The sequence below is a fragment of the Rhizobium sp. CFBP 13644 genome, from assembly GCF_014842165.1.
Classification (GTDB): Bacteria; Pseudomonadota; Alphaproteobacteria; order Rhizobiales; family Rhizobiaceae; genus Agrobacterium; species Agrobacterium tumefaciens_C.
Window position 1 is genome coordinate 1 of the sequence record NZ_JACYVF010000008.1, and the last position, 55,905, is coordinate 55,905.

The following is a 55,905-nucleotide window of genomic DNA, read 5'->3' on the forward strand; positions in this document are numbered from 1 at the left end:
GGTCCGGTCGGGGGCTGATCGGTGGTGCCAGTGTCGCATTTCTAACGGGCCAGCGGCGTCGCAGCTCTAACCAGCTTTGACATTGTAGTAGCGGTATTGGCGGTATAATTGTGTGCTCTGTGCTGCCGCAGACCTGATGTCACTCTACTCCCCGGTCCATTGACGCCACAGCGATTGAAGATCGTATCGAGTGTATCTGACTCTTAATAGCGCACCCTCGCCTCGAGGCGTAGTATGGACGTTCGCGGAACGGGGCAAGAGAACTTGCCCCGACGCCACTTATCTCTCGTCATTGATGGAATTGACGAATTCAGACAGATCTTGATTGAATTGGGTCGCTTCTTCCAGAAACGGTGCATGGCCGGAGTCCGGATAGATCTTGGACTGGACGCCTCGATTAAGCGCCTTGGCGCGCGCAATGCTCGGCTCTGGCTTTACCAGATTGTCCTTGCCGCCATATAGCAACAGTACCGGCACTTTGGCCTTTGGCAGTCCCTCAGCGACGGAAACCGTCATTGATGGCACGGTTTTTGTCATGACCCAGGATGCCATTGCGGCATTGGACAGGAGACGCTCGAACGTTGCTGAATCTGGCTGGATTTCAAAGCACAGAGCGAGGAATGTTCGCACGGTATCAAGGTGCGTCTTCAAATCCTCGGAAGCCAAGCCCTCATAGACCTCGGAATGAGGAGTAATTAGAGCCGCGCTGAGTTCGATGACGCCGTCAACATAGATGATGCCGCCAATTTTCGCGTCGCCGTAGGCAGCGAGGTAGTTCGATATCACCACGCCTCCCAGAGACCACCCGACGACCACAGGCTCTGTGGCGTCGCTGGCCTTCAGTACCGCTGCAAGATCATCAGCCCAGCGGCGTCCGTCTTTATAGAATTCCGCACTATCCGGCTTTTCAGACAGCCCGTGGCCACGCAGGTCGTAGGTGATTAGCCGATATTGCTGCAATGCCGGACTGCGTGTTTGCTCCTCCCAGTTGAGGCGGCTACCGAGGAGACCATGAATGAAGACGATCGGCCTGCCGTCAGGATTTCCGGCCTCCTGAACGGCGATGGCCACCCCATCGGAGGACTCGACGGTGTAGTTTTTGCCGTCTGCCTTTGCAGCAGAAGCGAAACCAACGATGAGAATGGAGACAGTCAATGTTCGTACCATTCCGATTAAGTACTTCAATGTCATCAGACAAAAATCCTTGCTGGTGTTGCCGGAGCCTATGATTAGGAGGATGGGCCGAGGCTCCGAAATTCGATTTTCAGCAGCCCGGACGATATTTCCTCGCTTATCTGTATTGATCACTAAAGGTTATCCGCTTGATTATTTGTGTCAAGTCGTCTTTAGTGATCACTATGGATAAGATTATGCGAAAGCGACGTAGTGGCCCACGGACCTTTGATAGAGACAAGGCCATTGAAACGGCCATGCATCTCTTCTGGCGCCACGGCTATGAAGGGGTGTCGCTGAGCGATCTGACGTCGGCGATTGGCATCGCACCACCCAGCCTCTATGCCGCATTTGGAAGCAAGGCAGGGCTTTATAGGGAGGCGCTGGACCGATATTTCGGTATGCCAGGTGCTCTTACCGATCTTGGTGAAGCGTCGGAATTGCCACAGGCCGTGGAGACCATGCTGCGCAAGGCTATTCAGGCCGTGACATCCGCTGAGGGAGAAAAAGGCTGCATGGTGTCCAGCGGAATGGTCCAGGTTTCCCCAGACCATTCAGAGCTTGCTTTGGAACTGACCAAACGACGCAACGATATGCGCGAAACGATCAAGCGTGCCATTTTGCGATGGCTTGATGAGGATCGCGCTGATGCCCTCGCCCGTTATCTCGCAACCGTGCTGCAAGGGCTTTCCGTTCAAGCCAAAGACGGCGCGACACGCGAGGAGCTAGAACTGGTCGTCACACAGGTTGTCGAGGGAATACGAGCGACGACATCGCTTCAGGGGCGTTGAAATTTGCCGTTTTCCACTCACCTGAAATCCCGCCAAATCCCTGCATTGATTATCCGCCGCAAATAGCGCTTGGGAATTGCGACCCACCCTTCTAAAAGCGATTCAAACACTGAGCTTGAGAAGAGAACCATGCCGCAGATTTACGTTGATGCCGACGCCTGCCCTGTGAAAGCGGAGATTTTGAAGGTTGCGGAACGGCACGGGCTGGAAGTGACTTTCGTTGCCAATTCTGGTTTGCGCCCTTCCCGCGACCCCCTGGTCAAGAACGTCATTGTTTCAAGCTCATTCGATGCGGCCGATGACTGGATTGCCGAACGTGCCGGCGAAGACGATATCGTTGTGACGGCAGATGTGCCTTTGGCTGGGCGTTGCGTCGCCAGTGGTGCGCAGGTGACCGGACCGACCGGCCGGATTTTCGACAAGACAAACATCGGCATGGCAACAGCGATGCGTGATCTCGGCGCGCATTTGCGCGAAACGGGTGAAAGCAAGGGTTATAACGCGGCATTTTCACCGCGCGACCGGTCACAATTTCTGGAGACACTTGACCGCCTTTGCCGTCGTGCCAAAAAAGGCAATGCCTAGGAACACGATCATGAAAACCACTCAGCCGCCGGTCCATAATTTCCAGCGTCACCGCTCATTCATCATTGCGATTTTGCTGAGTGCGCTCGTGCTGATCGGCGCGCTGATTATCAGACCATCTCTGGCGGTCGAAGGTGCTGTGATCGTCTTCTTCCTGACCTATCTCGTTGGCTTGCTGTTCCGGCTTCCACGTCTCACCGCAGCCCATTTGAAGGCGCATGCCGATAGCGATGATTTGCCAACATTCGTGATTATTGCGATCGCGTGTCTTGCCGTCGGAGTTGCGGTCGTATCGCTTTTCAGTGCGCTCAATCAAACGAGTGGCGAAACGATCTGGTCGCTGTCACTCGCAATTCTCTCAGTCGTTTTCGGCTGGCTGACCATCCATACAATGACCGCGATGCATTACGCCCATGTGTTCTGGCGTCCGGCAAAGGTTGGTGGCAAGCAGCAAATGCGCGGCGGGATGGAGTTTCCTGAGACGAAAGAACCCGGAATTTACGAATTTCTCTATTTCTCAATCGTCATTGGCATGACAGCGCAAACATCGGATGTGACGATCACGACGACATCCATGCGAAAGCTTGTGCTTGTGCACTCCATCGTGTCGTTCTTCTTCAACACCGTGCTGGTGGCAGCGGCTGTCAATGCCGCAGTTTCGCTGGCCGGCTGATCGCTCCAGTCAACACAGGAATCCCAATGAAAATCATTTCTCAGAATACCGCATTCGGCGGCATGCAGGGCGTCTTTTCCCATGACTCAGACGTCAATCAATGCGAGATGACCTTTGCCGTCTATGTTCCGCCAAAAGCCATTCACGAGCCCTGCCCCGTTGTCTGGTATCTTTCCGGATTGACCTGCACCCATGCCAACGTGATGGACAAGGGTGAATATCGACGCATGGCGTCAGAGCTTGGCCTGATTATTGTATGCCCGGACACGAGCCCACGCGGCAACGACGTCGCAGATGAGCTGACCAACTGGCAGATGGGCAAGGGCGCGGGCTTTTATCTGGATGCGACCGAGGCGCCGTGGGCGGCACATTATCAGATGTACAGCTATGTAACGCAGGAGCTCCCTGCCCTTATTGCTGAACAATTCCGAGTCGACATGAACCGCCAAGGCATTTTCGGGCATTCGATGGGCGGACATGGCGCCATGACCATAGCGCTAAAAAACCCGGAGCGTTTCAAAAGCTGCTCGGCTTTCGCCCCCATTGTGGCACCTTCATCGGCTGACTGGTCAGCGCCCGCATTTGAAAAATATCTCGGAAAAGACCAGGCTGCGTGGCGCCAATACGATGCGTGCGCATTGGTGGAAGACGGCGCACGATTCCCGGGGTTCCTGATCGATCAAGGCAAAGCGGACAACTTCCTGGAGACAGGTCTTCGGCCATGGCTTTTTGAAGAGGTAATCGAAGGCACGGATATCGATCTGACGCTGCGCATGCATGAACGCTACGACCACTCCTACTATTTCATCTCAACATTCATGGATGATCATTTGAAGTGGCACGCCGAGCGGCTCGGCTGATCACGCTAGCGGCCTGGGAACAGGGCTGTGGTGACCGATGAGGGATTATCGAGGCGGAACTCGGTAATCACCCTCTCGGCAATTCCACTGGCAAGTTCACGCTGGATTGTTGATCTGTCGAGGCCGAGAATGGTCGCGGTGAATGTGGTCTCCGCGACCACTTCGCCCGTCTGCACGGCGGCGGCGCGTACCAGAACGCGTGCCGACGCCCTCTCCCCAAACATCAACGATGTGTTGGTGACCTTTAAAAGCCGGATCGTCAGCACCACGCGTGGCCGGGTTTTATCCCGCGTTGTTGCTTGTATGGCGCTTGAAATCTCGTAGTGGATTGTCTGCATCAAATCGGCGGAGACTTCGGGTCTCGCCGCAACAAAAGCGCCCCGTACATCATAAAGCAAGCGATCGGCGTCTCTCGTCTCGGTCTCAAGTCTGAAAGACATGAGTGCGAGCGATGCCAGAACAAGTATGCAAAGACGCTTTAGCGAGTGATGCATGATAGACGCCTCCCCCAACGTCAGGCTCGGCATCCATCATCATCATTTACGGTTAGAAAACCGTTAAAGCGTAACCGGTGCTCTGCCCCCACATTGCGCGCCGTCGCCTGATTTGTGATCAACGCTCCATGGATGAAGAACGGGAGTTTCTCACAACCTGCAAGATCCGATGTAAGGTTCACCGACATTGGCCTGATGTGGTCAAGGCACGGATAGTTTCGGAGAGCTTGAGGCCCGGCACGACAGTCAATGAAGTTGCGCAGCGCTATGGATTACGAGCCAACAGACTTTCCACCTGGCGGACGATGGCATGGCAGGGCAAGCCGATCCTGCCAGCACAGGAAGGATGCGGTAGAGGTCGCGGCAATGGTTGTCGAGCCGCCGTCGCCTGAGCCACTTAAGGTCAAGGCCGCTCCGGGCTCGCTTATCTGACCGCCACACTCACCGCCATCGTCAACGGCGACAAGCAGAGTTGCATCGATGATGCTTTTACCGTGGAATTGGAACAAAGCAGGCAGAGTTTAGCGGCCTTTTTGATTCGAAGGGCCGAACCTATCTGCTCTCCGCATCTCAATGACGGGGTCATGAGGCCGAACAGTTATGGTGCGCTCGCTCCGGTAAGTCCTGCCGAGATCAGAAACAATTTCAATTTCGCAGGCGACCTTGGCTGGAGCAACGATGGAAACCTTGATGGTTGCATTCGCGAGCCACACCTGCGGCATCGAATTTGCTTCCATCATTCGCAGAACAGCGCCTCGATAATGCTTTTCTGACGCAGCGATGACGCGACTTTCAGGACCCTCAGTCACGTCCATGAGCTTGAGCTGAAGTTGGCCTTCGCCCCGACGTTCGAGTAGCACAACGTACTGGCCCAAGGACCAGTAACCATCGTGATCGTTGTGCCGGCTAACAAACGTTCCGAGGATGTCGTGGCAAATCCCATTAAACTGGTTTCTTCTGGCCATCTGACATATGACTCTTTTGCCGAGAAAAGAGGGTATAGGAATATTTCCGATAGCAATGGCCCTGGCTCAAGACAATGTGGGGCTGAAACATCGGCTACGTTAAAGCGTCACTTGAGATCGGAACGTGCCGCCCGCAAGACGTCCACGGCGGCGCGCATGTCCACAAGGCGCTTGGCAGTGCGGATCTGGGCATCTTCGTCTTCGCCCCATTGCTCCGCCGTCCAGTTTTCATCCAGATGCGCCAGCGACCAGATATCATCCAGATCGCGCACTTCTTCGGCCAGGGCGACAGCAAGAATGGCCGAGCCGGTCAGCGACGTCATGGTGTGGAGCGCGGCCAGTTCGATTGGCGTATCGTATTTTCTCAGGGTCACGGCAAAGGCAGCGATTGCCTCGCGGGGCTGTTCCTGATGGATGACGCCTTCGACCAGAATGAAACGTGCGCCCAGCGTATTGGCCGCCCAGTCGAGAATGGGATCCCATTGATCGGATTGGCGCTCGACCAATTCCTGCGGCTCGCCTGCCCGATAGCAGAGAAGATCGCTAGAGGAAAAACGCAGGATATCCTCGAACACGGCCTGAGGATCGCTGGCGATACCGTCAATGGCGGTGTTGACGTGGCGCGAAACGGGCATGATCGTTGGATCGACAACCTCGGTCTGAGCATCCCATTCGTCTCGCAGCAACTGCGCCAGGGCACGGGTTGGCACCGAAAGCGGGCTTTTGGCAGGCGTACGCATGGTCTTGCCGTCCAGAAGAACGGTGAAAGCACCCTCCTCTGTTTCACCCACGTTCACATTCTTATAGAAGCGCTTTGGCAGCGGCTTCTGCATCTGGATTTGGGAACGGCGAATGGGGTCGGGATGGCTCAGGCCTTCCGTGAGATCATTCAACAGATCACGCATGATACGTCCTTCTCAGCCCGGAATGTGACCGGGAATTTCACTGGCATGCTCGACGATTGCATCGGCGCCCGCTTTCCATAAATCAGCCACCGAGGCATAACCCCAAGCGACACCTACAGCCTTCGCACCTGCCGCCTTGGCCATCTGCATATCGTAAATCGCATCGCCAATAACAATGGTATCCGCCGGAACGATGCCGGTCTGGCTGCAGCATTCCGTAACCATGGCCGGGTGCGGCTTGGATGGGCAATCATCGGCAGTTCGCGACACGATGAAATGTGGACGGAAACCGTGGGTATCCATAATGAGGTCAAGACCGCGCCGGGATTTGCCGGTTACCGCCCCCATCAACAGTTCGTCGCGCTTTGCCAGCGTTTCGATCATGGCGGTGATACCGTCAAACAGCGGCTCCTGAAAACCAGCTTCTGCGCGGGTTTCGCCGTAGATAGATTTATAGTGCGCCGTCATCGCTATCGCTTCATCATCCACATGCGGCTTTCCCTGCATGCGGGCAATGGCGATATCGAGCGTCAGGCCGATGATCGATTTGGTCAGCGACATCTCCGGCCGGTCATGGCCGAAATGAACGAAGGTGCGGGCCATGACCTCATGGATCAGGCCAGCGCTGTCCACCAGCGTTCCGTCGCAATCGAAAAGGACAAGTTTCATTCGTCGTCTCTGTCGCCATCGGCAACGTCAAGACCCAGCAGGTTCCAGGTCTGCACCATGTGCGGAGGTAGAGGTGCCGTTACGCGCAGGCGACCGCCTGATGGATGTGGAATGTCGATACGGCGCGCATGCAGATGCAACCGCTTCTGAACACCACCGGGGAAATCCCAGTTGGTATCTTCGATGAAGTATTTAGGGTCGCCGATAATCGGGTGGCCCATGTGCAGCGCGTGAACACGCAGCTGGTGGGTGCGGCCCGTGTAAGGCTCCATCTCCAGCCATGCAAGGTTTTGCGCAGCTGTATCGATAACGCGGTAATAGGAAACGGCGTGGTCGGCACCCTCTTCACCATGCTTGGCAATGCGCATGCGGTCGCCATCCGGCGTCTGCTCCTTGACCAGCCACGTCGATAGCTTGTCCTGATGCTTGCGCGGCACGCCCTTGACCAAAGACCAATAGGTCTTCTTGGTGTCGCGTTCACGGAAGGCGGCGGTAAGTTTCTGGGCGGCACCTCTGGTGCGAGCAACGACTAGAACGCCCGATGTATCGCGGTCGATGCGGTGGACGAGGCGCGGTTTTTCGCCCTTGGAGCTCGTCCATGCTTCCAGCAGTCCATCCATATGGCGATTGATGCCAGAGCCGCCCTGCACGGCAATGCCAGCGGGCTTGTTGAAGACAAAGACCTTGTCATCTTCATGCAGCAGCATGCGCTTCAAAAGATCGACATCGTCGGAGTTCTTCAGGTCGGTCGAGCTGATCGGCCCGCCCTTGACCTTTGCATCGACATCCAGCGGCGGCACGCGCACCATCTGGCCAGCTTCGACGCGCGCATCCGTCTTTACACGACCGCCATCCACGCGAACCTGTCCGGAGCGCATCAGCTTTTGAAGCGGCCCGAAGCCGAGGCCGGGATAATGGATCTTGAACCAGCGATCGAGCCGCATGCCGGACTCTTCGGCTTCAACCTTGATGTGCTCGATACCTGCCATGGTAATTCCAGTCTTTCTTTTCTCAACTCCGCATCGTCTCTGTGCGGTATTTTCCGTTGCCTTTAGAACAAAGCGCGGCCTAAGGCCAGCCCGGCGAAGACTGCTGCGAAAGAAACGACAAGACTACCGCCAAGATAAAGGGCCGAAAGCCCTAAATCGCCGCGCTCAAACAGCGCCACGGCATCCAGCGTGAAGGACGACCAGGTTGTGAAGCCGCCCAGAATGCCCGTTACCAGAAACAGGCGCATTTCTGCGGAGGCATCAAAACGGCGCGCAATCGTTTCGACCATCAGCCCGATGAGGAAAGCGCCGACGACGTTGACTGTCAACGTACCCCAGGGAAAGTTCGGTCCCGCCAGTCTCACGCTCCAGACGGAAACGAGATACCGCGCCACCGAGCCGAGCGCGCCACCCAGCGCCACAAGGAAGATATTCAGCATGGGGTCACTCCATTCGATATGCTTTTTGTCTACGACAAAGTGAGGACAAGTGAAATTCCTGAGTGCACGTATCCATTGGTAAAAATTGCATTTTTGAGACCGTTAAAAATTCGATAAAATTGAACGGTTGGATTTAATCGAGAAGAAATTCGCTTGAGATATCTTGGTTCAATTCTGGATCAAGAAGGTGATCGCATGGCGCAGGTTTTAACAGTTTCAGCGACCACCGCAGGCTATGTGGCGGACAGCTTGAAGTCCACGCAGCGTGCCTCCAGAAAAGCAGAGATCGAGCAGGCTGGCCGCGAGCTTGCGCGCAGAACCGGCCAAGTCGAAGACAGTCTTGTCAGCGCCATGTCTGCGGTCGTCAAGGAACCCGCGCTCTCACTTGAATTCCTGACCGCCGGACGACACCAGAACCCTCAGGCCACTCTGGAAGAGGTGATCGAGGCCTACGAAGAAAACAAGACGGCGTCGGACTGATCTGCGCAGATTGTCGCCCGGCGTTCAGTCTGGTGTCAGCATAGCGGTGAAAGTGCTTCTTATAACAAGGAGCCACCGGATGAAAATGCCTTCCAGATACACACTCGCCGCAGCCGTTCTGTTCATGGCAGCACCAGCTTTCGCGGCGAATACCATCAAAGTGACTGAAAGCGGTGAAGGCGGGCAGCCGATGACGCTCGTGCTCGATCAATCAACCGTCAAAGCGGGCAGCACCACATTCAACGTCCACAATGATGCCGTGTCTGAAGAACATGAGATGGTTCTTATCAAACTAAAGACGCCCGATGAGACGATCCCGGTTGATCCTGCAAAAGACCGTATCGACGAAAAGAAGCTGAAAAGCCTGGGCGAAGTGGCGGATTTGAAACCCGGCAAACACGGAACGCTGAAAGCGAACCTCACGCCCGGCAGCTACCTTCTGTTCTGCAATATCAAGGGCCACTACTCGGCTGGAATGCAGGCCAGATTGACGGTCACGAAATAGGCAACCGCCTTCCATTCGAAAACCGCCGGGACGATAACCGCCCCGGCGATCCTGTTTCCATTAGTTGTGATTGTGGGAATGGCCTTCACCGTTGGCCGCTCCGACCTGAATCATGATGTCGACTTTGCCAGCCTTTTCAAATGTCAGCGTCGCCGGCACCATGTCGCCCTCCGCAAATGGCTTCTTCACATTGAAAAACATGAAATGCAGGCCGCCTGGGCTCAGCTCCACGGTCTTGCCCGCGGGAACGGCGATGCCGTCACCCAGCTTGCGCATCTTCATCACGTTATCGACCATTGCCATCTCGTGAATTTCAGAGCGGCCAGCAAGTGGAGATTCCACCGCAACCAGCCGATCATCAGATGACCCGTCATTCTTGATGGTGACGAAGCCACCGCCGACAGGCTGGCCCGGCAGCATTGCCTTCGCCGCAGCACCGGAGAGCTCCAGATTGCCAACCTTCATGACATCAGAAGCATGGTGGCTGGCAGCGCCATGGTCATGACCACCGGCGTGCCCGCTGTCCTTCTTTGCCGAGACCTTAATTGTTGGTGCCGGGTGGTCCAGCGAATGTGGGTCCTGACCGGCTTTGGCAATCTCGTCCCATTTCGCAGTGGCAGTCGCTCCGCAAAGCTGCGTCACCTTGAAAGGCAGGTCCACATTGGCATCGATGCCGGAAACTTTTCCGCGCACGTTGAAGGTGTCATAAAAAGCGTCCGGCAGATTGCCACCCTTCCAGCGAATTTCAACAGGGCCGCTTTTCATCTCCGTGCCATGATTATCATAAGCCTTCTGATAGTCGCCTGAGATGATCTCCAATTCCCATCCAGCCTTGGGCTGCGGCTTGGCCGCGATAAATCCCTCTGGCAAAACCATGCGGACTTCAGTCGTAGCAAGCCCGCCTTCGCAGCCATGCGGAACCTGAAGCGCTGCGACAATTGTGCTTTCCTGCTCAGCCACGGGATTGACGAAGCTGGCATGCGCGAATGCGTGAACGCTGGAGGCCGACGCCATCAAGGTAGCCAAAGCTGCGATTTTAACAATATTCATTTCATATTCCTCTCGACTGCGGCCCTAGGCATCAGCAGTCGTCTCTGCCGCTCGATCGCGGCTGCCATAATGATTTCGTTCAAATAGGATTTAAAGAAATGCCGGGGGCGCACGGGCTTTGGGACGTTGCCTGTGCACATCATGCGCCACGGCCTGATACGGAACCGGCGCATTTTCGAGCGACGCAATGTCCGCCCTCGCCCAGGATGTCGTATCCGGCGTCGGCAGCAGGATGGAAGCGGCCAGAAGGCATGCTTCGCAAAGAGGCCAACTCATGCCGGGGTGGTCAGCCTTGCCCTTCGCGTGCGACTCAACATCGCTATGTGCAGCGCAGATTTCTGCAAAACTGCCATCCGGCAAGCGGTAGGCTTCGTCGAGTGCCATAACCGGAGCTGCAATCGCTACCACCGGCTTGTGCGCAAAACCGAGCGACAGCATGACGACGGCGCAAAGCATGCGCAAAAGTCTTTCAGCCGTGGTTGCTCGCTTGTTCATTGCACTCCCCATGCCACGAAGCGATATCCCGGTTTTTGCGGTAAATCAAAGTCCAATTTGAAGCAGGTGGAACTCCGGGCTTGATACAAGGGTTTTTCGTTTTGTCTGGAAACATCCGAGGAGACCGTGCCATGCCCGCAAAATCCAAAGCTCAGCAGAAGGCTGCTGGCGCCGCACTTGCTTCAAAACGCGGCGAAATACCAGATTCCCGTTTACAAGGCGCTTCAAAAAACATGGCTAAGTCCATGACTGAAAAAGAACTTGAAGAACTCGCAACCACCGAGCGCAAGTCCCTGCCTGAGAAGAAAGAGAAGTAGTTTCGGCTGAAGCAAGATGGCGAGCGCCATCAAAAGACGTTCCGGCGCAATGGCGCAGGCTGAACAAAAAACTGTTTGACTGCGTCATTTGGTCCTTGCCAATAAACCGGCTTAGCGGATAATGAGCTTCTATCCCGCTGGGAGACACCGCATTCGTGCGGGGCCGAAGGAGCAACCGCCCCGGAAACTCTCAGGCAAAAGGACCAGCGGAACAGGACGGAACTCTGGAGAGAAGCCACCTGCAAAGGACGGCTCGCCGAAGGGATAACAATCTCAGGCGACAAGGACAGAGGGGGCTCTTGAACCCGGCGCTTTAAAGAGTGCCATGACATGAGCCCGCGCGACATCGCGTAACCCTGGAGGCGTCCTTGGCCGAAACAGCCGAGTTACAAGTCACCCCGCTTCATTCCCTTCACCTGTCGCTTGGCGCACGCATGGTGCCATTTGCCGGTTACGAAATGCCGGTGCAGTACGCTGCCGGCGTCATGAAAGAGCATCTGCACACCCGCGCCGCTGCTGGCCTGTTTGATGTGTCCCACATGGGCCAGGTCCTTATAAAGGCCAAGTCCGGCAAGGTGGAAGATGCAGCGCTTGCTCTGGAAACGCTGGTTCCCGTTGACATTCTCGGTCTGAAGGAAGGCCGCCAGCGTTACGGCTTCTTTACCGATGAGAATGGCGGCATTCTGGATGATCTCATGATCACCAACCGTGGCGACCATCTTTTCGTGGTGGTCAATGCTGCTTGTAAAGATGCGGATCTGGCGCATATGCAGGCGTACTTGTCCGGCGCCTGCGATATCATCCTGCTTAACGACCGCGCTCTGATCGCCCTTCAGGGACCGCGCGCCGAAGCGGTTCTGGCCGAGCTCTGGGCTGGCGTGTCCGGCATGAAGTTCATGGATGTGCGCGAGGTCCCGCTGCTGGACGTGCAGTGCATCGTGTCACGGTCGGGCTATTCCGGCGAAGACGGGTTTGAAATCTCGATCCCGGCCGACAAAGCGGAGGCAATTGCCAAGGCGCTGCTGGAACATCCAGATTGCGAGCCTATTGGTCTTGGTGCGCGTGACAGCCTGCGCCTTGAAGCTGGCCTGTGCCTCTACGGCAATGACATAGACACCACGACCTCTCCAATCGAAGCATCGCTCGAATGGGCAATCCAGAAAGCGCGCCGCACAGGCGGAGATCGCCAAGGCGGTTTTCCCGGTGAGAAACGCATTCTGGGTGAATTGACCAATGGCACTGGGCGCCGCCGCGTTGGCCTCAAGCCAGAAGGCAAGGCGCCTGTGCGCGGCCATGCAAAGCTGTTTGCAGATGCAGATGGCAGCCAGGAAATAGGGGAAGTCACCTCTGGCGGGTTTGGCCCGACAGTCGAGAGCCCCGTTGCCATGGGTTATGTGCCCAAAGAGTTCGCAACGCCCGGCACGGCGATTTTTGCAGAAGTTCGCGGCAAGTACCTGCCCCTCACCGTTGCCGCCCTGCCCTTTATTACTCCCACTTACAAACGCTAATTTCCGGAGAAACCAATGCTGAAATTTACTCAAGAGCACGAGTGGCTGAAGATCGAAGGCGATGTCGCCACTGTTGGCATCACCACCCACGCTGCAGAACAGCTGGGCGATCTGGTGTTTGTTGAACTGCCGGAAGTGGGCGCAACCTTTGCAAAGGATGGCGATGCCGCAACCGTTGAAAGCGTGAAAGCAGCATCCGACGTCTATTGTCCGCTGGATGGTGAGATCACTGAGATCAATCAGGCCATCGTTGATGACCCGTCGCTCGTCAACTCCGACCCACAGGGCGCTGGCTGGTTCTTCAAACTCAAGCTTTCCAACACGTCTGACGTTGATGCGTTGCTGGATGAAGCTGCCTATAAGGAGCTTATTGCCTGATGACGACCCCAACAGAATTCCATTTTACCGACTACCAGCCCTATGACTTTGCCAATCGGCGTCATATCGGCCCGTCGCCGTCGGAAATGGCGGATATGCTCAAGGTCATCGGCTATAACAGCCTAGATGCCCTTATCGACGCAACAGTGCCTTCATCCATCCGCCAGGAGGCTCCACTCGCCTGGGGGCCTGCTCTGACGGAGCGTGAAGCACTGGACCGCCTTCGCGAAACCGCGAACAAGAACAAGGTTCTGACCTCGCTGATTGGTCAGGGCTACTACGGCACCATCACGCCGCCGGTCATCCAGCGCAATATTCTGGAAAATCCGGCCTGGTACACAGCCTATACGCCTTACCAGCCCGAAATTTCGCAAGGCCGCCTTGAAGCCTTGCTGAATTTCCAGACGATGATTTCCGATTTGACCGGGCTTGATGTCGCAAATGCCTCGCTTCTGGATGAAGCCACTGCTGCAGCCGAAGCCATGGCCATGTGCCAGCGCGTTGCGAAGTCAAAAGCAACGTCCTTCTTCGTGGATGCCAACTGCCACCCGCAGACCATTGCACTGATCGAAACCCGCGCCGCCCCGCTCGGCTGGAACGTCATCGTTGGCAATCCCTTCACGGATCTCGATCCGGTCGACGTCTTCGGCGCCATCTTCCAGTATCCCGGCACGCATGGTCATGTCAGCGATTTCTCCGGGCTGATTTCCCGCCTGCACCAGACGGGCGCCATTGCAACCGTTGCGGCCGACCTTCTGGCCCTGACATTGCTTAAATCTCCTGGAGAGATGGGTGCAGACATTGCAATCGGCACCTCGCAGCGCTTCGGCGTGCCTGTTGGTTACGGTGGTCCACACGCTGCCTATATGGCGGTGAAGGATACGCACAAGCGTTCCATGCCGGGTCGCCTCGTCGGCGTATCCGTCGACGCTCGTGGCAACCGCGCCTACCGCCTCTCGCTGCAGACCCGCGAACAACATATCCGCCGCGAGAAGGCGACGTCCAACATCTGCACCGCGCAGGTGCTGCTCGCCGTCATGGCGTCCATGTACGGCGTCTTCCATGGCCCACAGGGCCTGAAGGCGATTGCCCAGCAGACCCACCAGAAGGCCGTCCTTATGGCCAAGGGTCTGGAAAAGCTTGGCTACACCATTGAGCCTGAAACCTTCTTCGACACCATCACTGTCGATGTCGGCCACTTGCAGGCCCTTATCCTGCGGGCAGCGGTTGCCGAAGGCGTCAACCTGCGCAAGGTCGGCTCGACAAAGATCGGCATGAGCCTGGATGAGCGCACGCGCCCTGCCACGCTGGAAGCCGTCTGGCGTGCATTCGGTGGCAACTTCTCCATCTCGGATTTCGAGCCGGATTATCGCCTTCCGAAAGATCTGCTGCGTACCAGCCAGTACATGACGCATCCGATCTTCCACATGAACCGCGCCGAAAGCGAGATGACCCGCTATATCCGCCGCCTTTCGGACCGCGATCTGGCGCTCGACCGTTCGATGATACCGCTCGGCTCCTGCACCATGAAGCTGAACGCGACAGCCGAAATGCTGCCGATCACATGGCCGGAATTTTCGGATATCCACCCCTTCGTGCCAGCCGATCAGGCTCTTGGCTACAGAGAGATGATCGATGATCTCTCCACCAAGCTTTGCCAGGTGACGGGTTATGATGCGTTCTCCATGCAGCCCAATTCCGGCGCGCAGGGCGAATATGCGGGCCTTCTGACCATCCGCAACTACCACCTCGCAAACGGCGATGCCCACCGCGATGTGTGCCTCATTCCAACCTCTGCCCATGGCACCAACCCTGCCTCCGCGCAGATGGTCGGCATGCGTGTCGTACCGGTCAAGGTGCGTGAAAACGGCGACATCGATATTGATGATTTCCGTGCAAAAGCAGAGCAGTATGCGGATAACCTCTCGTGCTGCATGATCACGTACCCATCGACCCACGGCGTGTTTGAAGAGACCGTTCGCGAGATCTGCGATATCACCCACACGCATGGTGGCCAGGTCTATCTGGATGGCGCCAACATGAACGCCATGGTCGGCCTTTCCCGCCCGGGCGATATTGGCTCAGACGTATCGCACCTCAACCTGCACAAGACCTTCTGCATTCCACATGGTGGCGGCGGTCCTGGCATGGGTCCAATTGGCGTCAAAGCACATCTGGCACCTCACCTGCCCGGCCATCCCGCAAGCGATGGACGCTCAGGTGCCGTTTCGGCTGCTCCGTTCGGTTCACCTTCCATCCTACCGATTTCCTGGAGCTACTGCCTCATGATGGGTGGTGAAGGTTTGACGCAGGCAACGAAGGTCGCGATCCTCAATGCAAACTATATCGCGGCACGGCTGAAGGGCGCTTACGACGTGCTCTACAAGTCAGAAGCCGGTCGCGTTGCGCATGAGTGCATCATCGACACCCGTCCGCTCGCCGATAGCTGCGGTGTGACTGTTGACGATGTTGCCAAGCGTCTCATCGATTGCGGCTTCCACGCACCGACCATGAGCTGGCCGGTTGCTGGCACGCTGATGATCGAGCCGACCGAGTCCGAACCCAAGGCTGAACTCGACCGTTTCTGCGACGCGATGCTGGCCATCCGTCAGGAAGCCCGGGATATCGAGGAAGGTCGCTCGGACAAGACCAACAACCCGCTCAAGAACGCACCTCATACGGTGGAAGATCTCGTTGGAAACTGGGATCGCCCATATTCCCGCGAGCAGGCCTGCTACCCGCCGGGCGCGTTCCGTGTGGACAAATACTGGTCGCCGGTCAATCGCGTCGATAACGTCTATGGCGACCGAAACCTCGTCTGCACATGCCCGCCCATGAGCGAATACGCCGAGGCGGCTGAGTAAGGCTCAAACGATAAAAGGCTCGGATCGCTCCGGGCCTTTTCTTTGTTATATGCACATGTCGCTATCGCGTCAGCCTGATATCGGCAGTCACAACGGTTGGCCCATTGGCTCCATCCTTGTCAGTGGTGCGCAGGCGCAGGCCATTATTGCCAACCTTGGTGATGGTCATGCCCGCGACCTTGTCACCGTTGATCACACGCTTCCAGGTGATCGAGAGATTGATGGAATTGCCGCTGCGGCTACCGGAAAGTGCTGATGGGATGCCGGATGGGCCGACATAGTTGCCGCCATACCGGGTACCAGTGGCGCGAATATCCGCTGAAATCGCACGGCGCACCACGACCAGACCGCGACATGTGCCGTTCATCTGCAGGGATGGCCCCGATGTAGTCGAATCGAATGTGCAGTTGACGTTGATCGGTCTGGAGCCGATCTTGGTTGTGACAGTGCCTGTACCCTTCCAGCTTCCTTTCAGCGTAGACAGAAACTGAGCCTCTTGGGCCATGACGGGTGGTGCCAGGAGAGCGGTCGAGAGTGCTATGGTGGAAATCAGCCTGCGGATCATGCGCATCTTCCTTCTGTGTGTGGAGACCGAACGCTCTGCAAATCCTATTGTTCCGTCATCATATCGTAATGGAGCAGCAGCAACCTAAATTGATGTCGCGCGTTTCACGCCAGCTTTCCCTATCCATCTGGAGTTCCCCCAATGTCATTGCTTTCGACCGAACGCGGCGTCACCGCTGGCGGAACGCCCAATACCGGCCTGTCTGATCGCTCGATTTTCGCACTCGCAGCCCTCAATTTCTTTCTTGCAGATGCACGTGACGGGCTCGGGCCATTTCTGGACGCCTTTCTGGCAACAAATGGCTGGTCGGCAATGCAGCTTGGCGTGATCGCGACTGTTGGCGGCCTAATTGGTCTTGCGGCGACACCATTGTGCGGCGCGTTGGTTGACGGCTCCACCTGGAAAAGAACGCTGATCGCGATACCTGTCGTTCTCGTCACCATTGGTGCACTGATCACACTGCTCTTTACCAATGAAGCCGTGGTCTGGACGGGGCAGATCATGACAGCTGTCGTCGGCGCGGTTGTCGGTCCCGCGCTCGCTGGCCTGACATTGGGTTTGGTCGGAGAAAAGCTGTTCTCAAGGCAGATTTCCAGAAACGAGTTCTGGAACCACGGCGGAAACTTCATCTCGCTGTTCGCAACCTATTTTGCCGTTACAGCTTTCGGCATCTCCGGCGTCATTGGTCTAATGATCGTAACGGCCCTTGGAACCCTCATCGCCATCTCGGCCATCGACCCAAAAAAGATCGACCACAAGGTGGCCCGTGGGTTGGGAGAGGATAAGGGCAAGCCGGGGCCATCAGGTGTCAAAGTCCTGTTCAAGGAGCGCGGCCTGATTTTCCTGTCGATCATTCTCCTCATTTTCCATTTCGGCAATGCACCGATGGGACGTCTGATCGCGCAAAACTTCGCCATCGAGCTCAACACACCATTCCGCACCACCGCCATCATCACCGGCGTCGCCCAATTGGCGATGATATTCGTGGCCGCAATCACGCCTTGGCTCATCAGACGTTTCGGGCTTTCCGTCGTGTTCGTGATCGCCCTTGCTGCCCTGCCCGTGCGCGGATTGCTGGCTGCCTCGTTCAGTGACTTCTGGGTGATCTATCCGGTTCAGCTTCTGGATGGTATCGGCGCTGGCCTTTTGGGTATCGCAACGCCCATCGCGGTGGAGCGCATATTGAAGGGTACTGGACGGTTCAATGTGGGCCTCGCCAGCGTGATGACTGTGCAAGGCATCGGCGCATCACTAAGCAACGGAGTCGCTGGCTGGCTGACCACACAGGGCGGCTACGCGCTATCTCATCTTGTGGGTGCCGGAATAGCCGCCATCGCGATCGCCCTCTTCTTCGTCTACCGGCATGACATCGCGCCTGCTCAAAAAGGCGACGGTCAGAAATTGACGGCTTGAAACAAAAAAGGAGGCCGTGGCCTCCTTTTCAATTTCCAGTATCTGTGTTCCATCAGCCTACGAAGGCGCGCTCGATAACGAATTCTGCGGGCTTGTTGTTGGCACCTTCGGTCAGCCCAGCTTTTTCAAGCAGCACCTTGGTGTCTTTCAGCATGGCTGCAGAACCGCAGATCATCCCGCGGTCAATGGCGGGGTCCAGCGGCGGCACGCCAAGGTCAGTAAACATCTTGCCGTTTTCGATCAGGTCGGTAATGCGACCCGTGAACGCATAGTCTTCACGAGTGACTGTGGCGTAGTGCTTCAGCTTGTCGCCCACGATTTCGCTTAGGAATTCGTGGTTCTTGATTTCTTCAACAAGGTCGAAGCCATACTGCAATTCGGCAACATCGCGGCAGGTGTGCGTGAGAATGACTTCCTCGAACTTTTCGTAGGTTTCAGGGTCGCGGATGAGGCTTGCAAATGGCGCAATGCCCGTGCCCGTCGAGAACATGTAGAGACGCTTGCCCGGTGTCAGCGCATCCAGAACCAGCGTACCTGTCGGCTTCTTGCGCATCAGCACTGTGTCGCCCGGCTTGATCTGCTGAAGATGGGATGTCAGCGGACCATCGGGAACTTTGATCGAGAAGAACTCCAGTTCCTCGTCCCATGCGGGGCTGGCAATCGAATAGGCGCGGTAGATGGGCTTTTCACCAACCATCAGGCCAATCATGGCAAATTCGCCAGAGCGGAAACGAAAGCCTGCCGGGCGGGTCATGCGGAAACGGAACAGGTGGTCGGTATAATGTTCGACCGACAGAACCGTCTCGGCATACACACCGTCAGGGATTTTCGCAGCAAATTCTTCCGTCTTGGCTGGAGCGTTCATTCTCTATCGATCCATTTTCAAATTGTGAGCGACACTTTCGTGTGGGGCAATATACCATCTGAACCGACTATTGAAGGTACAGGTTTGTTCATTGCAGCCATGCGCGTAGAAATATTGATCAAAGCCCCGCGCTTGGCAATGGCTCAGACCGCCTTGCGGCTGCGCCAGCTATACGCCTCGCCACCTTCGGATTGCTTGGCCGTCGGCTGGTAATAAACGTCGATGGCTGGCAGGCAGTTTTCGGAGAGGCGACGAATGGCCGTCTCGTTCGTCACAGCAAAGCTGGTAAAGCCGGTGCGCAGCATGAGCGGAACCTGGTCAATCAAGACATCGCCCACGGCTCTAAGCTCACCGTCATAACCCAATCTCGAACGCAACAGCGAAGCGTGGCTGAAGCCTCGGCCATCGTTGAATGCAGGAAAGCTCACCGCTACAAGCCCGATGCGGTCAATGAAGGGACGCAGCTTTTCCACGTCATCGGCGGGGCCAATCAGCACGCCAAGACCGACATCATTGCTTTCCTCTGCGCGTGCAATGAAGGCATCGAAACCGAGCACCGCATGCTGGTCACCCTCAGCCTTCACTTCCTCCGTTTCGATGACCCAAGGGTCGTTATCCACGAAACCGCTCTCGTTCCAAATCTTTGTCATGATACGGTTCCTTATGCGGCTGCAGATGCGGTCGGATAGAGTGCTTCCTTGAAAGGCTGCGCTCCGACGCGGCGATAGGCCTGAAGGAAAGTCTCCTCCTTGGACAGGCGCAGACCAAGATAGGTATCGACAACGGTTTCCACCGCGTCAGTCACCTTCTCTGGCTCAAAACCACGCCCGATGATTTCACCAATGGACGAGTTCTCGTCGCCTGACCCACCAAGCGTGATCTGGTAAAGCTCTGCACCCTTCTTCTCCACCCCCAAAAGGCCGATATGGCCGACATGGTGGTGGCCGCAGGCATTGATGCAGCCGGAAATCTTGATTTTCAACTCACCAATTTCGGCCTGACGCTCTGGTGCGCCGAAACGGTTGGAGATTTCCTGAGACACTGGAATAGAGCGCGCATTGGCCAGCGCGCAATAATCCAAGCCGGGACAGGCAATGATATCGGTAATCAACCCGGCATTGGCGGTGCCCAGACCCGCACCCGCAAGCGCCCGATAGACCGGCTCAAGATCAGCCAGCGCCACATGCGGCAGAATAATATTCTGCTCGTGGCTGATACGGATTTCATCCAGCGCATATTCTTCCGCGATATCAGCGACAAGCTCCATCTGCTCGTCGGTCGCGTCGCCCGGAATGCCACCGATGGGCTTCAGCGAAACGGTGACCATGCCGTAATCAGGGTTCTTATGCGGCTGGACATTCTGGTCCACCCAACGGGCGAAATCCGGATCGGCCTTCTTCCACCGAGCAAGGGTCTCCCAACCTTCGGGGCGCGCCTTCAAATCCGGCAAAGCGAAATAGGATGTGATGGCGGCGATATCCGCATCCGGAAGCTTCAGTTCAGTGTTTTTCAGCTGTGCGAACTCGGCTTCCACCTGACGCGACAGCTCTTCGACTCCTGTCTCATGCACCAAAATCTTGATGCGCGCCTTGTACTTGTTGTCGCGACGGCCATGCAGATTGTAAACACGCATGATCGCGGTCGTGTAGGACAGCAGATCTTCCTCAGGCAGGAAATCGTTGATCTTCTTGGCGATCATCGGTGTTCTGCCCTGCCCGCCGCCAACATAGACTGCGAAGCCGATTTTGCCGTCATCATTCTTTTTCAGATGCAGGCCAATGTCGTGCACCTGAATGGCGGCACGGTCGCGCTCTGCTCCGGTCACCGCAATCTTGAACTTACGTGGTAGGAACGAAAACTCAGGATGTACGGACGACCATTGACGCAGGATTTCAGCGTAAGGACGTGGATCGGCCACCTCATCTGCGGCAGCACCGGCAAAATGGTCGGCCGTCACGTTACGAATACAGTTCCCCGATGTCTGAAGGGCGTGCATTTCAACGCTTGAGAGCTCAGCTAGAATATCCGGCGTATCGGCAAGGCGGGGCCAGTTATACTGGATGTTTTGACGCGTGGTGAAGTGGCCGTAACCGCGATCATATTTGCGCGCAATATGGGCAAGCATCCGCATCTGCTTCGCATTCAGCGTTCCATAGGGAATGGCGACGCGCAGCATGTAGGCATGAAGCTGGAGGTAGACGCCGTTCATCAGTCGCAACGGCTTGAAGGCATCCTCGGCCAGTTCGCCGGAAAGGCGTCGTTCTACCTGGTCGCGGAACTGCTCCACGCGGCCCTGGACAAAAGCATGGTCGAACTCGTCGTAACGGTACATGGTATTCCTCAGACTGCGATGAATGCTGCGTCGGCTGCCTTGAAGCCGGTGGCGTAATGAATGGTTGGCCCTGCTGCGCGGATCCGTTCGCGCAGGCGTGTCGGCCAAAGCTGGCCGTTCTCTTCTGTCACGTCGACAATGTTGACATCCACGACCTTGTTGGCCGAAAAATCGCGTTTGCCGATCTGCTCAAGCGAAGCTTCTGCTTCCGCGTGGCGGGCAACAAGTGCGGACTGGAGATCTTCGGTCCACTCACCGTTTGCGTTGAGCCATACCGCAATGCCGTCATCGAGACGGTTGGCCGTCAGAACCTTGTCAACCATTTGCATACTCCTGCTTCAGGTCTGAAGGCGCATCGGCAAAGGCCAGCGCTTCGGACCGTTCGAAATTCGCACCCGCAACGGCATCACCAATGATGACCATGACCGGACCAGTCAGTTCATCGCGGTGTTCCAGTTGCGGCAAATCCTTCAATGTACCGTGCATCAGCCGGCGGTAAGGCCTGCTGGCATTTTCAATGACCGCGACCGTTGTATCGGCATTGAGACCGGCGCTCATCAAACGGGTCGCCACGGATGCCGCCACAGTGCGGCCCATATAAACGGCAATCGTTGCGCCTGAGACGGCCAGTCGAGCCCAATCCGGCAGTATATCCCCGGCCAGATCGTGGCCCGTGGTGAAAATCAGCGATGATGCGATGCCGCGCAGCGTGAGCGGCAGCTCAAAGTCAGCGGCGGCGGCAAAGGCGGAGGTGATGCCCGGCACAATTTCGTAGCCGATACCGGCTTCCCGCAGTGCCGCCATCTCCTCGCCCGCACGACCGTAAACAAGCGGATCTCCAGACTTCAGGCGCACGACCCGCTTGCCCTCTTCGCCAAGCGAAACGAGCAGCTTGTTGATGTCGGACTGAGATTTGGAATGACAGCCCTTACGCTTGCCAACAGACAGGCGCTCGGCATCTCTGCGGCCCATATCCACGATTTCCTGCGGCACCAGCGCGTCGTAAACAATAACGTCGGCCTGCATCAGCACGCGCTGTGCGCGCAATGTCAGCAGGTCTTCAGCACCTGGACCGGCACCTACCAGCCAGACATAACCCTCCGGCCGTTCTGGATTGGCGAGAAGCTGGTGTGCGGCCTTATTGGCTGCGTCCACATCATTCAAAGCCACCGAGTCGGCGACGCTGCCAGTAAAGAAGCGGCGCCAGAAGTTGCGACGCAGTGCGCCCTTCTTGATGTTCTGTTCCGCCGCATCCCGGTACTCGACAGCCAGACGCAGCAAATGCCCGAGCGATGGTGCAAGCATCTGGTCGATCCGCGCGCGGACCATCTGGCCCAGCACAGGCCCTGCCCCCTCGGTACAGATTGCTACGGCAAGAGGCGCACGGGAAACGAGACCCGGCGTATAGAAATCACAATAGCCGGGCTGATCCACTGCATTGGCAGGGATCGCTTTGGCGCGCGCGGCATCCACAATCTCACGGTCGAGCGCTTCTTCGCCCGTTGCCGCGAAAACCAGCACCATGCCGTCCACAAGCTCTGGCGAGAATGGAAGCGGGTGGTGGGAAACCTTGCCTTGGCCGAGCAGTGCCGCGTAGTCATCCTGCGGCGCATCGGCAAAAGCGCGGATATCAGCGCTGGTATTCAGCAGCAGGCGCACCTTGGCATAGGCCTCATCGCCATTTCCAAAAACCGCGACAGGACGCTTGTCCACCTTGAAAAAAGCGGGAAAAGTCGTAAGCCGGTGGTCAGCCCTATCTGAAGCGGTCTTAAGCATGCTCATAATATGTCCGATCCGGCGTCAGGATTGAAGGTACAGAAATTCCCTTGCCATAGTGCAGTAGATTATTATTTCTGGGCAAGCGTTGATTTGGAGGAAAACAAACCGACGCATCGAATGTGTCACGCTGTTGTAATCCCACACATTTCGCGCACCCATCCGTATCTTTTTTCAGCAGATTCGGACCAAAGCGTCCAATCGTTAGGCATCAATCGAACAGGATCACGAACTTGACCAAACACACGATAGCGTCCCGCTTGCTCGATGTCATCGAGAACGACATTCTCCCCCTCACGTCAAAGGGTGTTGCGCTTGGCAACAAGGTGTTTGGTGCAGCGATTCTGCGAAAGTCTGATCTTTCGCTGGTTGTTGCGGAAACCAACAATGAGCTGGAGAACCCGCTGTGGCACGGCGAAGTCCACACGCTGAAACGCTTCCACGAATTGGGAGAAAAGCCTGACACGAAAGACCTCATCTTTCTGTCGACGCACGAACCGTGCACCATGTGTATGTCGGCGATTACCTGGGCGGGCTTTGATAACTTCTACTCCTTTTTCAGCCATGAGGATTCCCGCGATGCCTTCGCCATTCCGCATGACTTGAAAATCCTCAAGGAAGTTTTCGGGCTTGAGCCGGGCGGCTACAGGCGCAGCAACGCGTTCTGGAACTCGTACTTCATTGCCGACCTTGTCGAGTCCGAAGCCGAGCCTCTTCGTTCCCGCCTAAAGGATCAGACAGCCCGTATCAAAGCGGCATACGACGCTCTCTCATCAGACTATCAGTCGTCGAAAGATGACAACAACATTCCCCTGAATTGAAAACCGCAGAAAGCAGTCACATGGAAGCCTCGAAGGATATTTCCCGTCTCATCGAGATCATGGAAGCGTTACGCAATCCCCAGACCGGATGCCCTTGGGACATCGTCCAGACGTTCGAGACCATCAAGCCCTATACGGTCGAGGAAGCCTACGAGGTTGCTGACGCGATTGAGCGTAACGACATGGACGACCTCTGCGAAGAACTGGGCGACCTGTTGTTGCAGGTGGTTTTCCACTCACGTATAGCAGAAGAAATGGGCGCGTTTTCTTTCGGTGATGTCGTCCAAGCGGTCACCACAAAGATGATCCGACGCCATCCCCACGTTTTCGCGGTCTCTGGCGCAGACACGGCGGAATCCGTCAAGATTCAGTGGGATGCCATCAAGAAACAGGAAAAGCAGGAGCGCGCCGAGCGCCGCCTCGCACACGGCATTACCGGTGATTTCAAAGCAGGATTTCTGGGTAGCGTTGCACGCACGCAGCCAGCGCTAACGGAAGCTTTGAAACTTCAAGAGCAAGCCGCACGCGTTGGCTTTGATTGGTCGGAGCCGGAGCCGATCCTCGACAAGATCGAGGAAGAAGTGCGCGAGTTGCGCGAGGCACTCGCGCAAGGAAAGCCGGACAGGGTTGCCGATGAACTGGGCGATCTCATATTCGCCCTCGTCAACATCGGTCGACATGTGAAGGCAGACCCGGAAAACGCGCTGCGCGGCACCAACACAAAGTTCCGTCGCCGCTTTCACCACATAGAGACATCTTTGACGGAAAGCGGAGAAACGCTGGAGGCAGCGACGCTGGAACGTATGGAAGAACTGTGGCAATCGGCAAAAGCTATCGAGCGCACATTATCAAAGTGATGATTGAAGGGATCTCGCGTTTGCGAGGTCCCCCATTTTTCCAGCACCTCAGCGCTGCCAATCATCCTCGGCAGGTTTCTGGCCCTTGCCGGTGCGTCTTTCAAGCTCTTGCCACAGGGCGTCTGAAAGGCGCAGATCAAGCGTCACTGAACCGTCCTCGTTATCCTCACGAGAATCAACGATGGCATTGTCATAGACCCAGGAAAGCTGGTGCAACTGCTCGACGCTCAGCGTGGCGGTCATTGGCAGGAGAACGCCGGACAGGCGACGAGAAATCTCGTCCATCAGGCTATCAACGCCCTCACCCGTGATGGCCGACACGGCGCGAACATTGTTCCGTCCTTCGGCTTTGTGCATGATAGCGTCGTGCGCTTCCGGCTCCAGCCGATCAACCTTGTTCCATACCTCGATGATCCGCTCGTCAGCGACCTTATCATCAATGCCCAGATCATTCAGAATACGCAGCACGTCGCCCGATTGCGCAGCATTGTCAGGGTCTGACATATCACGGATGTGCAGGATAAGGTCTGCCTCCAGCACCTCTTCCAGGGTCGCACGGAAGGCGGCCACAAGATGGGTGGGCAGGTCGGAAATAAATCCAACCGTGTCTGACATGATGACTGTGCGGCCGTGCGGCAGCTTCATGCGGCGCAGTGTCGGGTCCAGCGTGGCAAACAGCATGTCCTCAGCCAGAACCCCTGCACCAGTAATGCGGTTGAACAGCGTGGACTTGCCAGCATTGGTATAACCGACGAGCGCGACGATGGGGTGAGGCACTTTGCGGCGCTTGGCGCGGTGGAGCTGGCGCGTACGCACCACCTGCTCCAACTCGCGCTCCAGCTTGACGATCTTGTCTTGCAGCAAACGGCGGTCGGCCTCGATCTGCGTTTCACCGGGACCGCCCATGAAGCCCGCACCACCGCGCTGACGTTCAAGGTGGGTCCAGCTTCTGACCAGACGACCCTTCTGATAATTCAGATGGGCGAGATCAACCTGCAGCGTTCCTTCTTTTGTGGATGCGCGACGACCAAAAATTTCAAGGATAAGACCGGTGCGATCAATGACCTTAGCGTTCCATTCTTTTTCAAGATTGCGCTGCTGCACCGGCGTCAAAGGATGGTCGATGATAACGAGACCTGCGTCCGTTTCATTTAGAAGCTGCTTGATTTCCTCTATCTTGCCGCTGCCGAACAAGGTTCCAGGCTTCGGCTGATTGACCGGAACGATAAGGCCTTGAGTAATATGGAGATCAATGGCCAGAGCGAGGCCCTTGGCTTCCTCAAGCTTGGCTTCCATGGTGCGAGGGGCAGTTGTTGCCGAGGCTTCTTTCGGCTGCCGTCCCTGTTTCAAAACCGGGATAATCACCACAGCACGCATATCGTCCCGGTGCTTTTCGAGTTCCGGGATGATGGATTCGTTGGATGTGTCGCGTGTTGAAATGAGCCCGCACCTTTTCATTATCTGCCGTAGCGCGACGGAAATGTCCGGCGCATGTCATAGAAAACAACGGTCCCCGGCTAAGGTTCCGTTGTCCATCAACTCATGAGGTGGATGACGATCAGATCGCCTTTGCCGTTACGCGGCACCCTCTTCCGATTCGAACATCTGCATGGGTTGCCCCGGCATGATCGTCGAGATTGCATGCTTGTAGACAAGTTGAGAATGCCCGTCACGACGAAGAAGAACGCAGAAATTGTCGAAGGATGTAACAACACCGGTCAGTTTGACGCCGTTGATCAAGAAAATGGTCAACGAGATCTTTTGCTTGCGAACGGTATTGAGAAACAGATCTTGCAGGTTTTGAGAACGTTCCGCCATGGCGCCGATTCTTTCTTTCTTGCCCGGATGGGAGACCGGGAAATAAACAATCAATAATAGGATCGGTTGAAACTTGTCCCCCGTCAGCCGATCAGCAACTCTGGTATCAAATCACGATCTGTTCCGCAATGTGGAAAAACTCACCCCAATTTCTCGGAAGGTCCTTTTTCCCTTCGAAACCAAAGATATTAGAAATATTGAATTGATACACGGAATAGCTGTTCAACCTCCCGCACTGCGTCTGATGACGCGAAAAGGACGACTCTGTCCTTCGCCTTGATTTTCGTAGATCCATCCGGACGAAGAACTTTCTTGTCGCGGTAGATCACGCCGATTCGCACGCCCTGCGGAAAGTCTATGTCCCGCAACGCCTGCCCCACCAATGGCGAGGTATCCAGTGCCTCGGCTTCAATGATTTCGCCATTGCCCCTTTGCACGGCATAGACAGAGCGGATTCGGCCTTTTCGAACATGCTGCAAGACACGTGAGATCGTCACGGCTCGTGGATTGATGTAGGCGTCCAGCGCGAGCGACTTGGCCACATCATGGAAGGATGGTCCGTTCAACAAGGCAAGGTTGGACTTGCAGCCAAGCTGTTTTGCCATCACGGCACCAAGAATGTTGGTCTGGTCGTTATTGGTCAGCGTGACGATCAGATCCGCATCAGCGATATCGGCCTGATGCAATATCTTCTGGTCCAGCACGGAGCCATTCAAGACAATTGTGGAATTCAGTCTTTCAGAGGCTGCAACAGCGCGCTCCCGATCAGACTCGATGATCTTGACCCGTGTTTTCGGCTGAAGCTGCTCAATGGAGCGCGCAACATACTGGCCGATATTGCCTCCGCCAGCGATCACGATGCGACTGGCTTCCTTTTCTTCGTGACCAAAAAGTCCAAGCGTTCGGCGTGCGTGTTGCTGCTGGCAGATGACATAGGCCAAATCGCCAAACCGGAGCTGCTCTGCCGAGTCGACGGCCTTGAGATGGCCATCCCTGTAAACCCCGACCACGGTTGCGACGAGATCGGGAAAGAGGTGGCTGAGTTGCTGCAGCGGCGTGTTGATAACGGGACAATCTTCCATGCATTCAATCGCCAGCATGAAAACATTATCGTCAGCGAAGCGAACGACATCCGTGGCGCCGGGAAATGCGATGCGCCGCAGGACCATCTTGCCGACCTCGATTTCAGGCGAAATCGTCACGTCGATTGACATGTTCTCACGGCTGAAAAGGTCGCCATATTCGGGCGCGAGGTAATTCTGGTCACGGATACGGGCGACTTTCGTCGGAACATTAAACAGAGCGTGAGCCACTTCGCAGGCCACGATGTTGATTTCATCATGGAGCGTAACGGCGATGATCATGTCGGCTTGGTCGGCGCCCGCCTTGGCCAGCATATCCGGATGAGCGCCATGCCCGACATAGCCGCGAACGTCGAGCGTTTCGGTGATCGCCGCAATCAGTGCCGATGAGGTATCGATAACGGAAACCTCGTTATCTTCCCGCGACAATTGTTCGGCAATGCCGTAGCCCACCTGGCCAGCACCACAAATGATGACTTTCATACGCTCTCTCTGACGGAAATTTGCCGCAACTGCGGATCGTTATACGCCGAGCGATTTCAATTTGCGATGCAGTGCTGAGCGTTCCATGCCAACAAATTCTGCCGTCCGCGAAATATTTCCGCCAAACCGGTTGATCTGCGCCACCAGATAGTCTCGCTCGAACATTTCGCGGGCTTCACGCAGGGGCAACGTCATGATGTGCTGGTCGCCTTGAGCGGCGATTCTCGGCAGCATGTCGCCAATATCGGCGGGCAACATATCGGCAGATATCGGCATGTCATTGCCCTCGGGCCGTGCGAGAATCATCAGGCGTTCGATGTTGTTGCGCAGCTGGCGTATATTGCCCGGCCAGTCATGCGTTTGAAGAACCGCCATAGCGTCATCGCCGATCTTGCGTGGACGGATGCCTGCCTGCTCTGAAATCTGGCGCATAAACATATCGACCAGATACGGAATATCTTCGCGACGCTCAGACAGCGCGGGCACCTTGACCGGAACAACGGCGAGCCGGTGGTACAGGTCCTCGCGGAACAGACCGTCGGCAATCAGCCCTTCCAGATTATGCGCCGTGGAGGAGATGATGCGAACATCGACCTTCACCCGCTTTCCACCGCCAACGCGCTCGAACTGCTGATCGACAAGCACGCGCAGAATCTTGTTCTGCGTTTCGCGCGGCATTTCACCCACTTCATCGAGGTAGAGAACGCCGCGATGGGCCTCTTCCAGTGCGCCGACCTTGCGCGGCTGGCCCGGCAGGCCTTCCGTGCCAAACAATGCGATTTCCATCCGGTCAGGTGTGATGGTCGCGGCGTTCAACGCCACAAATGGTCCGGTTGCCCGCGATGACTTCTTATGAATCATGCGCGCCACCAGCTCCTTCCCGGAACCGGAGGGGCCAAGGATCATGATCCGGCTGTTGGTGGGCGAAACGCGGTCAATGGTCTGGCGCAGCTGCGAAACCGCAAGCGATGCACCGATCAGCTCGACTGCATCGCCGGTGCGCTTTTTCAGTTCCGACACTTCGCGCTTGAGCTTGGAGTTTTCCAGAGCACGCTCAGCAATGAGAATCAGCCGATCTGCCTTGAAGGGCTTCTCGATAAAGTCGAACGCCCCACGTTTGATCGCGTTGACGGCGGTTTCAATATTGCCGTGGCCGGAGATCATCACGACGGGAAGGTCGGGATGGCGGCTCTTGATTTCGTCAAGAAGCGCCAGACCGTCCAGCTTGCTGCCCTGCATCCAGATATCAAGAAAGATCAGCCGAGGCACACGCTCGGAAATGGCTGCCAGCGCGCTGTCGCTGTCAAACGCCATGCGGGTTTCATGACCTTCGTCGGACAGGATGCCTGCAACGATCTCGCGGATGTCAGCCTCATCGTCAACGACCAGAATATCAGACGCCATATGCAATTTCCTTGTCTTTCTCGCTGGCTGCCACATCGACACGCGGCAGCAGCACTCTAATCATGGCGCCATGGCCATGATCGAAATCGGCGGGCGCATCATGCAACTCAAGATGACCACCGTGCTCTTCAATAATTTTCTTGACGATCGCGAGGCCCAGACCTGTGCCCTTGTCGCGCATCGTCATATAGGGCTCAAGAATGCGGTGCCTGTTTTCCACGGGCAAACCACGGCCATTGTCGATCACATCCGCAATGAACCGGTTGTTTTCTTCGTCGTAGGACGCACGCACAAGGATTCTCCCCTCACGCGGCGTATCACTCGTCTCGACCGATTCGATGGCCTCAGCCGCATTCTTGATGAGGTTTCCGAATGCCTGACCGAGCATGCGCGCATCGAACATGCCTTCGAGTTCACGCGCGCCAAGCTCCGTTGCGAACCTCACATGGGCCGCGCCCATTTCCCGCAGGAATGTCGCGTCCTTCAGAATCGTGCGCAAATCTGAAAGCTCTTTCGTAGGCTTTGGCATGCGGGCAAAAGCGGAGAATTCATCCACCATGCGACCGATATCGCCAACCTGTCGAACGATGGTATCCGTACACTGATCAAACACAGCGCGGTCACCCTCGTCAAGGATTTGCTTGCCAAACCGACGCTTGATGCGCTCGGCGGATAGCTGGATCGGCGTCAGCGGGTTCTTGATTTCATGGGCGATGCGGCGCGCGACCTCGGACCATGCGGTGGATCGCTGAGCGATGACCAGGTCGGTGATGTCATCGAGCGTGATGACGTAGGATTCGTGGCCATCGCGTGCGTCTTCGCGGGTCACCTGCACGTTCAATGTGCGTTCCTTGCCGCGCCTGATGATGTTGATCTGCTTGCGGAAATCCATTCGCGCAGAAGCGGTTGCTTCCGTTACGACCTGCTCTATCTCAGGCGCAACCTCAACGAGAGGTGAGCCGACGAGCCTGTCGGATGGCACGGCCAGGAATTCCTCGGCAGACGGATTGGCGATGGTGATGTTGCGATGTTCATCAACCCCGATAACAGCCGCCGTCACACCAGACAGAACAGCCTCGATAAAGCGGCGGCGGTTGTCGATGTCGTCTTTCGCCTCGATGATTTCATCCTGCTGGCTGCGGATTTCCGAAATCATCTTGTTAAACGTGCGCGCCAATCGGCCCACGTCGCCGTCCACAGCACGCACAGGCACCAGAACATGCATATTGCCCATTGCCACACTGTCGGCGGCGCTGATCAACAAGCGGATGGGCCGAACGATTCTGTCGGCAATGGCAATGGCCGTCCAGATGGCGGCAAGCAGAACAATCAGCGCAAAGCCGAGATAGAGGATAGCGAAGGCGATCTGCAATGGCGCCCGGCCGGCTTCCATCGCCTTGTACTCGGCCCGGTTTTCCTCCATCTGCCGCATCGCCGCCATGACCTTGGGGTCCACGGCGCGAACGGTGTAAAGAAAAGTGCCGCCAATGCCTTCCAGCTTGATGATGGCACCGACAAGATTGGTAACGCCGGGCGGAATGAGGGTTGGCTGGCCAGCAGCAGCCTTTTCCAGCGCATCCTGCGGAATGGCAGGTAGCGGCCTTTCCGTCTTGATGTCAGCCTGCACGACGGCATCGCCATCTTCCTGAACCAGAAAAGCACCCAGGAAGCCGCGGCCCTTGGCTTGACGCGTCATAAGCTCAACAAAGCCGGTACGATCGAGATAGAACAGCGCGCGGTTCCGGTCCAGATCGGTGGCCATGGACAGGGTTTGGCCCTGAAGATAGCCAGCATTTTCAAGCATATAGGCTTGAGCAATATTGCTGGACGAATCCACGATGGACTGCGTGCGCAGCGCAAACCAACGATCCAGACCGACATTGAGGGTGATACTGGCGAACACCGCAACGAGAATGGCAGGCGTAATCGCGACAATGGAAAACAACCCAACGATACGAACGTGGAGCCGTGCTGCTGCGCGGCCCCTGCGCCGCGCCTTCACCAACCGGCCAATTTCGCGACCGATCAGATACATCAAGCCCAGCACCAGCAGAGAGTTGATGACGACGGAGGCGATAACGACGTTTGTGGTGGGTGCGATAGGGGTGAGACCCAGCAGCACGAACAGCGTGAGTGTGGCGCAGACCAGCGCAACGCCTGCCAGCACCAGACCCGGCAAGGCAAAAGACATTCTTCGGTCAGCGATCACTATGTCTGCCGACGCACGGTCGGAAACCTTATCTGGGACAGGTTTGCGCATCGAACATTTTCCTATGCCGCGTAATGCAGCACCATAATCTTGAAAAAGACCGCTGGACGCTGCGAAGCGACACCTGCGGTCCCGTGATTTTCAAGCAACACAATGTGGCGAAAATGCAACGACTGATGACTCTTGTCAACCGTTCAAGCAGTTCGTGAACTACGGTAAACAGATACGCCCAGCTCACGAATCTTCTTACGCAGGGTATTTCGGTTCAACCCCAGCAAGTCAGCAGCCTTGATCTGGTTGCCACGTGTGGCGGTTAGCGCCGCGAGTATGAGCGGATACTCCATCTCGCGTAATACGCGATCATAAAGCCCTGCTGGCGGCAGGTTTTCGCCGAAACCGGAGAAGTAATCGCGCATGTTTTCTTCAACGGCCTGAGAGATCGTCAGCGATCCATTGCGGACAGCAGTGCGATCAATCGGGCTGTCAGGAACGTCAGACTGAAGCTCCTGATCGATGATTTCGCGTGTGATAACTTCCTGTGGATAGAGCGCCATCAGGCGGCGAATGAGGTTCTCCAATTCACGCACATTGCCCGGCCAGGCATAGGCTTTCATCAGTTCCAGTGCTTCCGTCTCGAAGCGCTTGCCTTCCAAGCCCTCCTTCTCACCCGTCTGGATGAAATGGCGAACGAGGTCTGGAATGTCCTCCGCACGGTCGCGCAGAGGCGGCAACCGCAGAGGAACGACGTTGAGGCGATAATAAAGGTCCTCTCGGAACAGGCCCTGATTGATCGAGGTTTTCAAATCCTTGTTGGTTGCGGCAACGATGCGCACATCCGTGCGGATCGGCGTACGTCCCCCAACCGTGGTATATTCGCCCTGCTGAAGTACGCGCAGCAGACGGGTCTGGGCATCCATCGGCATGTCGCCGATTTCATCCAGAAACAACGTGCCGCCTTCAGCCTGCTCAAACCGGCCGGTGGAGCGGTTCTGCGCGCCAGTAAACGCGCCCTTCTCATGCCCGAACAGCTCTGATTCGATCAGGTCTCGCGGAATAGCGGCCATGTTGATGGCGACGAACGGGCCGTTGCGGCGTTTGCCATAATCATGCAGCGCACGGGCAACGAGTTCCTTACCCGTGCCGGATTCGCCTGTGATCATCAGCGTCAGGTCGGTCTGCATCAGGCGCGCAAGCACGCGGTAGATTTCCTGCATTGCAGCGGATCTGCCAACCAGCGGCATGCCGTCCTGCATGTCATCATCCAGCTTCGCAGGCTTGCGCTTGGGCTCGGACAATGCCCGACCGATGATCGCGATCAGTTCGGTCAGATCGAAGGGCTTGGGCAGATAGTCGTAAGCACCTTTTTCAGAGGCCTTGATGGCCGTCATGAAGGTGTTCTGCGCGCTCATGACCAGCACCGGCAAATCTGGCCGAGCCTTTTTGATACGCGGCAAAAGGTCGAATGCGTTCTCATCCGGCATCACCACATCGGTCACGACCAAATCGCCCTCGCCCGCTGCCACCCAGCGCCACAGCGTCGCCGCGTTGGAGGTAATGCGGACATCATACCCGGCACGGCTGAGAGCCTGATTGAGAACGGTACGGATGGCCGCATCATCATCGGCCACGAGAATCGTTGCTGTCATCGATTTAGTCCTGTCGGGTTCGGCAAAATGTCGTCAGCCGCCACTTCGGGGGAAACGGGCATCAAAACGCGGAATGTGGTGCGGTGATTCTGGCTGTCGCATTCAACAATGCCGCCATGGGCACCGATGAGTTTTGCAACGAGCGCAAGGCCCAGACCGGAACCGTTGGTCTTGGTGGTAATAAACGGGTCAAAAAGATGCGGCACAAGGTCTGCCGGAACGCCGGGACCATTGTCGTGCACGCAGAACTCCAGCGGCAGTGAAATTCGCTCACGACTGCCTGCCACCGAGAGACGAATACCTGGGCGGTAGGCCGTCGTCAGGATGATCTCGCCATCCTGCTGATTGCCAACCGCCTCGGCAGCATTTTTGACCAGATTGAGAAAGACCTGCACCAATTGGTCGCGGTTGGCATAAACGGGCGGCAGGGATGGATCGTAGTTTTCGCTGATCTTGACGTTGCGGGCGAAGCCAGCCTTCGCCACAGCCTTCACGTGGTCCAGCACCGAGTGAATGTTGATCGGCATGCGATCGACCGGGCGCTCATCGGAGAATATCTCCATCCGATCAACCAGCGAGACGATGCGATCCGTCTCATCGCAGATCAACCGCGTCAGCGAGCGGTCTTCGTCAGGTACCGACGTTTCCAGCAACTGCGCGGCACCGCGAATGCCGGAGAGTGGGTTTTTGATTTCATGGGCTAACATGGATGCCAGGCCAGTAACGGAGCGAGCCGCAGCGCGATGCGTCAACTGGCGATCAATCTTGTCCGCCATGGAGCGTTCCTGAAACACCACGACGACCGAACCGGGCTCACTAACAACAGGTGCCACATAGAGGTCAACGACCTTGTCCTGCCCAAGACGCGGCGATGACAGGTCAACCCGATATTCATTGACCGGCGCACGCCGCTCCCGCACCTGATCAATCAGGGCCAAAAGCGGACTGCCAAAGGGAATGAAGGTGGAAATGCGGTAACGCGCCAGATGCGTGGCGCTTGCCCCAAAAAAGGCCTCCGCCTCCCAGTTTGCAAAGGCGATGAAGCCTTCGCCATCCACGAGAATGACGGGGTTCTGCACGGCGTTGAGAACAGCCATGGCAAGCGCGTTTGCTCCGCCGCCGGGAGGTGCGGTATCTACGCTCATGCGGCTTTCCTCGCGGCGGAAATTTCCGCACCCTGCTGCAGGGCGGAGCGCAGAAGCTCCGTCACCTGCGCGCTGTTTTTAGATGTCATGATAGAAACCTTGTCATCTGTCTTCATGTCTGGCGCAAACCGATCCAGATACCATCCGAGATGTTTGCGCGCGTGACGAAGTCCGGCCTCGATACCGTAAAATTCCAGCATCAATTCGTAATGTTCGACTGCGATGTCGGCGATCTCTTCAACCTTTGGCGGCACATGGCCCGCAAGAACCGCCGGCAGCCAGGGCTGACCCTGAGCCCCTCGCCCGACCATGACAGCATCCGCGCCCGAACGGCGCAGAATTTCGCTGGCGTCGGCAGAGGTTTCCACGTCACCATTGGCAATCAGCGGTACGGATATGACATCGCGAACTGCCTTGATCGCATCCCAATTGGCTTTTCCCTCATAGAACTGCATGCGTGTGCGGCCGTGAATGGTGATGAGCTTCACGCCAGCGGCTTCAGCACGTGCAGCAATCTCCGGCGCATTGATGGAATCATCGTCCCAGCCCAGCCGCATCTTCAAGGTTACCGGCACGTTGACAGCCTTCACCGTCGCTTCAATGAGGCTCAAGGCGTGGTCCGGCTCACGCATCAATGCGGAACCGGAATAGCCGCCCGTCACCTTCTTTGCCGGGCAACCCATATTGATATCGATGATGCCGGCACCGTTATCGGCAGATATTTTCGCCGCTTCAGCCATCCAGTGTGCCTCGCGCCCCGCAAGCTGCACCATATGCGGAACCATGCCCGCATTTTTCAGCCTCGCCCATGATTCGCCTCTGTTTGCGACGAGTTCACGGCTGGCTACCATCTCCGTCACCACCAGACCCGCGCCGAACCGCCAGGCAAGCTTGCGGAACGGCAGGTCGGTTACGCCAGACATGGGTGCAAGCACCGCGCGGTTGCGTACCGTCACGGCATCAATCTGAAATGGGTCTGCCAGCGTTGGAATGGGCAAATGGTCAACTTTCATGCATTTCTAAAATTTGCATTATTTTTAGACAGTGTTTGCGCGGTTGCCAAGCACTTTTGCACGGATTCTCATTTGTTTTTTTCGTGCGTTGTTTTGAGACAGAGCAAACAAGAATTTGCGAAATCACAGGTTTTCGATGCGTGCATCATGTCCGGCATTCTGACTGGCCATTCGTTTTCTAAAACGCTAGACAACCCCGTGTAAACCTTTGAAGAGATGCATAAATGACATGGGTTCAATGCAGGGAAGTGCAATGACAACAGCAATCGTCATCGTTGCGGCGGGACGCGGCGAACGCGCTGGCTCTCCGCAAGAAGGTCCGAAACAGTACCGCCTCATTGGCGGAAAGCCTGTCATCGAGCACACACTGGAGCGTTTTCTTGGCTGGGAACATGCAGCCAAGATCGTGGTCGTGACCCACGCAGACGACGCCTCGCTTTTCGAGCCCATTGCCAGAAGGCTCAATGCGGGAAGCCGACTCGCCACGGTAACGGGCGGCGCGACGCGTCAGCAATCGGTTCTTGCAGGCCTCGAAGCACTGGACGGGCTTGGCATTACCCACGTCATGATCCATGACGCCGTTCGCCCCTTCATTGATGCGCCCTTGCTGCAAAGGATCACCGAAGCACTTTCGGCAGGCGCCAGAGCGGTTTTGCCAGCGGTGCCGGTGGCTGATACGTTAAAGCGTGGCCATGACGGTTTTGTTGGCGAGACGGTGTCTCGCAGCAACCTATATGCCGCGCAAACGCCGCAGTCCTTTCACTACCCCTCCATATTGGTGGCACACCAGGCCGCTGCCGCATCTGGACGGCTTGACTTTACCGACGATGCGGCGATTGCCGAATGGGCTGGCATTGCCGTTCAATTGGTTGAAGGCCTCGTCGATAATGTTAAACTCACGCTGAAACGGGATATTACCATGGCAGATGAAAAGCTTGGCGCTGCGTTACCTGATGTGCGCACTGGCAATGGCTACGATGTGCATCAACTCGTGCCCGGCGACGGCGTCACCCTGTGCGGCGTCTTCATTTCGCATGATCAGAAACTGATGGGCCATTCGGATGCCGATGTGGCGCTTCATGCGTTGACGGATGCACTGCTCGCCACCTGTGGTGCGGGTGATATTGGCGACCATTTCCCCCCCTCCGATCCTCAGTGGAAGGGCGCGGCATCACGGATTTTTCTGGAGCATGCGGCGAAAATCGTCCGTGACCATGGCGGCACCATCATGAATGCGGATGTTTCATTGATTGCCGAAGCACCAAAAGTAGGCCCACATCGGCAAGCCATGCGGGAAAATCTTTCCGCTATTCTAGATATCTCGCTCGACCGCTGCTCGGTGAAGGCCACCACAAACGAGACCATTGGTTTCGTTGGCCGACGAGAAGGTATCGCAGCGATCGCAACGGCGACGGTCGTCTATCGGCAGAAGTCGCAATGAGCCTGTTTCCGGCAGACATCGAGACCTTGGCGCAACGCATCGTGCAGGAACTTGCCGCGTCCGGTCATATGGTCTCAACGGCGGAAAGCTGTACCGGCGGATTGATTGCCGGTTTATTGACGCAGATTCCCGGCTCGTCAGCCGTGGTGGACCGTGGTTTCGTGACCTACACTAACGACGCCAAGATGGACATGCTCGGGGTCAGCGCTCCGACGCTGGAGGCATTTGGGGCTGTTTCAAGGGAAACCGCACTACAGATGGCTCATGGTGCGCTTTACCGCTCAAGGGCTGAGTTTTCTGTCGCGGTAACAGGCATCGCGGGTCCGGGCGGTGGATCGGACACCAAGCCCGTCGGTCTTGTGCATCTCGCTGCAAAAGGGCGTTTCGGCCATATGCTTCATCGAGAAATGCGATATGGCGATATCGGGCGTGAGCAGGTTCGTCTCGCCACAGTCAAGACCGCGCTTGAAATGCTCTTAGACCTTCATCAGTCCTTGTAAATCTTGTCGGCGCGCGCTTCGAAAGCTTCCGCGAACATTCGAAATGCGCGGTCGAACATGGAGCCCATGACAGCGCCCAGCAACCGGCTCTTAAACTCGTAATCAATGAAGAAGTAGACCGAGCAGCCGCCATTCTCGCCGGGCTCGAAACGCCAGCGGTTGTCGAGATATTTGAACGGACCATCCAGATATTTCACGTCGATGGCCGATTCCTCGGGCTTCAGCAAAACCTGAGTCGTGAAGGTTTCACGGATGGCTTTATAACCAACCGTCATATCCGCAACCAGCAAGGTCTTGGTGTCTCGCTCCTTGCGCGAGCGAACAGTCAAGCTGTCACAAAGTGGCAGAAATTCCGGGTATTTCTCCACGTCGGCAACGAGATTATACATCCGTTCGGGGGAGTGCTTGACAGGGCGGCGGGTTTCGAATTGCGGCATGAGGGGCAGTTAATGCGCTGCGCTGACAAGATCAAGAAGCTTGCTTGCCTGCGCTCGAGATTTCACCTGAAATATTGGTGTTTTAGGCCCGTACAGCTCAAAATTCCGAGTGAATTTCGGTGCGTGATGTGTCTCGAAGTTCCAGATATAGGTCAGGAACTCACGATTTGGCAGCGGTTCCGGGCAGCCTTCAGCCATATCAGGCCTCACCGTTCCGTAATATTTCACCACACGCAGCGCCACACCCATCAGGCACGTCATGCGCGGCAGGCGCATCCAGATAACGACATCGGTGCGCGGCAACCTGATATCCAGGCTGGATGGATTGGCACCATCCAGCACCCAACGTTCGCGCCTGACAATCTCCTCTAAGATTCGGCGCTGCTCCGCGCTATCGCGTTGCGTCCAGTTGTTTTGCCACCTCACATCGCGGTCTATCGAGACGTATTCACAGTTGAGTCTCGCAGAAAGTGTTTTTGAAAGCGTGGTCTTTCCCGCGCCTGAATTGCCCAGCACCATGATCCGTGACGCGTTGGAAACGAGCCGGGCAGCCTGCTCGATATCATCCAGAAGGTTCATCTTACCCACTCCACGCATGGCTGTTTGCAGAAATTGACTATTGCAAGCTGGCCGTGCTGGGCGTTATTGAACACCACCGATTGCAGCCTTGGGTGCAACCAAACAGCCGAGTGATACGATGGACGACTTTGCAAATATCATCAACCTCCTGGAATCCGCGAAGCAACTTGCATCCATGAACAGCATGCCGATGCTGGCTTACCTCATTGATGTCGCCAAGTGCGAAGCACGAGAGAACAAGCCGGTTCTGCGCAAGCGTAAGCGTGGCGAATCGACGGTAAAGCAGGAAGTTGAAGTCTGAGACGAACGGAGTCCGACCGGTCAGCTTGCGGCCATGTTCGGATTGACATCCAGGAGGACGCTCAATGCCGACAGTATTAGTCGACCTGCGCTCCTATCGTGGTGAGACCCCGGATGAGCGCCATCCCTTCGTGCAGATCGTCCTTCCCCTGTCAGGACATCTGGACATCGACGTCTGCGGACGTCAGCAACGACTAACACCCTTGAAGGGCGCACTTGTTCACAAGGGCACGTCACACACGCAGGTCGCAACGGGCCTGAACCGATCGCTGATCGTTGATGTGCACGAACAGGCCGTTTCTGCGGAGATGCTCGACACGTTCTCATCAAACTCATTTTTCGATATCCAGCCACGAACGAGCAGGCTGACGCATTATATGCACGGCATGCTGCAAAGAGGCGAACAGAACGCAGCGGCCAGCATCGCCTGGGCACCCATTCTGATTGCCAGCCTGACCGATGAAAGCCCGGATGTTCTGTCCCGAGTTTCGCTGCTGAGATCGCTTGTCGAAATAGACCCGTTCATGCCGTGGAGCCTGGAGCGGATGGCCGAACAGACAGAAATCAGCGTCAGCCGCTTGCATGCCATTTTCCGAGAGACGTTCGATGAAACGCCGCATCTTTGGCTGGCCGATATCCGCATGCGCAAAATCTGCGATTACCTCGCAACCACGCTTCTGCCCATTGCAGAAATTGCCGATAAAGCAGGCTTTTCAGACCAGACAGCCCTCACCCGCGCCATGAAAAAAGCCATGGGAACGACGCCCGCCGCCTATCGTCGTGAATTTTCCGAGCCGCCACAGTAGTTTATGTCAAGACAGCCATTCCACACCATGGCAAACAGCGCCATGCAACGGATGGAAATGGCATGAACAAGACGGGACTGGGCGTATTTTACGGAATGATGGCGGGCGCACTCTGGGGCGGAATCTTTCTCGCTCCAAAACTGATCCCCGCCGGCTTCACGCCCTTGCAGCTTTCGACGGCGCGATATCTGACCTATGGACTGCTGGCACTGGTACTCATCGCCCCCAAAATCCGGCGTGTAGCTTCGCGTTTCGGCAAGGCCGAATGGCTCGCTCTGGGTTGGCTTAGCCTCATCGGCAATATCGCCTATTATTTCCTGATCTCAACCGCCGTGCAACTCAGCGGCGTCGCCTTCACATCCATCATCATAGGCTTCATGCCCGTGGCCATTTCCATCATCGGCAGCCGCGACCATGGCGCGGTTTCTCTGAAACGGTTGTGGCCCTCGCTTCTTTTTGGAGCCATCGGCATTTTTGGAATTTCGTGGCAGTCACTGTTTGAAGGTCAGGGCAGTCTCGATCCGACGAAGATCATCGGCCTTATCTGCGCCATCGGCGCGCTCGCATCATGGACCGCTTTTGCTGTTGGAAACGCCCGCTGGCTCACACGCCTTCATGATGTCAGCGCCGATGAGTGGAACCTCATGACGGGCGTGGTCACTGGTGGTCTGGCGCTGGTTGTTGCGGTGCCCGCATTCGCCTTCAGCCAAAACGTCCACAGCAATGCCGATTGGTTCCAATTCGCATCCATAGCGGTTGGTCTCGGCATCTCGGCCTCGATCTTAGGAAATGCGTTCTGGAACCGCATGAGCCGTCTGCTGCCGCTGACGATGGTTGGTCAGATGATCCTGTTTGAAACGCTGTTTGCGCTTCTGTACGGCTTCATGTGGGAACAGCGCGGACCGACCGTTATCGAAGCCGCAGCTATCGTCTCAGTCGTGCTCAGCGTGCTGCTGTGCATGCAGGCGCACCGGCCAGCGAAGGCGGGCTGAGGATTACTCAGCCGCTGCCAGAAGCTTTCGCTCACGGTTTGCGCGCAGGCGCTCAAAGTCATCACCCGCATGGTGCGATGAACGGGTAAGCGGGCTGGAGGCCACCATCAGAAAGCCCTTGGTGTAAGCAATCGTTTCGTAGGACTTGAACTCTTCCGGCGTCACGTAGGCTTCCACTTTGTGGTGCTTTCTGGTCGGCTGCAGGTACTGGCCGATGGTCAGAAAGTCGACATCGGCAGTGCGAAGGTCATCCATCAGTTGGAGCACTTCGTTGCGCTCTTCACCCAGGCCAACCATGATGCCGGATTTGGTGAACATTGTCGGATCCAGTTCCTTCACCCGCTGCAACAGGCGCACGGAGTGGAAGTAACGCGCACCGGGACGAACCGTCAGATAGTTGCCTGGAACTGTTTCCATATTGTGATTGAAAACGTCCGGCTTGGCGGCGACGACCCGCTCCAGCGCACCGGGCTTCTTCAAAAAGTCTGGCGTGAGGATCTCAATCGTCGTGCCGGGCGATGCGGCGCGAATGGCCCAGATCACCTTCTCGAAATGCTCCGCTCCACCATCGGCCAGATCATCTCTGTCTACAGAGGTGATGACCACGTGGTTGAGGCCCATCTGCTTGACGGCCTTGGCAACGTTTTCCGGTTCCAGCATATCAAGCGCATTTGGCTTGCCAGTGGAGACATTGCAAAAGGCGCAGGCGCGTGTGCAGATCTCGCCCATGATCATGAAGGTGGCGTGCTTCTTGTCCCAGCATTCGCCGATATTCGGACAGCCCGCTTCCTCGCACACGGTGACAAGCTTGTGCGAACGCACCAACTCGCGTGTCTCGTGATAACCCTTCGAGGTCGGCGCCTTGACGCGAATCCACTCGGGCTTGCGCATCACCTCGGTGTCGGGACGATGCGCCTTTTCCGGGTGGCGAACACGCTTGTCGTCCTGCGATGTCCTGTCGAGAATAGTGACCATAGAAACCTGCTTCCACCGTACCAATACGGTCTAACGCCTTACGAGCTTGGCGAGAAATAACAGAAGGCTCGCGCCCAGGAAAGATGTGACGAAATAGCCTAGACGGCTGTCCTGCACGAAAACATCGAATGTTCGTAGCACTGCGACCGCAACAACCGAGCCAACGATGCCGAGAACGATATTCATGAAAATGCCAAAGCGCATATCCATCAGCTTACCCGCGAGCCAACCCGCCAGTCCGCCGATGATGATTGCTGCTATCCAGCCCACACTTTCCATCTTCAAACTCCGTCAATCGCATTTCAACGACATATGGTGTACCCGGCTTTGCTAGGCAATGCCGGGTAACGGGCAGATGTTATGCGTTCAGCACACGTCCATAGGCGTCCAGCACGCTTTCTTTCATCATTTCGGAAAGCGTCGGATGCGGGAAGATGGTGTGCATCAGTTCTTCTTCGGTCGTCTCAAGGTTCATGGCGACCACGAAGCCCTGAATGAGCTCGGTCACTTCAGCGCCAACCATATGCGCACCGATCAGCTCGCCCGTCTTCTTGTCGAAGATTGTCTTGACCATGCCCTGATCTTCACCCAGCGCAATCGCCTTGCCATTCGCGGCGAAGGAATAGCGACCGACGCGGATTTCGCGGCCCTGTTCCTTTGCCTTGGCTTCCGTCAGGCCAACAGAGGCGACCTGAGGGTTGCAATAGGTGCAGCCAGGGATTTTCAGCCTGTCCATCGAATGTACGTTGGGCAGACCGGCGATCTTTTCAATGCAGATCACGCCTTCATGCTCTGCCTTGTGGGCAAGCATCGGCGGACCGGCGACATCGCCAATGGCATAGAGACCGGGAACGTTGGTCTTGCCGTAGCCATCGATGACCACGCAGCCGCGATCCGTCTTGACGCCAAGCGCCTCCAGACCCAGGTTTTCGATATTGCCCTGAACGCCGACAGCTGAAATCAGGCGATCTGCGGTGATCGTCTGAACCTTGCCATCCTTGGTTTCGATATGGGCCGTGATCGAGTCAGCGCCCTTCTCAACCTTGGAAACCTTGGCTTCGGTGATGATCTTGAGGCCGCGCTTTTCAAGCTGCTTGCGGGCGAAGGCGGAGATCTCCACATCTTCGACCGGCATGATGTTGGCCATCAATTCCACAACGGTCACATCGACGCCCATGGAACGATAGAACGACGCGAATTCGATGCCGATGGCGCCCGAACCCATGACGACGATGGACTTTGGCAGGAAATCCGGCTTCATCGCCTCAAAATAGGTCCAGATCAGCTTGCCATCCGGCTCGATGCCGGGCAGCGCACGCGGACGCGCACCCGTCGCAACGATGATGTGCTTTGCCGTATAGGTGCCCTCACCCAGCACGCCTTTGGGAACAGGGTTCTGTGGCTGAACGATTGGCTTGAAAATTTTGCCGACGACGATTTCGTTCGGCTTGGTCAGCTTTGCCTCACCCCAGATGACGTCGATCTTGTTTTTCTTCATCAGGTAAGCCACGCCGCCATTGAGGCGCGCAGAAACGCCACGCGAACGGGCGACGACTTCCTTCACGTCCGGCGTGATGGTGCCTTCCAGTTTCAGGCCATAATTCTTGGCATGGTGAGCATTATCAAGCACTTCGGCGGAACGTAGCAGTGCCTTGGTGGGAATGCAGCCCCAGTTCAGGCATATGCCGCCCAGGTGTTCGCGCTCGACAATCGCAGTCTTGAGGCCAAGCTGTGCCGCACGGATGGCCGTGACGTAACCGCCCGGACCCGAACCGATGATGATTACGTCATAAGACTGAGCCATGTCTGTTTCCTGTCTTCGCTTCTTGAGGGCGAAACATGGTCGCCGCCTCAAACAATTTCTTTTAAAGTCCAAGCATCATGCGAACCACGGGCTCGAGGCCTCGTCCGATTGCACGCGTATTTTCTGCATCCAGATGGACGCCATCGACCGGCGTCGTCACAGCAACGGATGCCGCATCAAAGAAGCCGCAGCCCTTTTCATCCGCCAGATCCCGGTACAGCGAACCCATCATCTGCGATTGCTCGATGGCGTTTGCGAACATCGCCGCAAACACTTCATTGCCTGTTTCGCAAATATGGGGCGCGGAAACGAGCAGTATTTCGGGCTGTTCATAACCAAATGGCCAGGCGTGCTGGCGAACCAGTGTCACAAGGCGCTCAACGCCCTTCACCGCGCCAACGGCAGACCCCGGGCCGATGCCCCGCTTCAGATCATTGGTGCCGAGCATGATGATGACGAGATCGACAGGGCAATGGCTGTGCAGAAGCGTCGGCAAAACCCGTGCGCCATTGCGGTCGCAGTCGGAAAGATGGTCGTCATAGGCCGTCGTTCTGCCGTTCAGCCCTTCGGCGATGACATTGACACCAGCGCCCAGCGCCTTTTGCAGGACACTTGGCCAACGATCTTCATAGTCATGACGACCGAGATTTTCGGCATCATATCCCCATGTCAGACTGTCGCCATAGCAGAGAACGTTCTTCGTCACGTCGGCCTCCCGAATGGAGCGAGCCGAAAACCTGATCGGTTCTCGGCTCCGCGATTTTTAGACCAGCATACCCATTGGGTTTTCGATGTAGCGCTTGAAGGCAGATGCGAGTTCTGCACCCAGCGCACCATCGATGACGCGGTGGTCGAAGGCAAAGGTTGCCGTCATCACCGTACCAACTTCGATCTTGCCGCCACGAACAACCGGCTTCTCGACACCAGCGCCGATAGACACGATCGATGCCTGTGGCAGATTGACGATGGACGTGAAGGACGAGACGCCGAACATGCCGAGGTTGGACACGGATGTCGTGCCGCCCTGGTATTCATCCGGCTTCAGCTTCTTGTCACGCGCACGCTTGGCAAGATCCTTGACCTCGTTGGAGATGGCAGACAGGGTCTTTGTCTCGGCCTTGCGAACGATTGGCGTAATCAGACCATCAGGGATCGACACGGCAACGCCAACATCGGCATGCTTGTGCAGAACACGCGCAGTGGATGTCCACGAAGCATTCGCCATCGGCACATCACGCAGCGCAAGCGCCATTGCCTTGATGATGAAGTCGTTGACGGAAAGCTTGAAGGCCGGAACCTCGCCCTTTTCGGTCTTCTTCACCGGTGCGGACGCATTGATCTCGGCGCGCAGCTTCAGCATCGCATCGAGTTCGCATTCCATCGAGACCGTGTAGGAAGGTACGGTCTGCGTGGATTCCGTGAGGCGCGAGGCGATTGTCTTGCGCATGCCATCGTGTGGCAGAAGCTCGTAAGAGCCTTCCGCAAACAGCTTGAGCACGCTTTCGTCCGACGCACCCTTGGCAGGCGCAGGAGCCGCAGTGCCGGCTGATGGTGCAGCAGCAGGAGCCGCCTTTGCGCCGCCAGAAGCTGCCGCCTTTTCAACGTCTGTCTTCACGATACGGCCATGCGGGCCGGAACCGGAAACTGCAGAAAGATCAAGACCGGCATCCTTCGCAAGGCGACGGGCAAGAGGCGAAGCGAAGATACGCTCGCCGCTTTTCGAAACTGCTGCTGGTGTGGAAGGCGCAGGACCCTGGTCAGCAACAGGCTTTTCAGCCTTGGCAGGTGCTGCTTCAGCCTTCACGTCCGCAGGTGCATCAGCCTTGGCAGCTTCAGCCTTCGGTGCTTCGGCTTTCGCCTCTGCCTTCGCAGGTGCGGAACCGCCGCCCTTGGCAGCATCGGCCACGTCTTCACCTTCGGCGGCGAGAATGGCGATCACGGCATTGACCTTGACCGCTTCGGAACCGGCGGGAACGACGAGCTTGGCAACAATGCCTTCATCCACGGCTTCCACTTCCATGGTCGCCTTGTCTGTTTCGATCTCGGCAATCACGTCGCCAGGACCGACTTTGTCGCCTTCCTTGACGAGCCACTTCGTCAGATTGCCCTCTTCCATCGTCGGAGACAGGGCAGGCATTGTGATGTTGATAGGCATGACTAGCCCTCCCCCCAAACGAGATTATACTGTTCCAACTCTTCGGGATGTTCCGCGAGCCGGCTGATCTGCGATGGCTCGATTTCGATATATCCCGCCACGTCGTTCAGCCATTCACTGACGGCACCGATGACGCCGATGTTCTCACGCGGAACGCCGACAACAACATCGCCTTCGCCGTCATTGACCACAGCCCAGAAGATAACCCGCTCGAATTGCGGGGCATCTTTGGAACCGAGAACGCGGTGCCAGTTTTCAGTTGCCGGGAGGATTTGTTTGATTTTACTCACACTCTCCCCCTTCACTTGTAGCAGACGGTTTTGACCGCCTCGATAACTTCGTCAACGTTCGGCAGAGCAAGCTTTTCAAGGTTCGCAGCGTAAGGCATCGGAACGTCCTTGCCAGCAATCGTCAGGATCGGCGCGTCGAGATAATCGAATGCGGCGCGCATGACCTGGTTAGCGATGAAGTCACCGACCGATGACTGCGGGAAGCCTTCTTCCACCGTCACCAGGCGACCGGTCTTCTTCACCGATTCGATGACCGTTGGCAGATCCATCGGACGGATTGTACGCAGATCGATGAGTTCGACATCGATACCGAGCTTTTCCAGTTCCGCGATAGCCTTGATGGCGTAGGTCATGCCGATACCGAAGGAAACGATGGTAACGTCCTTGCCCTTGCGGTGAATGCGCGCCTTGCCGATTGGCAGCACGAAATCATCCAGCTTCGGTACTTCGAAGCTCTGACCGTAAAGAATTTCGTTTTCCAAGAAGACGACAGGGTTCGGATCGCGGATCGCAGCCTTGAGCAGACCTTTGGCATCAGCAGCCGAATACGGCATGACCACCTTGAGGCCCGGAATATGGCTGTACCATGCGGCGTAGCACTGCGAGTGCTGTGCGCCAACGCGGGCAGCAGCGCCGGACGGACCACGAAACACCATCGGCGCACCCATCTGACCGCCAGACATGTAGAGCGTCTTGGCAGCAGAGTTGACGATCTGGTCAATGGCCTGCATGGCGAAGTTGAATGTCATGAATTCAACGATCGGGCGCAGACCTGTCATCGCAGCGCCGACGCCGATACCGGCAAAACCGTGCTCGGTGATCGGCGTATCGATGACGCGCTTGGAGCCGAATTCCTGAAGCAAGCCCTGAGTGATCTTGTAGGCACCCTGGTATTCGGCAACCTCTTCACCCATGATGAAGACGTTCTCGTCGGAGCGCATTTCTTCCGCCATCGCATCGCGCAGTGCTTCACGCACTGTCTGCGTTACGAATTCGGTGCCCTCTGGAATGTCAGGGTCGGCAGCAACTTCGATCTTCGGTGCGGCAGGAACCTTGGCTGCTTCCTTGGCAGCAGAAGGCTCTTCCGTCGCTTCGCGGGTCTTTCCGCCAGCAGCGTCAGAACCGGAATTGGAAGCCTCGGCCTTTGGCTCTTCCTTCTTCGGCGCTGAAGACGCGGACATATCGTCTGCGCTTTCGCCATCCTGAAGCAGCACGGCAATCGCGGTGTTGACCTTGACGCCTTCGGTGCCAGCCTCGATCAGCAGCTTGCCGATCGTGCCTTCATCCACGGCTTCGACTTCCATCGTTGCCTTGTCTGTTTCGATTTCAGCGATAGCGTCGCCAGCAACAACCTTGTCACCCTCTTTCTTCAGCCACTTGGAAAGCGTGCCTTCCTCCATGGTTGGGGAAAGGGCGGGCATGAGAATCTCTATAGGCATGATGTCTCCCTTCCCAAATCAGAGCAGAATATCGGTGTAGAGCTCGGATACATCCGGCTCCGGATCGTTCTGGGCGAACTCCGCGCTGTCGGCAACGATGTCACGAACATCCTTGTCGATTGCCTTGAGTTCATCCTCAGACGCCCAGCCCTTTTCAAGGAGACGGGCCTTGACCTGCTCGATTGGGTCATGTTCCGCGCGCATTTTCTGCACTTCGTCTTTGGAACGGTATTTTGCCGGGTCGGACATGGAGTGACCACGGTAACGATAGGTCAGCATTTCAAGAATGATCGGACCCTTGCCGGAGCGGCAATGTTCCAGAGCTTCGTCCGCAGCAGCCTTGACGGCGCGAACATCCATGCCATCGACCTGCATGCCCGGAATACCAAAGCCAACACCGCGAAGCGAGTAGTTGGACTGTGCGGTTGCGCGCGCAGTCGATGTACCCATGGCGTAATGGTTGTTTTCGACGATATAAATGATTGGGAGCTTCCAGAGAGCAGCCATGTTGAAGCTCTCATAGACCTGGCCCTGGTTGGCCGCGCCATCGCCGAAATAGGCGACGGAAACACTATCATTGCCGCGATACTTGTTCGCAAAGGCAAGACCGGTTCCGAGAGAAACCTGGGCACCCACGATGCCGTGTCCGCCGTAGAAATGCTTTTCCTTGGAGAACATGTGCATCGAGCCGCCCTTGCCTTTCGACAAGCCACCGCTGCGTCCGGTCAATTCGGCCATAACGCCGCGCGCGCTCATGCCAGCTGCCAGCATGTGGCCGTGGTCACGATAGGCGGTGATAACCTGATCACCTTCCTTCTGCGACATGTTCATGCCCACAACGACAGCTTCCTGCCCGATGTAGAGGTGACAGAAGCCGCCGATGAAGCCCATGCCATAAAGCTGGCCGGCCTTTTCCTCGAATCGACGGATCAACAGCATCTCGCGATACGCGTGGAGCTCTTCATCTTTGCCGAACTCCGGCGTGTTCTGGCCGGTAAATTCCTTAGCGGCTGTCTTTGCCGTGGTCTTGCGGCCGGATACGGTCGCGTTTTTTCGCGGCGCCATACATCCCTCCCTGAGTTGCCATTTAGAATGGTTGGATCGGTGCGCACCATATGCAAGAAAACGCGAAGCAGCAATGGCATAAACGCATGGCTCGTATTCGCCCTAAGTGACTGCGAATAAATTAAAAAATGAGATTAACTGAAATTCGGTTAATCAAAAATATGTGTTCATAATGACGATTTCGTCGGCGCGTGACATGTTCAGCTGATAGCGAGAGATCTCATCGATCATGTCGCGCTCGAGCGAGCCATCACTCATCAGCTCGACCTGCCGCTCCAGCGCCGTGCGAGCCTTGGTAAGCTTCGCAAGCTCTGCAGAACGGGCGACGCGCTGCTTCTCCAGCTGCTCCGCAGCCTTCAGCCCGAAATCACCATGGATGGAATGATACCCGAAATAGGAGAGAAACGCGACCGTGATTGCCGGAACGACAAGACGGCCAAAACGTCTTTTCTTGTGATGCTTGGTCCACATACTCTGAAACAGCCTTCAAACGCGTTACTGAAGGCATCATAGCGACATATGCTTAACCATCCGTTGACCGTAACGATACTACCGCTGCAGCGCACAAAAAAGCCCTGCGTTAACAGGGCTTCTTATTATGTCACGTGGATATCGAAATCAGCCGCGCAGAATCGAGCGACCTGCGTAAGCAGCCTGTGGGCCGAGCATTTCTTCGATACGGATCAACTGGTTGTACTTGGCCAGACGGTCTGAGCGCGAAAGCGAACCTGTCTTGATCTGTCCGCAGTTGGTGGCAACCGAAAGATCGGCAATCGTGGAGTCTTCTGTTTCACCAGAGCGGTGAGACATGACAGCCGTGTAGCCAGCCTTGTGTGCAGTTTCGACAGCGTCGAGCGTTTCTGTGAGCGAGCCGATCTGGTTGACCTTGACGAGGATCGAATTGGCGACGCCCATCTTGATGCCGTCACGAAGGCGTGCAGAGTTGGTCACGAACAGATCGTCGCCAACCAGCTGAACCTTCTTGCCGATCTTGTCTGTAAGGTACTTCCAGCCGTCCCAATCGTCTTCAGCCATGCCGTCTTCGATGGAGATGATCGGATACTTACCGGCCAGCTCGGCGAGATAGTCCGCCATGGCTTCAGGCTCGAGCGTGCGGCCTTCGCCTTCCATCACGTATTTGCCGTTCTTGAAGAATTCCGTCGAGGCGCAATCGAGAGCCAGCGCCACGTCTTCGCCTGGCTTGTAACCAGCCTTTTCAACGGACTTCATGATGAAATCGAGTGCTTCCGGTGCGCTCTTCAGGCCCGGCGCAAAGCCGCCTTCATCGCCCACATTGGTGTTGAAACCCTGCGCAGACAGTTCCTTCTTCAGAACGTGGAAGATTTCAGCACCGATACGCACCGCGTCACGGATATTTTCCGCGCCGACTGGCATGATCATGAATTCCTGAAAGTCGATTGGGTTATCGGCATGCGCGCCACCGTTGATGATGTTCATCATTGGAACTGGCAACAGATGCGCGTTAGGGCCACCAACGTAACGATAGAGTGGCAGGCCCGTGGTTTCAGCAGCAGCCTTAGCAACAGCCAGCGAAACGCCGAGAATGGCATTGGCACCGAGGCGCGACTTGTTCGGAGTACCGTCGAGTTCGATCAGCGTCTGGTCGACATGGATCTGGCTCTCGGCATCGAAACCGCCCAGCGCATCGAAGATTTCCGTGTTGACCGCTTCGACGGCCTTCTCGACGCCCTTACCGAGGTAACGCTTGCCGCCATCGCGCAGCTCTACAGCTTCATGCGCGCCAGTGGATGCGCCCGATGGAACCGCTGCGCGGCCGAAAGAGCCGTCTTCAAGATAGACATCTACCTCAACGGTCGGGTTGCCGCGGCTGTCGAGAATTTCGCGTGCGATAATGTCGGTAATGGCTGTCATGATCTCTCCCTTAGGATTGGAACAGTGTTTTCAGGTGCATGTCTTAAAGCGCATGAGGGAACCTGTGAAGAAGTTTCAGATTCCGGCTTGCGATAAAAACACGTCGCCAGAGCGGTGAGTCGTTTGGTGGTCGTCTTCCGCTGTAGCCGATGCGGAAGAAATTACAATGACAAGCCCCGTCCTGCGCGATGGTTTCCATCGACGCCTCTCGGCGCCGAACTATCAGGTGGACTTGGTGATATTGTCGAAAGCCAGAAGTTTTTCGAGAAGCTTAGGCATATCTTTCAGGTGAACCATGTTGGGGCCATCGGATGGCGCATTATCAGGGTCCTCATGCGTCTCTATGAAAAGACCGGCAACACCAACGGCGACCGCCGCACGCGCCAATGTTTCCACGAACTCGCGTTGACCACCCGTCGAGCCACCCTGCCCGCCCGGCTGCTGAACCGAATGGGTCGCATCGAATATAACGGGCGCACCGAGCGATGCCATGATTGGCAAAGACCGCATGTCGGATACCAATGTATTGTAACCGAAAGACGCGCCGCGTTCGCAGAGCAGGACATTGGGGTTGCCGCTGTCATTCAGCTTGGCCAGCACGTTTTTCATGTCCCAGGGTGCCAGAAACTGGCCCTTCTTCACATTGATGACGCGGCCGGTCTTGGCAGCAGCGACTAGTAGGTCCGTCTGACGGCTGAGGAATGCCGGAATCTGCAGAATATCTATGACGGGCGCAACAATGACGCACTGCTCTTCGGTGTGAATGTCCGAAAGGACTGGAAATCCGAACTGCGCCTTCAATTCTGCGAAAACTTCAAGCGCCTTGTCGATGCCAATGCCGCGCTGGCCCGAAAGCGAGGTGCGATTGGCCTTGTCGTAGGATGATTTGTAAACCAGACCGATTCCCAGCTTGCCGCAGAGTTCGGCCAGCGTTTCGGCAATCATGAAAGCATGGTCGCGGCTTTCCATCTGACACGGACCGGCAATCAGGGAAAATCGTTCGGTGTTCGAGAAAGAGACCGCTCCAGCACCCTCGCCGGCAATGACCTTCAGATTGTTCGTCGCACTCATGGTTTTCCCTTGGAACAAATGAAACAGTGCACGGGCATCGCGCCCGATCTTAGCAACGCATGTAGCAGTAAGCCGACAGCGAGTCACGGTATAGGAACCGTATTCGGCGGGATTGTGGGCATCGCTGAAACTCGTTTGTACTTTCACTGAGTTTTAAGGGATTGCAGAACACATATGGAACAGATAGTGTTCGTTCTGTATTTGTTTCCCGAATCTCCGCCTCGAATCGTCAAGGGTCTCTTCATGCTCACGCGCAAACAGCAGGAACTGCTTCTATTCATTCATGAGAGAATGAAAGAGTCCGGCGTGCCACCATCTTTCGATGAAATGAAGGATGCACTCGAGCTTGCCTCAAAGTCAGGCATCCATCGGTTGATCACAGCCTTGGAGGAGCGTGGTTTCATTCGCCGGCTACCGAACAGAGCGCGTGCGCTTGAGGTTATCAAGCTTCCCGAATCATATTCGCCCCCAGAAAAGCCACAGCGCGGCTTCACGCCAAGCGTTATTGAAGGCAGTCTCGGCAAAACAGCAGCTGTTGAGCAACGGCCTCAGCCATCGTCTTCCAACAGCAGAAATTCCGAATCAGTCAGTGTACCGGTCATGGGACGCATTGCAGCGGGCGTGCCAATCTCCGCCATTCAGAACAACACTCATGATGTGGTCGTGCCGATGGATATGCTGGGTGCGGGTGAGCATTACGCGCTTGAGGTTAAAGGCGATTCGATGATCGAAGCCGGTATATTTGACGGCGATACCGTCATTATCAAGGATACCAGCACCGCAAATCCCGGTGATATCATCGTGGCTCTGGTGGACGAAGAGGAGGCAACGCTTAAGCGCTTCCGTCGCAACGGCGCGTCTATCGCACTTGAAGCTGCGAACCCTGCTTATGAAACCCGCATATTTGGACCCGACAGGGTCAAGATTCAGGGAAAGCTAGTTGGTCTGATCAGGCGTTATCACTGACCAGCCTGACAGGCTCTTGCCTCGCTTTTCAGGCGCAGTCTTAACTCTGTTGACGCTCGCGGGACCTCAAGTCACAGCGCGGTGATAGAATTGGTTAGCCGGGTATCGACTCCATTACGATTGTGTGATTTTGAGTGAATTTTCCGTTATGTCGGCAGATACTTATGGCATGGAAATGCGCCGTTGCGTTTGAAGGCGGTGCTTGTGACCCGGCATTGATCGCCACGTTGGTGACGGCCATCAAATAATTTGAATGATGCCATCGCTGTGGATGGCTTTATGCAAGAAATTCTCTCGTTTACTGATAGTTTTCTCTTTTTGATCGCTGCCTTCTGGAGCGCCGCCCATGTATCAACTTTTCATCGCCAACAAGAATTACTCGTCTTGGTCGCTGCGCATCTGGGTGCTGATGCGCACGCTCGGAATTGGATTTTCCGAGCGATTCATGCGTTTCGATGACAAGGACCATGCGTTTTCGGAGTTTTCACCGACATCGAAAGTTCCCTGCCTGGTGGATGTTGATCTGACAGTATGGGAATCGCTAGCCATCACCGAATATCTTGCGGAAAAGCATGATGGCGTATGGGCAGCGGATGCAAAGGCGCGGGCCTGGTCTCGCTCTGCCGCTGCGGAAATGCATGCCGGCTTTTCGACATTGCGCAACAACCATCCGATGAGCGTTGGTCTTCGGATACGGCCGTCATCCATATCGGACGCATTGCAGAGAGATATTTCCCGGATCGACGTCTTGTGGCAGCAGGGGCTAAAAGCCCACGGCGGTCCATTCCTCGCGGGTGCTGAGTTCACAGCCGTTGATGCCTTTTTCTGCCCGGTTGCGTTTCGGTTTCAGACCTACGGAACGGCGCTGTCTCCAGCATCGAAGCACTATATGGATCACCTCCTCTCCCTACCGGCAATGCAGGAATGGGAACAGGCGGCCCTTCTCGAACCGTGGCGCGACGATGCGCATGAGGCTGAGGCGCGGGATGTGGGGGAATGGCTTGCGGATTTGCGCGCAGTCCCGACGTGACGAGCAGTGGCGCGCGCACTACGGACGGACTGCGAGCAGGTTTTCGATATGGGCCGGAATTTCTGTGTTGAAGCTTTTGTCGCGCCAGTCGTAATGACGGTGCGCCGTCCATGGCCGATTGTCGCTCAGCATGGCAGCCCTTACGGTCACGACCGGCTTTGTTGCATCGCCCAGCCATAGTTCCATGGAACCAGTGCGGCGCAAGGTTTCCTGGGTGATGAGAATGGCGCCGGAACGGCATGTGGTGAACGGAACGCTGCGTGTCGTGACGACAATATTGGCGATATCGCAGGCCAATCCCGCGAATGCACTGTCGAGCACCACCGCAACACTCACGCCGCTTTTGGATTTCGATACGCACCAACTGTTCTTTCGACAGGTGAATCCATCTGCGTTCTGGAGCGCGCGCAGCATTTCCTCTCGTTCTTTCGCTTTGGCTTGCTCCGTCAGCGTTGCGCGGCGTCCGGTTTGCGCATCATCCAGATTTTCTTCGTCACCATCCAGTGACTTTTCTTTATCAATCACGTCTGCTGGAATGTGGCGCTCCGGCAGGGGCAGCGCCCTCGCCCACTGGTCATAGATAAAGCCCGACGCCCGCTGTTTTGTGGTTGCGACCGCATCTTGCGACAAGAGCGCCACGAGCGACCCATCCTCGTAAATCAAAAGGTCCGGCTTGCTGCGCCATTGCTCCGCGCCCAGCAGTAAAAAACCCGCAACAACAAAGGGTAGACCAATCAATGCAAGCCGAGTACGTAAAAGAGCGAGCAGTAGAAAACCCGTCGTCGACACAGCGAGAAACCAGCTGTTTTGGCGCCCGATCGTCACATCCCCGCCCCAGCCTGAGACCGTATTCGCGATGTCGATGACCATTGCCATTCCATGCCCCATCACCTTGATGAACGGAGCATCAAGCCCGAACGGCATGAGAAGCATGCCCATCAGCGCAAACGGCATGACAATGAGCGACATGATTGGCATCGCTGCCAGATTTGCTGCCAGCCCGTATGTTGTGATGCGGTGAAAATGTTCAATGGAGTAGATCGCGGTTGAAAGACCGCCAATGAGTGATGTCACGATTACACCACCAATGATGGTTGCGCATTTAGAAGCTGCGCTGAGCCACCACGGCGGATGCGCGATAACAGGGCGCTCGCGTTCTCCTATCCACCGGCTCCAGGCCTCGAAGCCCGACACGAGAGCAAGCGTCGCTGCAAATGACATCTGGAAGCTCGGCCCCATCACCTCGTTGGGAGACAAGACGATGATGACGATGGCCGAAAGCGCAACATTTCGAACGCTGATCGATGGCCGGTCGACCAGAACCGCGACCAGCATGATGGACATCATTAGCCAGGCCCGTTCCGCAGAGACGGCAAAGCCGGAAATAAGATAGTAGCAGAATGTCATGAGAAGTGCCGCAAAAGCGGATATTTTCTTGACGGGCCATCGTTGAGAAAAGCCGGGAAAGAAGCTGAATACGGTTCGCATGCCAACAAAGAAAATACCGGCCGCGAGCGCCATGTTCAGCCCGGAAATCGCGACGATATGCGCGAGGCCCGAAATGCGCAAAGCCTCCATCGTTTCGCCTGATATGGCACGTCTCTCATCGGTGACAATCGATGCAGCAAAAGCTCCGGCATCACCGCCGATCAGGTCGCGAATGCGGTTGGCTATGTTGCTTCTCAGCGCATAAAGCCACCGATCCGCCGCCCCTGCCCACGTGCCGCCTTGCGCCTCACCTGCCGGATCCGTCCACACTCGCGGCGCGCCATAAAAGAATCCGGTTGCACCAATGCCACTGAAATAGGAGCCAAAGGCGAAATCGTTCAGCCCCGGTAGAGCCGGACCGGAAGGCGGTGACAGACGTGACTTGCCGGTAATCGACGCACCAATCGCGACCGCCTCATGCCGGCTGCGAGCGACAAGCGAGACCTTTCGCGGCGCGCGCGCAAGCTGCGGGGCTGATGTCTGCTTCAGCGCAACGACATATCGCCAGTTCCCCCTTGCATCCAGTTCACGGCGCTCCACCGTTCCGGCAATCTCGGTCGTAACCGGGGTATCGAGAATGATCGTACCCGCCCGCCGAGACTGCCCATCAGCCAGCACCATGCCCAGCACCACAAGCGCCCCAGCCTTCAAAGCCATGGAAATGGGGCCATTCCTATAAAATAGCGCGCAAACGATGATGATGGCAAATGCGGCGAGCGAAAACAGAAGCCCTTTCGGCGGCGTGGTCGGCAGGCTGAACCAGAGGGCGGCCCCCGCAGCAATCAACACCGGAATGAAGAGAAATTCGTGGCGATGATTTGCCTCTTCAGCAAGGCATATATTTAACCGGCGCCTAAGCCGCGCCATCTCACCTAGACGTAAGTCCGATTGCGCGTTTTTTGCAAGCGCGTTACCACTTGAGGTATGCAGGGGCGACAGCAAGTCATCGAGTTCTCCATGCGGAATGAATCTCGTCTGGGTCTCGCTAAAGTAATATTTTTCGTTCTGCGTATTCAAAGCCCGGCGCCCCCTGCCGTAGCCTTTCAGTTTGCAACCCTCAAAGTATTATTGCAACCATTTGCTGAGTTAAGGAAGCATTGACCT

The 55,905-nt window shown here is 56.4% G+C and carries 58 protein-coding genes and 1 riboswitch; of the genes, 21 read left to right on the forward strand and 37 right to left on the reverse strand.

Translation table 11 applies throughout. The features are described from left to right. Positions 1-279 precede the first annotated feature (279 nt). Entirely contained in the window at positions 280-1,191 is a 912-nt protein-coding gene (locus IFT53_RS18040; RefSeq protein WP_192066676.1) for an alpha/beta fold hydrolase, read from the reverse strand. A gap of 167 nt (positions 1,192-1,358) precedes the next feature. On the opposite strand from IFT53_RS18040, the gene IFT53_RS18045 reads away from it, so the two are divergent. From IFT53_RS18045 to fghA, 4 genes are all read left to right on the forward strand, one after another. Continuing rightward, positions 1,359-1,964, forward strand: a complete 606-nt coding sequence (locus tag IFT53_RS18045; protein ID WP_192066678.1) for a TetR/AcrR family transcriptional regulator — start codon at positions 1,359-1,361, stop codon at positions 1,962-1,964. A gap of 129 nt (positions 1,965-2,093) precedes the next feature. Then, entirely contained in the window at positions 2,094-2,549 is a 456-nt protein-coding gene (locus IFT53_RS18050; RefSeq protein WP_192066679.1) for a YaiI/YqxD family protein, read from the forward strand. A gap of 10 nt (positions 2,550-2,559) precedes the next feature. Next, on the forward strand, positions 2,560-3,222 hold the full coding sequence (locus IFT53_RS18055; RefSeq protein WP_192066681.1) for a DUF1345 domain-containing protein: 663 nt from the start codon (positions 2,560-2,562) through the stop codon (positions 3,220-3,222). Positions 3,223-3,248: 26 nt separating this feature from the next. Beyond that, positions 3,249-4,082 carry an S-formylglutathione hydrolase gene (fghA, locus tag IFT53_RS18060; protein ID WP_192066682.1) on the forward strand — a complete coding sequence of 278 codons (834 nt, stop codon included), beginning with the start codon at positions 3,249-3,251 and terminating at the stop codon, positions 4,080-4,082. Between the two features lie 5 nt (positions 4,083-4,087). On the opposite strand, the gene IFT53_RS18065 is transcribed toward fghA, so the two are convergent. Then, positions 4,088-4,576: a hypothetical protein gene (locus IFT53_RS18065; RefSeq protein WP_192066684.1), complete on the reverse strand. Its 489-nt coding sequence runs from the start codon at positions 4,574-4,576 to the stop codon at positions 4,088-4,090. 128 nt (positions 4,577-4,704) lie between these two features. On the opposite strand from IFT53_RS18065, the gene IFT53_RS18070 reads away from it, so the two are divergent. Further along, positions 4,705-4,968: a transposase gene (locus IFT53_RS18070; RefSeq protein WP_192066686.1), complete on the forward strand. Its 264-nt coding sequence runs from the start codon at positions 4,705-4,707 to the stop codon at positions 4,966-4,968. 129 nt (positions 4,969-5,097) lie between these two features. Here the strand turns inward: IFT53_RS18070 and IFT53_RS18075 are convergent, their stop codons facing one another. The 5 genes from IFT53_RS18075 to crcB form a co-directional block, all read right to left on the reverse strand. Further along, positions 5,098-5,541, reverse strand: coding sequence for a hypothetical protein (locus IFT53_RS18075; RefSeq protein WP_192066687.1), 444 nt, complete (start codon positions 5,539-5,541; stop codon positions 5,098-5,100). Between the two features lie 107 nt (positions 5,542-5,648). Further along, a complete protein-coding gene (locus IFT53_RS18080; protein WP_192066689.1) occupies positions 5,649-6,446 on the reverse strand; it encodes an ATP12 family chaperone protein in 798 nt (265 codons plus the stop codon). Positions 6,447-6,458: 12 nt separating this feature from the next. Continuing rightward, on the reverse strand, positions 6,459-7,115 hold the full coding sequence (locus IFT53_RS18085) for an HAD-IA family hydrolase (protein WP_192066691.1): 657 nt from the start codon (positions 7,113-7,115) through the stop codon (positions 6,459-6,461). Further along, on the reverse strand, positions 7,112-8,104 hold the full coding sequence (locus IFT53_RS18090; protein WP_042619456.1) for an RluA family pseudouridine synthase: 993 nt from the start codon (positions 8,102-8,104) through the stop codon (positions 7,112-7,114). The genes IFT53_RS18085 and IFT53_RS18090 overlap by 4 nt, the downstream gene beginning before the upstream one ends. A 62-nt stretch (positions 8,105-8,166) precedes the next feature. After that, a complete protein-coding gene (gene crcB / locus IFT53_RS18095) occupies positions 8,167-8,544 on the reverse strand; it encodes a fluoride efflux transporter CrcB (protein WP_042619455.1) in 378 nt (125 codons plus the stop codon). Between the two features lie 195 nt (positions 8,545-8,739). Here crcB and IFT53_RS18100 point away from each other — a divergent pair, with 195 nt between their 5' ends. Together IFT53_RS18100 and IFT53_RS18105 are read left to right on the forward strand one after the other, a co-directional pair. Next, positions 8,740-9,024 carry a hypothetical protein gene (locus IFT53_RS18100; RefSeq protein ID WP_042619747.1) on the forward strand — a complete coding sequence of 95 codons (285 nt, stop codon included), beginning with the start codon at positions 8,740-8,742 and terminating at the stop codon, positions 9,022-9,024. 79 nt (positions 9,025-9,103) lie between these two features. Then, positions 9,104-9,529 carry a plastocyanin/azurin family copper-binding protein gene (locus tag IFT53_RS18105; protein ID WP_192066693.1) on the forward strand — a complete coding sequence of 142 codons (426 nt, stop codon included), beginning with the start codon at positions 9,104-9,106 and terminating at the stop codon, positions 9,527-9,529. 60 nt (positions 9,530-9,589) lie between these two features. On the opposite strand, the gene IFT53_RS18110 is transcribed toward IFT53_RS18105, so the two are convergent. Together IFT53_RS18110 and IFT53_RS18115 are read right to left on the reverse strand one after the other, a co-directional pair. Then, entirely contained in the window at positions 9,590-10,579 is a 990-nt protein-coding gene (locus IFT53_RS18110; protein ID WP_192066694.1) for a copper chaperone PCu(A)C, read from the reverse strand. A 90-nt stretch (positions 10,580-10,669) separates the two neighbouring features. Beyond that, on the reverse strand, positions 10,670-11,074 hold the full coding sequence (locus tag IFT53_RS18115) for a DUF2946 family protein (RefSeq protein ID WP_244656382.1): 405 nt from the start codon (positions 11,072-11,074) through the stop codon (positions 10,670-10,672). A gap of 131 nt (positions 11,075-11,205) precedes the next feature. Here IFT53_RS18115 and IFT53_RS18120 point away from each other — a divergent pair, with 131 nt between their 5' ends. The 4 genes from IFT53_RS18120 (at position 11,206) to gcvP (ending at position 16,141) form a co-directional block, all read left to right on the forward strand. Further along, complete coding sequence (locus tag IFT53_RS18120) at positions 11,206-11,391, forward strand: DUF3008 family protein (RefSeq protein ID WP_192066698.1); 186 nt, start codon at positions 11,206-11,208, stop codon at positions 11,389-11,391. Positions 11,392-11,519: 128 nt separating this feature from the next. Then, positions 11,520-11,607, forward strand: a riboswitch (glycine riboswitch). A 152-nt stretch (positions 11,608-11,759) separates the two neighbouring features. Then, a complete protein-coding gene (gene gcvT / locus IFT53_RS18125; RefSeq protein ID WP_192066699.1) occupies positions 11,760-12,899 on the forward strand; it encodes a glycine cleavage system aminomethyltransferase GcvT in 1,140 nt (379 codons plus the stop codon). Positions 12,900-12,914: 15 nt separating this feature from the next. After that, positions 12,915-13,277: a glycine cleavage system protein GcvH gene (gene gcvH / locus IFT53_RS18130; protein WP_192066701.1), complete on the forward strand. Its 363-nt coding sequence runs from the start codon at positions 12,915-12,917 to the stop codon at positions 13,275-13,277. Continuing rightward, positions 13,277-16,141, forward strand: a complete 2,865-nt coding sequence (gene gcvP / locus IFT53_RS18135; protein WP_192066702.1) for an aminomethyl-transferring glycine dehydrogenase — start codon at positions 13,277-13,279, stop codon at positions 16,139-16,141. Before gcvH ends, gcvP begins: the two co-directional genes overlap by 1 nt. A 61-nt stretch (positions 16,142-16,202) precedes the next feature. Here gcvP and IFT53_RS18140 read toward each other — a convergent pair whose 3' ends face one another. Further along, the gene (locus IFT53_RS18140) at positions 16,203-16,712 is read right to left on the reverse strand and encodes a hypothetical protein (RefSeq protein WP_446737692.1); all 510 of its coding nucleotides are present in this window, start codon (positions 16,710-16,712) and stop codon (positions 16,203-16,205) included. 135 nt (positions 16,713-16,847) lie between these two features. On the opposite strand from IFT53_RS18140, the gene IFT53_RS18145 reads away from it, so the two are divergent. After that, positions 16,848-18,119: an MFS transporter gene (locus IFT53_RS18145; RefSeq protein ID WP_192066706.1), complete on the forward strand. Its 1,272-nt coding sequence runs from the start codon at positions 16,848-16,850 to the stop codon at positions 18,117-18,119. A gap of 52 nt (positions 18,120-18,171) precedes the next feature. Here the strand turns inward: IFT53_RS18145 and IFT53_RS18150 are convergent, their stop codons facing one another. From IFT53_RS18150 to cysG, 5 genes are all read right to left on the reverse strand, one after another. Next, positions 18,172-18,984: a ferredoxin--NADP reductase gene (locus IFT53_RS18150; RefSeq protein WP_192066707.1), complete on the reverse strand. Its 813-nt coding sequence runs from the start codon at positions 18,982-18,984 to the stop codon at positions 18,172-18,174. Positions 18,985-19,127: 143 nt separating this feature from the next. Next, positions 19,128-19,634 (reverse strand): DUF934 domain-containing protein, encoded by a 507-nt coding sequence (locus IFT53_RS18155; RefSeq protein WP_192066709.1) that lies wholly within the window; start codon positions 19,632-19,634, stop codon positions 19,128-19,130. 11 nt (positions 19,635-19,645) lie between these two features. Beyond that, complete coding sequence (locus tag IFT53_RS18160; protein WP_192066711.1) at positions 19,646-21,316, reverse strand: nitrite/sulfite reductase; 1,671 nt, start codon at positions 21,314-21,316, stop codon at positions 19,646-19,648. A gap of 8 nt (positions 21,317-21,324) precedes the next feature. Next, positions 21,325-21,639, reverse strand: a complete 315-nt coding sequence (locus tag IFT53_RS18165) for a DUF2849 domain-containing protein (protein ID WP_042619443.1) — start codon at positions 21,637-21,639, stop codon at positions 21,325-21,327. Next, positions 21,632-23,092: a siroheme synthase CysG gene (gene cysG, locus IFT53_RS18170; protein WP_192066982.1), complete on the reverse strand. Its 1,461-nt coding sequence runs from the start codon at positions 23,090-23,092 to the stop codon at positions 21,632-21,634. The genes IFT53_RS18165 and cysG overlap by 8 nt, the downstream gene beginning before the upstream one ends. Before the next feature lie 233 nt (positions 23,093-23,325). On the opposite strand from cysG, the gene IFT53_RS18175 reads away from it, so the two are divergent. Then, the gene (locus IFT53_RS18175; RefSeq protein ID WP_192066713.1) at positions 23,326-23,913 is read left to right on the forward strand and encodes a deaminase; all 588 of its coding nucleotides are present in this window, start codon (positions 23,326-23,328) and stop codon (positions 23,911-23,913) included. Positions 23,914-23,933: 20 nt separating this feature from the next. Continuing rightward, positions 23,934-24,770: a nucleoside triphosphate pyrophosphohydrolase gene (mazG, locus tag IFT53_RS18180; RefSeq protein ID WP_042619442.1), complete on the forward strand. Its 837-nt coding sequence runs from the start codon at positions 23,934-23,936 to the stop codon at positions 24,768-24,770. 48 nt (positions 24,771-24,818) lie between these two features. Here the strand turns inward: mazG and hflX are convergent, their stop codons facing one another. The 8 genes from hflX to dusB form a co-directional block, all read right to left on the reverse strand. Beyond that, positions 24,819-26,147, reverse strand: a complete 1,329-nt coding sequence (gene hflX, locus IFT53_RS18185; RefSeq protein WP_042619743.1) for a GTPase HflX — start codon at positions 26,145-26,147, stop codon at positions 24,819-24,821. A 198-nt stretch (positions 26,148-26,345) separates the two neighbouring features. Further along, complete coding sequence (gene hfq / locus IFT53_RS18190) at positions 26,346-26,588, reverse strand: RNA chaperone Hfq (protein WP_003496145.1); 243 nt, start codon at positions 26,586-26,588, stop codon at positions 26,346-26,348. A gap of 188 nt (positions 26,589-26,776) precedes the next feature. Then, on the reverse strand, positions 26,777-28,153 hold the full coding sequence (gene trkA, locus IFT53_RS18195) for a Trk system potassium transporter TrkA (protein ID WP_192066715.1): 1,377 nt from the start codon (positions 28,151-28,153) through the stop codon (positions 26,777-26,779). A gap of 39 nt (positions 28,154-28,192) precedes the next feature. After that, positions 28,193-29,557 (reverse strand): nitrogen assimilation response regulator NtrX, encoded by a 1,365-nt coding sequence (gene ntrX / locus IFT53_RS18200; RefSeq protein WP_042619440.1) that lies wholly within the window; start codon positions 29,555-29,557, stop codon positions 28,193-28,195. Continuing rightward, positions 29,547-31,817 carry a sensor histidine kinase NtrY-like gene (locus tag IFT53_RS18205; RefSeq protein ID WP_192066717.1) on the reverse strand — a complete coding sequence of 757 codons (2,271 nt, stop codon included), beginning with the start codon at positions 31,815-31,817 and terminating at the stop codon, positions 29,547-29,549. The genes ntrX and IFT53_RS18205 overlap by 11 nt, the downstream gene beginning before the upstream one ends. Positions 31,818-31,960: 143 nt before the next feature. Further along, positions 31,961-33,412, reverse strand: coding sequence for a nitrogen regulation protein NR(I) (ntrC, locus tag IFT53_RS18210; protein ID WP_042619438.1), 1,452 nt, complete (start codon positions 33,410-33,412; stop codon positions 31,961-31,963). Next, complete coding sequence (locus IFT53_RS18215) at positions 33,409-34,557, reverse strand: two-component system sensor histidine kinase NtrB (protein WP_244656383.1); 1,149 nt, start codon at positions 34,555-34,557, stop codon at positions 33,409-33,411. The genes ntrC and IFT53_RS18215 overlap by 4 nt, the downstream gene beginning before the upstream one ends. Next, positions 34,554-35,570 (reverse strand): tRNA dihydrouridine synthase DusB, encoded by a 1,017-nt coding sequence (gene dusB, locus IFT53_RS18220; RefSeq protein ID WP_192066718.1) that lies wholly within the window; start codon positions 35,568-35,570, stop codon positions 34,554-34,556. Before dusB ends, IFT53_RS18215 begins: the two co-directional genes overlap by 4 nt. 253 nt (positions 35,571-35,823) lie before the next feature. Here dusB and IFT53_RS18225 point away from each other — a divergent pair, with 253 nt between their 5' ends. Further along, entirely contained in the window at positions 35,824-37,011 is a 1,188-nt protein-coding gene (locus tag IFT53_RS18225) for a bifunctional 2-C-methyl-D-erythritol 4-phosphate cytidylyltransferase/2-C-methyl-D-erythritol 2,4-cyclodiphosphate synthase (protein ID WP_192066720.1), read from the forward strand. Beyond that, positions 37,008-37,511 carry a CinA family protein gene (locus IFT53_RS18230; protein ID WP_192066722.1) on the forward strand — a complete coding sequence of 168 codons (504 nt, stop codon included), beginning with the start codon at positions 37,008-37,010 and terminating at the stop codon, positions 37,509-37,511. The genes IFT53_RS18225 and IFT53_RS18230 overlap by 4 nt, the downstream gene beginning before the upstream one ends. On the opposite strand, the gene IFT53_RS18235 is transcribed toward IFT53_RS18230, so the two are convergent. Continuing rightward, complete coding sequence (locus tag IFT53_RS18235; RefSeq protein ID WP_042619434.1) at positions 37,499-37,948, reverse strand: type II toxin-antitoxin system RatA family toxin; 450 nt, start codon at positions 37,946-37,948, stop codon at positions 37,499-37,501. The two genes, IFT53_RS18230 and IFT53_RS18235, sit on opposite strands and share 13 nt — an antisense overlap. 9 nt (positions 37,949-37,957) lie before the next feature. Then, positions 37,958-38,527 carry an AAA family ATPase gene (locus tag IFT53_RS18240; protein ID WP_192066724.1) on the reverse strand — a complete coding sequence of 190 codons (570 nt, stop codon included), beginning with the start codon at positions 38,525-38,527 and terminating at the stop codon, positions 37,958-37,960. A 118-nt stretch (positions 38,528-38,645) separates the two neighbouring features. Here IFT53_RS18240 and IFT53_RS18245 point away from each other — a divergent pair, with 118 nt between their 5' ends. The 3 genes from IFT53_RS18245 to IFT53_RS18255 all read left to right on the forward strand — a co-directional run bounded on the left by IFT53_RS18245 (position 38,646) and on the right by IFT53_RS18255 (position 40,625). Then, positions 38,646-38,828, forward strand: a complete 183-nt coding sequence (locus IFT53_RS18245) for a hypothetical protein (protein WP_042619741.1) — start codon at positions 38,646-38,648, stop codon at positions 38,826-38,828. 64 nt (positions 38,829-38,892) lie between these two features. Next, positions 38,893-39,633: a helix-turn-helix transcriptional regulator gene (locus IFT53_RS18250; protein WP_192066726.1), complete on the forward strand. Its 741-nt coding sequence runs from the start codon at positions 38,893-38,895 to the stop codon at positions 39,631-39,633. Between the two features lie 62 nt (positions 39,634-39,695). Then, a complete protein-coding gene (locus IFT53_RS18255) occupies positions 39,696-40,625 on the forward strand; it encodes a DMT family transporter (protein WP_192066727.1) in 930 nt (309 codons plus the stop codon). Between the two features lie 3 nt (positions 40,626-40,628). Here IFT53_RS18255 and lipA read toward each other — a convergent pair whose 3' ends face one another. From lipA to kdsA, 11 genes are all read right to left on the reverse strand, one after another. Further along, positions 40,629-41,600 (reverse strand): lipoyl synthase, encoded by a 972-nt coding sequence (gene lipA / locus IFT53_RS18260; RefSeq protein ID WP_192066729.1) that lies wholly within the window; start codon positions 41,598-41,600, stop codon positions 40,629-40,631. Between the two features lie 30 nt (positions 41,601-41,630). After that, the gene (locus IFT53_RS18265; RefSeq protein ID WP_042619429.1) at positions 41,631-41,879 is read right to left on the reverse strand and encodes a GlsB/YeaQ/YmgE family stress response membrane protein; all 249 of its coding nucleotides are present in this window, start codon (positions 41,877-41,879) and stop codon (positions 41,631-41,633) included. Positions 41,880-41,958: 79 nt separating this feature from the next. After that, positions 41,959-43,404, reverse strand: a complete 1,446-nt coding sequence (gene lpdA / locus IFT53_RS18270; protein WP_192066731.1) for a dihydrolipoyl dehydrogenase — start codon at positions 43,402-43,404, stop codon at positions 41,959-41,961. A 61-nt stretch (positions 43,405-43,465) separates the two neighbouring features. After that, positions 43,466-44,110, reverse strand: coding sequence for a GDSL-type esterase/lipase family protein (locus tag IFT53_RS18275; protein ID WP_192066733.1), 645 nt, complete (start codon positions 44,108-44,110; stop codon positions 43,466-43,468). A gap of 57 nt (positions 44,111-44,167) precedes the next feature. Then, on the reverse strand, positions 44,168-45,559 hold the full coding sequence (locus IFT53_RS18280) for a pyruvate dehydrogenase complex dihydrolipoamide acetyltransferase (RefSeq protein ID WP_192066734.1): 1,392 nt from the start codon (positions 45,557-45,559) through the stop codon (positions 44,168-44,170). A gap of 2 nt (positions 45,560-45,561) precedes the next feature. After that, positions 45,562-45,849, reverse strand: coding sequence for a hypothetical protein (locus IFT53_RS18285; protein ID WP_192066736.1), 288 nt, complete (start codon positions 45,847-45,849; stop codon positions 45,562-45,564). Positions 45,850-45,860: 11 nt separating this feature from the next. Then, on the reverse strand, positions 45,861-47,288 hold the full coding sequence (locus tag IFT53_RS18290; RefSeq protein WP_192066738.1) for a pyruvate dehydrogenase complex E1 component subunit beta: 1,428 nt from the start codon (positions 47,286-47,288) through the stop codon (positions 45,861-45,863). A gap of 18 nt (positions 47,289-47,306) precedes the next feature. Continuing rightward, on the reverse strand, positions 47,307-48,353 hold the full coding sequence (gene pdhA, locus IFT53_RS18295; protein WP_192066740.1) for a pyruvate dehydrogenase (acetyl-transferring) E1 component subunit alpha: 1,047 nt from the start codon (positions 48,351-48,353) through the stop codon (positions 47,307-47,309). 153 nt (positions 48,354-48,506) lie between these two features. Then, on the reverse strand, positions 48,507-48,824 hold the full coding sequence (locus IFT53_RS18300) for an FtsB family cell division protein (RefSeq protein ID WP_042619422.1): 318 nt from the start codon (positions 48,822-48,824) through the stop codon (positions 48,507-48,509). Between the two features lie 147 nt (positions 48,825-48,971). After that, positions 48,972-50,246, reverse strand: a complete 1,275-nt coding sequence (gene eno / locus IFT53_RS18305; protein WP_042619421.1) for a phosphopyruvate hydratase — start codon at positions 50,244-50,246, stop codon at positions 48,972-48,974. A 222-nt stretch (positions 50,247-50,468) separates the two neighbouring features. Then, the gene (kdsA, locus tag IFT53_RS18310) at positions 50,469-51,317 is read right to left on the reverse strand and encodes a 3-deoxy-8-phosphooctulonate synthase (RefSeq protein WP_192066741.1); all 849 of its coding nucleotides are present in this window, start codon (positions 51,315-51,317) and stop codon (positions 50,469-50,471) included. A 243-nt stretch (positions 51,318-51,560) separates the two neighbouring features. Between kdsA and lexA the strand changes: the two genes are divergently transcribed. Beyond that, positions 51,561-52,283 (forward strand): transcriptional repressor LexA, encoded by a 723-nt coding sequence (gene lexA / locus IFT53_RS18315; RefSeq protein ID WP_192066743.1) that lies wholly within the window; start codon positions 51,561-51,563, stop codon positions 52,281-52,283. A 346-nt stretch (positions 52,284-52,629) separates the two neighbouring features. After that, positions 52,630-53,313, forward strand: a complete 684-nt coding sequence (locus IFT53_RS18320) for a glutathione S-transferase family protein (RefSeq protein WP_192066745.1) — start codon at positions 52,630-52,632, stop codon at positions 53,311-53,313. 18 nt (positions 53,314-53,331) lie between these two features. Here the strand turns inward: IFT53_RS18320 and IFT53_RS18325 are convergent, their stop codons facing one another. Next, the gene (locus tag IFT53_RS18325) at positions 53,332-55,668 is read right to left on the reverse strand and encodes a ComEC/Rec2 family competence protein (RefSeq protein ID WP_192066747.1); all 2,337 of its coding nucleotides are present in this window, start codon (positions 55,666-55,668) and stop codon (positions 53,332-53,334) included. Between the last annotated feature and the right edge of the window lie 237 nt (positions 55,669-55,905).

Bases quoted from the DNA above. Each gene is read 5' to 3' on its own strand.
- crcB (WP_042619455.1), bottom strand. From the start codon at position 8,544: ATGCTGAATATCTTCCTTGTGGCGCTGGGTGGCGCGCTCGGCTCGGTG.
- IFT53_RS18300 (WP_042619422.1), bottom strand. From the start codon at position 48,824: ATGTGGACCAAGCATCACAAGAAAAGACGTTTTGGCCGTCTTGTCGTT.
- gcvH (WP_192066701.1), top strand. From the start codon at position 12,915: ATGCTGAAATTTACTCAAGAGCACGAGTGGCTGAAGATCGAAGGCGAT.
- gcvP (WP_192066702.1), top strand. From the start codon at position 13,277: ATGACGACCCCAACAGAATTCCATTTTACCGACTACCAGCCCTATGAC.
- IFT53_RS18245 (WP_042619741.1), top strand. From the start codon at position 38,646: ATGGACGACTTTGCAAATATCATCAACCTCCTGGAATCCGCGAAGCAA.
- eno (WP_042619421.1), bottom strand. From the start codon at position 50,246: ATGACAGCCATTACCGACATTATCGCACGCGAAATTCTCGACAGCCGC.
- IFT53_RS18150 (WP_192066707.1), bottom strand. From the start codon at position 18,984: ATGAACGCTCCAGCCAAGACGGAAGAATTTGCTGCGAAAATCCCTGAC.
- hfq (WP_003496145.1), bottom strand. From the start codon at position 26,588: ATGGCGGAACGTTCTCAAAACCTGCAAGATCTGTTTCTCAATACCGTT.
- mazG (WP_042619442.1), top strand. From the start codon at position 23,934: ATGGAAGCCTCGAAGGATATTTCCCGTCTCATCGAGATCATGGAAGCG.
- IFT53_RS18105 (WP_192066693.1), top strand. From the start codon at position 9,104: ATGAAAATGCCTTCCAGATACACACTCGCCGCAGCCGTTCTGTTCATG.
- hflX (WP_042619743.1), bottom strand. From the start codon at position 26,147: ATGCGTGCTGTGGTGATTATCCCGGTTTTGAAACAGGGACGGCAGCCG.
- IFT53_RS18085 (WP_192066691.1), bottom strand. From the start codon at position 7,115: ATGAAACTTGTCCTTTTCGATTGCGACGGAACGCTGGTGGACAGCGCT.
- IFT53_RS18230 (WP_192066722.1), top strand. From the start codon at position 37,008: ATGAGCCTGTTTCCGGCAGACATCGAGACCTTGGCGCAACGCATCGTG.
- lpdA (WP_192066731.1), bottom strand. From the start codon at position 43,404: ATGGCTCAGTCTTATGACGTAATCATCATCGGTTCGGGTCCGGGCGGT.
- IFT53_RS18110 (WP_192066694.1), bottom strand. From the start codon at position 10,579: ATGAATATTGTTAAAATCGCAGCTTTGGCTACCTTGATGGCGTCGGCC.
- IFT53_RS18280 (WP_192066734.1), bottom strand. From the start codon at position 45,559: ATGCCTATCAACATCACAATGCCTGCCCTGTCTCCGACGATGGAAGAG.
- IFT53_RS18045 (WP_192066678.1), top strand. From the start codon at position 1,359: ATGGATAAGATTATGCGAAAGCGACGTAGTGGCCCACGGACCTTTGAT.
- IFT53_RS18050 (WP_192066679.1), top strand. From the start codon at position 2,094: ATGCCGCAGATTTACGTTGATGCCGACGCCTGCCCTGTGAAAGCGGAG.
- IFT53_RS18265 (WP_042619429.1), bottom strand. From the start codon at position 41,879: ATGGAAAGTGTGGGCTGGATAGCAGCAATCATCATCGGCGGACTGGCG.
- IFT53_RS18255 (WP_192066727.1), top strand. From the start codon at position 39,696: ATGAACAAGACGGGACTGGGCGTATTTTACGGAATGATGGCGGGCGCA.
- IFT53_RS18205 (WP_192066717.1), bottom strand. From the start codon at position 31,817: ATGCGCAAACCTGTCCCAGATAAGGTTTCCGACCGTGCGTCGGCAGAC.
- IFT53_RS18290 (WP_192066738.1), bottom strand. From the start codon at position 47,288: ATGCCTATAGAGATTCTCATGCCCGCCCTTTCCCCAACCATGGAGGAA.
- cysG (WP_192066982.1), bottom strand. From the start codon at position 23,092: ATGCTTAAGACCGCTTCAGATAGGGCTGACCACCGGCTTACGACTTTT.
- IFT53_RS18240 (WP_192066724.1), bottom strand. From the start codon at position 38,527: ATGAACCTTCTGGATGATATCGAGCAGGCTGCCCGGCTCGTTTCCAAC.
- IFT53_RS18235 (WP_042619434.1), bottom strand. From the start codon at position 37,948: ATGCCGCAATTCGAAACCCGCCGCCCTGTCAAGCACTCCCCCGAACGG.
- IFT53_RS18160 (WP_192066711.1), bottom strand. From the start codon at position 21,316: ATGTACCGTTACGACGAGTTCGACCATGCTTTTGTCCAGGGCCGCGTG.
- ntrC (WP_042619438.1), bottom strand. From the start codon at position 33,412: ATGACAGCAACGATTCTCGTGGCCGATGATGATGCGGCCATCCGTACC.
- IFT53_RS18165 (WP_042619443.1), bottom strand. From the start codon at position 21,639: ATGGTTGACAAGGTTCTGACGGCCAACCGTCTCGATGACGGCATTGCG.
- fghA (WP_192066682.1), top strand. From the start codon at position 3,249: ATGAAAATCATTTCTCAGAATACCGCATTCGGCGGCATGCAGGGCGTC.
- IFT53_RS18140 (WP_446737692.1), bottom strand. From the start codon at position 16,712: ATGCGCATGATCCGCAGGCTGATTTCCACCATAGCACTCTCGACCGCT.
- lipA (WP_192066729.1), bottom strand. From the start codon at position 41,600: ATGGTCACTATTCTCGACAGGACATCGCAGGACGACAAGCGTGTTCGC.
- IFT53_RS18155 (WP_192066709.1), bottom strand. From the start codon at position 19,634: ATGACAAAGATTTGGAACGAGAGCGGTTTCGTGGATAACGACCCTTGG.
- IFT53_RS18145 (WP_192066706.1), top strand. From the start codon at position 16,848: ATGTCATTGCTTTCGACCGAACGCGGCGTCACCGCTGGCGGAACGCCC.
- IFT53_RS18115 (WP_244656382.1), bottom strand. From the start codon at position 11,074: ATGAACAAGCGAGCAACCACGGCTGAAAGACTTTTGCGCATGCTTTGC.
- IFT53_RS18225 (WP_192066720.1), top strand. From the start codon at position 35,824: ATGACAACAGCAATCGTCATCGTTGCGGCGGGACGCGGCGAACGCGCT.
- kdsA (WP_192066741.1), bottom strand. From the start codon at position 51,317: ATGAGTGCGACGAACAATCTGAAGGTCATTGCCGGCGAGGGTGCTGGA.
- IFT53_RS18065 (WP_192066684.1), bottom strand. From the start codon at position 4,576: ATGCATCACTCGCTAAAGCGTCTTTGCATACTTGTTCTGGCATCGCTC.
- dusB (WP_192066718.1), bottom strand. From the start codon at position 35,570: ATGAAAGTTGACCATTTGCCCATTCCAACGCTGGCAGACCCATTTCAG.
- IFT53_RS18250 (WP_192066726.1), top strand. From the start codon at position 38,893: ATGCCGACAGTATTAGTCGACCTGCGCTCCTATCGTGGTGAGACCCCG.
- IFT53_RS18215 (WP_244656383.1), bottom strand. From the start codon at position 34,557: ATGAGCGTAGATACCGCACCTCCCGGCGGCGGAGCAAACGCGCTTGCC.
- IFT53_RS18090 (WP_042619456.1), bottom strand. From the start codon at position 8,104: ATGGCAGGTATCGAGCACATCAAGGTTGAAGCCGAAGAGTCCGGCATG.
- IFT53_RS18055 (WP_192066681.1), top strand. From the start codon at position 2,560: ATGAAAACCACTCAGCCGCCGGTCCATAATTTCCAGCGTCACCGCTCA.
- lexA (WP_192066743.1), top strand. From the start codon at position 51,561: ATGCTCACGCGCAAACAGCAGGAACTGCTTCTATTCATTCATGAGAGA.
- pdhA (WP_192066740.1), bottom strand. From the start codon at position 48,353: ATGGCGCCGCGAAAAAACGCGACCGTATCCGGCCGCAAGACCACGGCA.
- IFT53_RS18040 (WP_192066676.1), bottom strand. From the start codon at position 1,191: ATGACATTGAAGTACTTAATCGGAATGGTACGAACATTGACTGTCTCC.
- IFT53_RS18100 (WP_042619747.1), top strand. From the start codon at position 8,740: ATGGCGCAGGTTTTAACAGTTTCAGCGACCACCGCAGGCTATGTGGCG.
- IFT53_RS18080 (WP_192066689.1), bottom strand. From the start codon at position 6,446: ATGCGTGATCTGTTGAATGATCTCACGGAAGGCCTGAGCCATCCCGAC.
- trkA (WP_192066715.1), bottom strand. From the start codon at position 28,153: ATGAAAGTCATCATTTGTGGTGCTGGCCAGGTGGGCTACGGCATTGCC.
- IFT53_RS18070 (WP_192066686.1), top strand. From the start codon at position 4,705: ATGGATGAAGAACGGGAGTTTCTCACAACCTGCAAGATCCGATGTAAG.
- IFT53_RS18320 (WP_192066745.1), top strand. From the start codon at position 52,630: ATGTATCAACTTTTCATCGCCAACAAGAATTACTCGTCTTGGTCGCTG.
- IFT53_RS18325 (WP_192066747.1), bottom strand. From the start codon at position 55,668: ATGGCGCGGCTTAGGCGCCGGTTAAATATATGCCTTGCTGAAGAGGCA.
- IFT53_RS18075 (WP_192066687.1), bottom strand. From the start codon at position 5,541: ATGGCCAGAAGAAACCAGTTTAATGGGATTTGCCACGACATCCTCGGA.
- ntrX (WP_042619440.1), bottom strand. From the start codon at position 29,557: ATGGCGTCTGATATTCTGGTCGTTGACGATGAGGCTGACATCCGCGAG.
- IFT53_RS18120 (WP_192066698.1), top strand. From the start codon at position 11,206: ATGCCCGCAAAATCCAAAGCTCAGCAGAAGGCTGCTGGCGCCGCACTT.